Below are 56982 nucleotides of genomic sequence, written 5' to 3'. Positions count from 1 at the left end.
GGCGACGTAGAGCGGGGGAGTGTCGGGCCCGGCCCGGCCCACCAGCGCCACCGTGTCGTCGTCGGCCCCGGCCGTCGGGGCATCGCCCCAGATGGTGTGCCAGACGTCCGGGTCGAGTGGCCGGTCCGGGTGGTGCCGGCGGTGGGCGACGTGGAGCGCCCCGGACAGGCTGGCGGCGGCGGCGAACCGTTCCGGCTGCCGCAGCGCCCACTTCACCGCGCCGTAGCCGCCCATCGACAGCCCGGCCACGAAGGTGTCCTCCCGGCGGTCGGAGAGCCGGAAGAACGACCGGCAGACCCGGGGCAACTCCTCGGTGAGGAAGGTCCAGTACCGGTTGCCGTGCGTCTCGTCGGTATAGAAGCTGCGCCCCACCTGGGGCATCACCACGGCCAGGCCCAGCGACGCCACGTAGCGTTCGATCGAGGTCTGGCGGGTCCAGGCGGTGTCGTCGTCGCTGAGGCCGTGCAGCAGGTAGAGCACCGGCGGGTCGCCGTCGGCCGGTCCCGTGGGCAGATCCGGGTCGGGTTGCGGCAGGATCACCGTCATCGACGTGCTGATTCCCAGCGCCGCGGAGTCGAAGTCGCACCGCATCAATGCCATGGCCATGGACCGTACCGCGTGGTGTCCGGGCCGGACACGCCCGCACCGCCCGGGGGAACCCTAGGCTGTCGCCATGTCCACCGAGGATGCCGTGATCGACCTGGACACGCCTCGGGACGAATCCGTCGGGCCGACCGGCAGCCGTGGCCGGCGTACCGCCCGACCCTGGCTCGTCGCCGGTCTGGTGGCCGCCTTCGCCGCCGGCACCGTGCTGGGCGGTTGGGGTGTCGACCGGTCGCGGGAGGCCCGCGCCCGACAGGAGCGGGACGCGACGGTCACGCTGGTGGCCATCCCCGCCGGAGTGGACAGCGGCGGCGTGAACTCCGGGGGCCGGGCCCGGATCGAGGGGTCGCTGGCGGTGGTCAACGCCGGGCCGTCGCCGATCACGCTACGGTCGGTCCGGGCGGAGAGCCCCACCGTCCTGATCCAGGATCTCGGCCGGACCCGGCTGATCCGGCCCGGGGGCACCGGCTGGATCGGCGTGGTGGCGCTGTTCCAGTGCGGGGATGCGGTCGGCCCGGAGCCGCTGTCGATGCGGTTCTCCGTGCAGACCGCCGACGGGCAGGTCCGGGAGGCCCGCTACCCGGTCGCCCTCGTGGGCAGCGTCTGGCTCGACAGGCTGTCGGGGATGTGCGAACCGCGATAGCCGCCACCTGTGCGGGCGGGAATATCCATTTGCGGCGGTGCGGGCGTCCGCCTAGGTTCAACGGCAACAGCACACCGATCAACCGGGGAGCGCACCGTGTCGCAGCACCTGCACACCGAAACCACACGGCAGCTGCCGTGCGGTGGTGTGCTGTTGCCCGCCGGCAGGCGAATCCAGCGCCGGTGTGGCCGGCGACCGGGGTGGCGGCGCGGATAGCGCCAGCGCGACACGCGCAGCCGCCCACCCCTGCCAGGGGACCGGGCGGCTTTTTCGTCCCCGACTCCCGCCGAGGGGTGCCGCGCACCGGGTTCCGGTCCCGACAGTCGCCGGTGCGAAGCCGCTCACCCCTGCCCCCACGAACGAGGAGAACCACCATGGCATTCACCCCGCTGCCGGGCACGAAGGCCCCGGTACGGGTCTGGACCGACCCGTACGCCATCGAGCCGCAGGCCGCCCAGCAGCTGCGCAACATCGGCGCGCTGCCCTGGGTGCAGGGCGTCGCCGTGATGCCGGACGTGCACTACGGCAAGGGCGCGACCGTCGGCTCGGTGATCGCCATGCGGCAGGCCGTCTCGCCGGCCGCCGTCGGGGTGGACATCGGCTGCGGGATGAGCGCGGTACGGACCTCGCTCACCGCCGCCGACCTGCCCGACAACCTCGCACCGCTGCGGTCCGCGATCGAGGCGGTCGTGCCGGTCGGCTTCGCCAAGCGGGACGACCCGGTCGACCCGCGGCGGGTCCGGGGCCTGGAGCAGCGCGGCTGGGACGACTTCTGGGCCCGGTTCGGCACCCTGGACCGGAAGGTGGCGCAGCTGGAGAGCCGGGCCCGGCACCAGCTGGGCACCCTCGGCGGCGGCAACCACTTCATCGAGGTCTGCGTCGAGCAGGACGGCCCGGACGCCGGGCAGGTCTGGCTGATGCTGCACTCCGGTTCCCGCAACATCGGCAAGGAGCTGGCCGAGCGGCACATCGGGGTGGCCCGCACCCTGCCGCACAACGCCGACCTGCCCGACCGGGACCTGGCGGTGTTCCTCGCCGGCACCCCGGAGATGGACGCCTACCGGCGGGACCTGTGGTGGGCGCAGGAGTACGCGCGGCGCAACCGGGCGGTCATGCTGGCCCTGCTCTGCGGGGTGGTCCGGGACGCGTTCCCGCAGGTCAGTTACGGGGAGCCGATCTCCTGCCACCACAACTACGTGGCCGAGGAGAGCTACGACGGGGTGGACGTGCTGGTGACCCGCAAGGGGGCGATCCGGGCCGGTCGGGGGGACCTGGGGATCATCCCCGGGTCGATGGGCACCGGGTCGTACATCGTGCGGGGTCGGGGGAACCCGGACGCGTACTGCTCGGCGTCGCACGGCGCGGGGCGGCGGATGTCGCGGACGAAGGCGAAGCGGACGTTCAGCACCGCCGACCTGGCGCAGCAGACCGCCGGGGTGGAGTGCCGCAAGGACGCCGGGGTGGTCGACGAGATCCCCGGCGCGTACAAGGACATCACCGAGGTGATGGCGCAGCAGGACGACCTGGTCGAGGTGGTGGCCCACCTCAAGCAGGTGGTCTGTGTGAAGGGTTAGACCGGCCGACGCCCCCGGGCGTCGGCCGTGAGCCCCGGTGGCGCAGCGGACAGCGCGCCGGTCTACGAAACCGGAGAGCCCAGGTTCGAATCCTGGTCGGGGCACCGTGGCAGGCTCCCTGCCGCGATTTCTAGCCGAGGTCGTGTACCTCCAGCCCTCGCATGATCAGCATCTGCATCGAGCCGAACCCGTAGAGATCCGCGTCGGATGACAGGTTCGCCACCTCGCGGAGCACCGGCTCGACGTCGATGCCGCACTCGCGGGCCCGGTGGCACAGCGACCAGATCGCCATCAGCTCGTCGCGCGGATCGGCGCCTTGATCCGTCGCGGAGACATGGACGAGTCGTCGGCGGAACTCTCCGACCGAATCCCACGCCACCGGTAGGTGGGCGGCCCAGCGGAAGGACGGGTGAGCCCGAAAGATGTCCCGGACCTCCGCACGGGCCGGCGCTCCGCCGGTCTCGTACGCCTCCAACAGCGCCTCGAGCGCGGCGGACGCCTCGGCCGCCACCCCGGCCTCTTCCACCGGCGGCGGCGCTTGCCGGATCTGGGCCATCCAGTTCGGATCGTCGAGGTCGACCGGGCGCTCGGCGATGTCCCGCAACAGATCGTCGATCACGGCGACATCCGCGCGGACCCTAGCAAGATTCATGCCGTCATTGTGCTGTCCCCAAGGAGATCCACCGGGTCAGGAGGTCCGGTGGCCGCGACTGCTGGGCTCAGGGCTGGCGATGGGCGTGGTAGCCGCTGACCGGTCCGAGTGCGTCGGCGGTTTGCTGCCTGATGATCAGGTGCGCTTCCTGGACGTCACTCAACGACCGATCCGGCCACCAGGTGCACAGGTCAGGGGCGGGTCAACCCGATGGTGGCGGCGAGGCGGGCGACGTCAGCCGGGGTGGGGCCGGCGCGGAGCACGGCGGCCAGGGCGACCCGGGCGGCGGGACGGGTGCGGGTTTCGGCGGGGGCGATGTGGTCGGCGGTGACGAGGGCCCGCCCGGCGGCGTCGTGGTCACCGAGGTCGAGGTGGGCCCGGGTGATGTCGATGAGGTGGGCGGCGCGGTGTTCGGCGGGGAGCCGCCGCCAACCCTCCTGGTCGGTGGCCCGGCGGTGCAGGGCGACGGCCCGATGGTGGTCGCCGAGGCGGGTCGCGGTGAGGGCACGGGCGAGGTCGACGCTGGTGGGGCCGAACGTGACGCCGTCCTGGTCGTGCCGTTCGTGGTCGGCGGCGAGGTGGGCGGCGCGTTCGGTCAGGTCGTGGGCGGTGGCGGCGTCGCCGTGACCGGCGACGGCGAGGGCGGCCTCGATGAGCAGCGTCCCGGTCAGGGCCGACGCCGGCGGGTGGCCGTGCGTCACCGCCGGGTCGAGTTGGCGTACGGCGGTGAGCGCGGCGGTCGTGGCCAGCCGGCCCCGCCGCAGCGCGCGGAGCACCTGCGCGAGGGACACCGCCGCGAGCCCGATCCGCATCGGGTCACCACGGGTGGCGGCCATCATCGCCCGGTCGGCGGCCAGCCAGGCCAGGTGCGCGTCGCCGAGCTTGACCAGTGTCTGGGCGGTGAGCCGGTAGACCCGCACCAGCAGATCGAGCACGGGCGGGTCCGCCAGGCTGACGTGGCAGGCGTGGCGGCTGTCGACGAGCAGGTCGGGCAGCATCCGCAACACCTGGGGGTGCTGCCCGTTGCGGTACGCCGTCCAGGCGTAGCCCGCCTGGTCGTCGAGCTGCCGCACCGCCGCCCCGACCGGGGCGGATGCCGGAGCGTCGTGCCGGGCCAGGGCGGCCCGGACCCGTTCCACGGCGGCACCGACATCGGTGACCGGTGCCGGCGGGTTCCGACCGCCGAGCAGGAGCTGCGGCGCGACGCCGAGCGCCCCGGCCACCGTCTCGATGACGGAGAGCCGATCGAGGGTACGCACACCCCGTTCGACCTTGTCGACCCAGCTCTTCGACTTGCCGATCCGGTCGGCGAAGACCTGCTGGCTCATGCCCCGCCGGGCCCGTAACTCGGCCATCCGCCGTCCGATCGGCGGCTCGCTGCCGGTGCGCTGCCGGCCTGGCCCGGTCACCGGTCGTGCCCCGGCAGCGGCATGGGGTGGGTGGACCCGCCGCAGCGGGGGCACCACCGGGACTTGACCCGGAACGCGAGCAGCCCGAGCAGGAAGCCCGGCACCAGCCCCCCGAACAGGACCGCCAGGAGCTGGGAGATCATCTGCGCTCTCGCTTTCTGCCGCGTCTGGCGGGAGGCGGGGGCGACCGTTGCGTCGGTCACTCGCTGTCCCATAGGGTCTACTCGCAGTAAACGGACATGCTGCGGCGCTTGGAAGTCGTGTCGGGTGTCGTTGCTGTTGAACGCGTGGAACGCAGCCGCAACGGGAAGGCCGCCGATGGCAGTACGGCGACGCAACGAAAAGCTGCTGGCCCTCGTTCGCGAGTGCCAGTGGTCGTACGACGCCTGTGCTGCGGCGGTACGTGCCGTCGCGCTGGAGAACGGTGGCGCGCTCCCGTCCTGTGACCGTTCCCATGTGGGTCACTGGATCGCCGGAGTGAAGCCTGCCGAGACGACCTCCCGCTATCTGGCCGAAGCCTTCTCCCGTCGGTTGGGCCGGATTGTCGGTCCGGCCGATCTCGGGCTTGTCGTCGGCGATAGCCTGGACCCTGATCTGACCGGCCTGGATTGGTGGAAGCACGACCCGGCCACCGATCTCCTGACGCTCGGGAGAGCCGACGTGGAACGACGGGCGTTCGGATTCACCGCCCTGTACTCACTGGCTGCGCTCGCCGTTCCGCTGGACTCCTGGGAGGACATCGCGGACCGGGGTCGGCGGGCTCGGGTCGGGGGCGCGGCGGTGGGTCGCCGGGAGATCGACGCTGTTCGCGACATGCTCGCGGTGTTCAGCAGGGCCGACGAGCGGTTCGGTGGCGGGCATGCGCGGCTCGCCGTGGTCCAGTACCTCACCTCCGACGTGGCCGGCTATCTCCAGGGCACCTTTTCGTCCGACCACGATCGTCGGGCCATGTTCAGTGCCGCAGCCGAGTTGACCTATCTCGCGGGCTGGAAGGCGTTTGATTCGTCGCTGCACGGGGTGGCCCAGCGGTACTACCTCCAGTCGCTGCGATTGGCCAACGAGGCGGACGATCGGGCGTTGGCCGGCTTCACGCTTCGGGCGATGGCGCATCAGGCTGTCGACCTGGGACATGGTCCGGAGGCGTTGGAACTCGCCAACTCGGCCCTCGCCTGGTCGAGGGGGAGGGCGACCCCGGCAGCGACCGCGCTCTTCACCGTTCTCACCGCCCGTGGGCATGCCGCGACGGGCGACAGGGCCAGAACGTCGGCGGCGCTCAGGGCCGCCGAGGCCCACCTCGCGAAGGCGTCCCCGGACGACGAGCCGACCTGGATCCAGACCAGCGGCTTCACCGTGACCTCGCTGGCGAGTCAGGCCGGTCAAGCCCTTCGCGACCTGGCTGACCTTCCCGCTGCGGAAACCGAGCTGCGCCGCTCGGTCGCCACCCGCGACACCGAGGCGTACCGGCGGATCCACACCCTGACGTTGGCCAACCTCGCCGACGTCCAATGTGTACGCGGACGGCTTCGCGAGGCGACCGAGAGCTGGAACAACGCCTTGGACTCGATGGCCGGTGTCCGGTCCGGCCGAGCAACCATGGCCGTGAAGAACATGCGTACCAGGCTCAGCAGCCTTGGCCCACGCCTGCCTCCATTCGCGAAGCAACTCGACCAACGGGCCGCAGCTCTCCTCGTCGCCTCCTGACGCCGCCCCGCTCAGCCGTTGCTGCGCCCCTTGTCTACTCGTGTTGCCAGCCGAGGGGAGTAGCTGGTCACTGCGTTACCGCTACGAGCAGATCGCCGACGACCTCGCCGAACGCATAGCTGCCGGCGAGTTCCCGCCGTGCTCCAGGCTGCCCAGCCGACGAGAGTTGATCGAGCACTATGGCGTTACTGAGCCAGTGATCGACCGCGCCATGCAGGTGCTGCGGATCAAAGGCATGACCGAGAGCCTGCCGGTTGTCCTGGTGGTCGTGGAACTGTTGGACACGTCGACTTCGTGATCGACCCGAGTGCGGATCGCGCCGTGTTCCGGCAGCTCGCAGACCTCCTGCGAGACAGGATCACCACTGCTACCGCCCGGATGCCCACCCCCGCCGAGCGACGCGAACTGGAGATGGGCGAGGGCATCCCGGTCATCGTGATCTTCCGCGCCGACGGCTCCCGAGAGATGTACGCCGCCGACCGCGTCCGCGTGGGCCGCTGACCCTCTCCCAACGTTGGGAAGCCCTGCCGGGGGATGCGGCCCGAACCTGTCGACTGGTGACGCCCCGGGTCGTCGCGCAGGTGCCAAACGCCATCGGTTCAGGTCCAGGGTTGACCTGTGTCGACGCTTGCACTGCCTTCTTGCCGCTCCGCGCCGCCCAGTACCGGCCGTTGTTCTCCTGCCGCAACACCGCGTTCTCCTGCCGCAAACCGGCATTCCCACGATCGAGATCGCCGAACCCGCCGACGACCACTTGATCAGTCACAAAGGATCTGTGCTCGCGGAGCCAGTGGCCTGGTGACCCGTCTCGGAAAGATCGCTAGGCGATCAGGAGGAGGAGCGGTGATCGATGCCATGGTCGAGTGGCTATTGCGATCTCCTTCTCGCATCCGGATACTGATGAGTAGTATTCATGCCTACGAATGGATCATCGTATGGATCATCTCCATCGTGATCGCCGTGCCCTCACGGCAGGATTCGGAGCCATCCTTCTTGGACTGAGTCTTCTGGTGTGGCCAGCCGCCGGCGCGACGGCGCAGCTGGAAGCTTCCGATCGGAATGGCATGCAAGTGGGCGTCAACGCTAACTGCTATCAGCTCAATAATCCAGACTCCGGATTGTGTCTAACGCTCTGCAACGGCAACACGATCGATGGGGTTGCCAACGGTGGCAGATTGCTGAGCGGTCTGTCAGGCGGGTGGTGTCTCTCTATCTTACGGGGATAGCCCGGCGCCTGGGGCGATCGCATTACACGATCAACTTTCAAAGACGGGGCGCTAGCCGATCGCATGTCCGCCGCTATCGCCAGACGACCACGGGGAGAGCGGTTTGGGGATGTGAGGGGACACTCGCACGTATGGACTGAACTCCATACAAGTTCTTGTGCACGTGGCGCTATTCGAGATGCGAGAAGGGTAGGAGTGATTCGCGCATGACAGCCACATCGCACTTCGCTGCGTCGGCTTCCGGCGCCAGTCGGGACTGGCGGACGGTGCTGGCCTCGTCGGACGTGTACGCCGTGCTGTCCGACCCGGCGGTGATGGCGGATCCGCTGCCCCTGGCTGCCTGGCTGCGGGAGAACGCCCCCGTGTACCGGAGAGCGGACGGTGAATACCTGGTCAGCCGCTACGAGGACGTCTCCCGTCTCTTCCGGGCGCCGCCGGATCACATCCGGGTGCAGGCGGCCGGCATCCTCCGGTCCGGGGCCATGGAAGAGCACCCGAGCGTCCGTCGGCTGGCGGACACCATCGGGCTCCGGAATCCACCCGAGCACACCCGCCTCAACCGGGTCTACATGCGGTACCTCACTGCCGCCCGGGTGGCCGCGCTCCGGGAGCAGACCCGGGTGATCGTGGCGGACAGCGTCCGAGACCTCACGGCGAGATTGACCGCCGGACAGCAGGCGGACCTGCACGAGCTGGCGACGGCTCTTCCCACGCACATGATGAGCCTGCTGCTGGACCTGCCCCCGGCGGATATCTCCTGGCTGAACACGTGCGTGTGGCGCATCGAGCAGCCATTCGATCCGACGCTCACCGACGTCCGCCTGTCCGACGCGGATCGCAGCAGTGCGGAACTGGACGCCTTCGTGGTGGATCTGGTGGCCCGTCGGCGCGGCAGCGGAGGCAGCGATCTGATCACGGCACTGGCCGACACGAGAGATGACGAGGGTGGCCTTTCGCAGAACGACATCATCGCCATGGTGTTCACCATCCTCGCGGGCGGAGGGCCCACCATGGCCTGGGTCATCGCCTTGGCGCTGTGGCGCACGCTGGTCCGTCGTGAGCGCGTCGACCGCCTCGACGGATCCCCCGGCGGGGCTGCGGCGTACGTCGAGGAACTGCTGCGGTTCGAGTCACCGGCGATGTACAGCCCGATCCCGCGAGTCGCCGTACGCGACATCGAACTGGGGGGTGAGGTTCTCCCTGCGGGCTCGCGGATCTACGGGCTGATCACCGGCGCCAACCACGACCCCCGGGCGTTCCAAGATCCTGGAGTGTTCGATCCGTCGCGCTTCGATCCCTCAGCACGGCGGCGTGGCGCTGCCCCCGTGCTGGCCTACGGCACGGGGATCCACCGCTGCGTCGGGGCGCACCTGGCCTCGATGGAGCTCGAAGTGGTCTTCGAGGAGATCTCCGCGCTCCTGCCGGACCTGCACTTGGAGGGGCCGGTGACGTGGGGACGCACCTCGTACAGCCGTAGTGTCACCGCGCTCCCTGTCCGGCTGGGCGCGCCGGCTCCGGCGCGGTCGGAGCACCAGCGGCCATGAGACGAATCCACGTTCCCTGGCAGGACGGAGAGAAGTCCGTGTCGATGGCAGTCCCGCACCGGGTGCCGAAGGCGATGCGTTCGCGTGTTCCGCTGGTCGGCAGCGCCGTGCGCATCCGCCGCGATCCGCTGGGGTTCGTGCAGCAGCTCCGCCGCTACGGCGATGTGGCCACGTTCAAACTGGGCCCGCGGACGGCGTACGTGGTGAACCACCCCGAGCTGATCCGTCAGATGCTGGTGACGGATGCCGAGAAGTTCCACAAGGGGGTGATGTTCCAAAAGGCGCAGGTCCTGGCCCGCAACGGCCTGTTCACGTCGGAGGGGGACTTCCACGCCCGGCAGCGTCGACTCATCCAGCCGGCAGTCCACGCCTCCGAGATCGCCGGCTACACCCGGACCATGGGGGAGCACGTCCAGGGGCTGGTGACCGCATGGGCCGACGGGGAAGTGGTCCGGATGGACGAGGTCACCTTCCCGTTGGCGCTCGGCATCGTCGCCCGGGTCCTGTTCTCCACGGACCTCGACCCGGCGGCCGCGGCCGAGGTCCAGGAGACCCTCCCCGTGCTGCTGCGGGGTCTTGGCCAGCGCGCCCTGGCGCCGTTCGACTTCCTGGACCGGTTGCCGACACCGACCAACCGGGCATTCGAGCGCGCGCTGCCGCGGTTCCAAGCCGTGGTCTACCGGATGATCCGTCAGCACCGCCTCGACCTCGGGCAACACCCGGACCTGCTGACCTCGCTGCTGCAGGCCGTGGACGCGGACACCGGTGCGGCCATGACGGACGACCAGGTCTACGACGAGGTCACCAGCATGATCATCGCCGGCAGCGAGACGACGGCGGCGGCGATGTCCTGGGCGGCCTACCTGCTCGCCGCCCACCCGGCTGCGCAACGCGCCGTGCAGGACGAGGTCGACGACGTCCTGCAGGGCCGTCCGGTGCGGTACGAGGACCTGGGCCGACTGCAGTACACCCATCGCGTCGTCAAGGAGACCCTGCGCCTCTACCCGACCACCTGGATGCTGATGCGCCGCCCCCTCGTCGACGTCGACCTCGGCGGCTACCGGCTCCCGGCCGACGCGATGGTGCTGTTCTCCATCTTCGCCCTGCACCGCGACCCGGCCCTCTTCCCGGACCCGGAGCACTTCGACCCGGACCGCTGGCTGCCGGCCCGCGCCGAGACGATCCCGCCCCACGCCTACCTGCCCTTCGGCGCCGGCCCGCGAGGGTGCATCGGGGGCCCGTTCTCCCACACCGAGGCGTCCGTGTTCCTCGCCACCCTGGCCCAACGGCACACCCTGGTTCCGGTGTCCGACGAACCGGCCCGGATCGTCACCACGCTCATCCCGATGCCGGGGCCCATTCCGCTGGCCGTGCGTTCCCGCACGGAGCCACCCGTGTCGACCTCACCGGAGGCGGTGATCCGATGACCCCACCCACCGTTGACGCCGCCGTGGAACGGGCACTGGAGTACTTGGTAGGACAGCACGAACTGTCCTACCCGGACGCGGCACACATCATGGGCTCCTACTCCACCGCGCAGTTCGTCAAGCTCGACCAGCAGCACCAGCCCCTGCCAACGGCGGGAGAAGAGGCAGGGAGGTTCGCCGAGTTCCGCTGCGTGGGCGCCATCTACCACGTTGCCACCATCACCGAGGCACTCCTGGACGCCGCAGAGGCCGGCCACAAGGAATGCCGGCGACTCGCCGACGAGAACACCGCCTGGCTGTTCTCCCAACGCGACGGCGTCTCCTGGCGGTACTTCCCCGGCTTCGCACCCCTACCGCACGACGCCGACACCCTCGCCCAGGTCCTGCGGATCCTCATCCGCACAGGCCACGCCGACAACGCCGTCGTACGCGCCGCCACCGCTCTCGCCGCGCGCAACGCATGGGACGACGGCGTCGTCAACACCTGGCTGCTCGACACACCCGGCGAACGCGATACGGCCAACCGGGTCTGGGGCCGGGGCCGGAACGACACCGGCCGCGACCCCGAGGTGGTCGCGAACCTCGCACACGCCACCCACCTGTACGAGCAGCACATCGGGCCCCTACCGCTGAGCCCGCTCGTCGGCCCGGCAACCCGCTGGCTGATCGACCAGCAACAGCCCATGGGCTTCTGGCGAGCCTCCTGGTATGTGGGAACCTGCTACAGCACCTACGTCGCCGTACGCCACCTCGCTGCCCTGGGCGGACATCAACAAGAGATCGCCCGGGCCGCACACTTCCTCGCACAGGCACCCGCACCCGATCCCCTCAACCGGGCCCTGGCCATGCTGGCCCTGACCGCGGCCGGCACCGCCGTGTCCCCGGACGACTGCCAGCTGCTGGTCGGCAGCCAATTCCCGGACGGCTCCTGGGAGGCGGTGCCCTGGCTGGACAACCACGCCAGAGTGTGGGGAAGCCGCGCGGTCACCACCGCGCTCTGCCTCAAGGCCCTGCTCGCCGTGCAGCGGGACACCGCAAGCGCGGACCACCACGGCAGGATGCCGTGAGCGACACCCCTTCCACCCCCACTACCCTGCCGCTGGGGGCATACATCCTGTCCGGCCGCGTGCCTGACGCGCGTACGGGCATCGCCCAGGCGCAGGCCGGAGAGGCACTCGGGCTCAGCAACCTGTGGATCTCCGAGAAGTTCGGCACGAAGGACCTCGGCGCACTCGCAGGCGCACTGGCCGCATGCACCACACGACCCGGCATCGCCGCCGGAGTCGTCCCCTTTCAGACCCGGCACCCCCTGCAGCTCGCCTCACTCGCGACCACCCTCCAGTCGCTGACCGCAGGCCGCTTCCTGCTCGGGCTCGGACGCGGCGGCAGCTGGCTGTCCGGACTCGGCGTGCCGCCCACCGCCACGGCGCGGATGGTTGTCGACACCGTGACCATGCTGCGCCGCCTGTGGAACGGCGAAGAGGTGACCTACCACGGCCCCGCAGGCGATTTCCCGAGGCTTCAGCTCCGGGAACTGCCGACCACACCGCCACCCCGCGTCGTCCTGGCCGGGATAGGTGAGCAGTCCTTGCGGCTCGCCGGAGAACACTTCGACGGTGTGCTCCTGCCGGCGTTCACCACGCCGCAGGCAGTCGCACGGATCGCCGCCCGCGTCCGCCAGGCCGCGACAACCTGTGGCCGTAGCCCGAACGCCGTGCGCATCTACGCCACCGTCCTCACCGCGGCCGACCCGACACCCGAGGCCAGGGATGTCATCGCGGGTCGGGCGGCAACCTACCTACAGGCTCCCGTCGGCGGCGAACGGCTGGTGCGGATCAACGGCTGGGACCTGGACGCGCTTCGACGACTGCGCGGACACCCCCACATCGCCCGGCTCGGCGACACGTACGCCGACGCCGTCCTCGACCCCCTCGACCTCGCCGAGGCCGCCGACCTGATACCCGCAACCTGGCTTGATGAGTCCACCGCGACCGGAAGCCCCCATGCCTGCGCCGCCCGGCTTCAGGACTACCTCGACGCCGGTGCCGACGAGCTGGTCCTGCACGGCACCACACCCGACCGGCTCGCCCCCGTCATCCACGCTTTCTCTGCACTCTGCCCACCATCGCGACCGCGACCCGCCGCGGCAGACACGCAGGACCGCCTGCGATGACTGGCCGGGTCCCGCACCAGTCACCCTGACCCTTGGCGCCATCACCGGCATAGCCACCAGGGCACCAGGTGCTTCGATTTCCCGTCCTGGCCCAATTGGTTTGCCGGTGGTCGGCGGGCGCTGGGATGCTGCGGTCGACCGGGAGCGGGGGAGGGGCCAGCATGCCGTCGGAGTCCGCGCCGGAAGTCCGTACCGTGGCCGGTGTCCTGCGCGGCTGCCGGGAGGCGGGCCGGGCGGTGTTCCGTGGCATCCCGTACGCCGAGCCGCCGGTCGGAGCCCTCCGGTTCGCCGCGCCGCAGCCGGTACGCGGCTGGGCGGGCGTACGTCCGGCGGTCGCCTTCGGTCCGCCGCCCCCGCCGCCCGGCGCGTTCGGGACGTCCCCGCAGGGCGTCGGCGACGACTGGCTGACGCTCAACGTCTGGACGCCGGAGCCGGACCCGGCGGCGGGGTTGCCGGTCCTGGTGTGGGTCCCCGGTGGTGGTTACCTCGTCGGCTGTTCCGGCCTCCCGGAGTACGACGGCGGCCACCTCGCCGGCGGCGGAGTCGTGGTGGTGACGCTCAACTACCGCCTCGGTTTCGAGGGTTTCGGGCAGCTCGACGGGGCCCCGGCCAACCGGGGGCTGCTCGACCAGGTCGCGGCCCTGCGCTGGGTGCGGGACAACATCAGTGCCTTCGGGGGCGACCCGGACCGGGTGACGGTCTTCGGGCAGTCGGCCGGTGGCGGCTCGGTCGCCGCGCTGCTGGCCATGCCGCGCGCCGGCGGACTGTTCCGGCGGGCGGTCGCGCAGAGCGTCCCGGGGACGTTCCTCTCACCCGAGCTGGCCGCCGACGTCACCGCCGCCTGCGCCGCCGAGCTGGGGGTACGACCGACCCTGGCCGACCTGTCGACGGTGGCTCCGGCCCGGCTGCCGGCGGTGGGCGAGGCGATCTCGGCCGGGATCGTCCGGTGGCGGGAGCGGTGGGGGCGGATCACCCACCGGCCGATCCCGTTCGCGCCGGTCGTCGACGGTGACGTGCTGCCGGCGACCCCGTGGCGGGCGCTGGCCGACGGTGCCGCGCGGGACGTCGCACTGCTCGTCGGGCACACCCGCGACGAGCACCGGCTGTTCAGCCTGCTCGACGGCGTGCTCGGCCAGGTCACGCCGGAGCAGACCGAGACCGCGCTGCGGATGCTGGCCCCCGGCCCGGCCGGTGCCCGCCGATACCGGGAGGCGTTCCCGGACGCGACCGACGAGCAGCTGTACGAGCTGGTCAACGCGGACTGGCTGTTCCGGATGCCGAGCCTGCACCTGGCCGACGCGCAACTCGCCGGTGGCGGCCGGGTCCACCTCTACGAGCTGACCTGGCCGGCGCCGGGCCTGGGCGGTGGCCTCGGTGCCTGTCACGGCCTGGATGTGCCGCTGGTCTTCGGCAACCTGACCAGTGGGCAACCCGCGATGCTGATCGGTGATCCGCCCACCCCCGCCGCGCAGGAGCTGTCCGGGCAGCTGCGCGGGGCGTGGACGGCGTTCGCCGCGACCGGCGACCCCGGGTGGCCGTCGTACGACGCCGATCGCCGCACGCGCGTCTTCGACGAGCGGCCGGCGGTCGTGGCCTATCCGGAGGAGACCTCACGGCGGCTGTGGCGGGACCACACCTTCGCTGCGCTCCCGCTGCTGGCCTGACAGCGCCGGGGCGGCGGAGCCCACTCGTGCCACGGCGGCGGCACCACCGGTGGCGGTGCGGGTGAACCGGCCGGCCAGCAGCGCGAACGCGTCGGTGAGCGGCTGCGGACCGACCACGGTGATGTCGGCGTCGTAGCGGGCGACGGCGGCGGCGAGGCTCACCCAGGACCACGACCCGAGGGTGAGCCGGCACCGGTCGGGGGCGATCTCCTCGACGAGGCCGTCGCGGGTGTACCGGGCGACGGTCGCCGCCGGCAGGTCGAGGAGCACCGTGCCCCGGCAGGGCCAGTCCGCCGACCCGCCGCCCGACCCTCGGAAGACCCCGGTGAGGTATGTGGCGACGTCCCCGCCGGGCAGCGGGCGGGGGGTGAAGCGGGGCCCGTGCGGCGGGCGCAGGGTGATCCGGTCGACGCGGAAGGTCCGCCAGTCGGCCCGGTCGAGGTCCCAGGCGACGAGGTACCACCGGCCGTCCCAGGTGACGACGTGGTGCGGTTCGGCGTGCCGGGCCGGCCCGTCGATGTGCTCGGGCCCGTAGTCGAACCGGAGGATCTCGCGGGCGTGCACGGCGCTGCCGAGCGCCAGCAGCACCCCGCCGTCGACCGGTTCGGCCGGTGCGGTGGTGGGCCGGGCGACGGCGGTGACGCTGAGCGCCCCGACCCGCTGCCGCAGCCGGGCGGGCAGCACCTGCCCGACGGTGTGCAGCGCCCGCGCCGCGTCGTCGGCGAGCCCGCCGGTCGTGCCGGTCGCCGCGACCTGGAGCGCGATGGTGAGGGCGACGGCCTGTTCGTCGTCGAACAGCAGTGGCGGCAGCACGGTGCCGGCGGCGAGCCGGTAGCCACCGTCGGGGCCCTTGGCGGCGGCGATGGGGTAGCCGAGTTCCCGGAGCCGGTCGACGTCGCGGCGCACGGTACGCAGGCTGATGCCCAGGCGTGCGGCCAGCACCCCGCCGGGCCAGTCCCGACGGGTCTGCAACAGCGACAGCAGGGCGAGCAGGCGGGCGGACGTGGTCGGCACGAGGCTGATTCTGCCCGCAGTAGGTGCCACACCCTGTCACCTACTGCGGAGAATCTTGCTCCTGACCAGCCCCAACCGGGTGCACAGATCCATCAGCAAGGAGTCGACCATGGCCATCTCCGCCACCACGCACCTCAACTTCCGGGGTGACGCCCGCGCGGCGTTGGAGTTCTACCGGTCCGTGTTCGGTGGCCACAGCACCGTCGTCAGCTACGGCGACCTGGGGATGCCGAAGGATCTGCCGGACGCCGACAAGGTCGTCTTCGGCCAGGTCACCGCCGACAACGGGTTCGCCGTCATGGCCTACGACGTGCCCGGCCAGGCCCCCGCCGCCGCCGCGCCGGCCGCCACCACCCGCGAGAACGGCATGACGCTGACCGGCGAACGGTTCTTCGTCTCCGTCCGGGGCGACAGCGCCGAGGAGGTCGGCGCGTTCTGGCGCCGGCTCGCCGAGGGCGCCGACCTGATCGAGGAGTACGGCCCGTCGCCGTGGGCCCCCGGGTTCGGCATGCTCACCGACCGGTTCGGCGTCACCTGGATCCTCGACGTCGCCACGCCGTACGCCGGCTGACCTCCGTGACCCGGTCCGGGACCGCCGGTGGACGGCGGCCCCGGACCGGCCGGTCACTCGGTACGCAGCCCGTCGGCGCGGGTGAGCCGCCACAGCAGGGGCAGGCTCAGCCCGGTCACCGCCAGGACGGTCAGCGCGCCGAGCCCGACGGAGAAGCCGACCACCGGCCAGGCGATCGAGACCGGGGCCTGCACCATCCGCAGCAGGGCAGCGCCGAGGCCGAGCCCGAAGCCGACGGCCAACACCAGCCCGACCCCGACCGGCAGGGCGGTCTGCCACAGCACGGACCAGCCGAGGGTGCTGCGTCGGGTGCCCACCGCCACCAGCATGGCCAGCAGGCGGCGGCGTTCCCGCAGCTGCTCCAGCGTGCCGACCAGCATGCTGGTGGCGATCAGCACCAGGGTGACGACCGTGCCGATGGCCAGGCCGCGCCGGATGTCGGCGAACTTGGGCGACTCGATGGTCGGGGACAGCACGGAGACGGGGGTGGTCAGGTCGATCGCGGCGGTGGCGTTGCGGACGTGTTCGACCGCGTCCGGGGCGGCCGGGTCGAGCTGGAGGTAGACGGTCGACCGCAGCGGACCGAGGGTCCGTGTGCCGACCGCGCCGGGGGTGACCAGCACCCCGTTCTGCAGCCAGCCGGCCGGGTCGGGTCGGGCCTGCGCAGTCCGCGCCGTCGTGGGCACCCGCCACCGCGACCCGTCCTCGACGGTCAGCATCGCGCCGGCGGGGACGGCCACCGGGTCGCCCGGATCGGACACCAGGAAGGTGTCCCCGTCCGCGCACCGGTCGAGGCGGGCGAACTCGGCCAGCGCGGCACAGTCGCCGACCCGGATCTCCACCGGTGGGCCGTCCGGCGAGCCGACGGTGGCCCCGGTGCTGAGGGTGCCGGTCGCGGCGGTCACCCCCTCGGCCCCGCCGAGCTGCCGCAGCACCCGGGCCAGGTCGGGCTGGTCGCGGAACTGCACCTGCGCCTGCGCCCGGGAGGTGTCCTGCCCGCTGGCGGTGGTGAAGTCCCCGGCGACCCCGGCGAAGAGCATCTGCAGGCCGATGGTGCCGGCGACGGCCACGGCGATGCCGTTGACCAGCCGCGCGGAGGTGGCGCTGTCCAGCTGCACCCGGCGTACCGCGAGCTGCCAGGGCACCGGGCCGCCGCGTAGCCGCCGGACCAGCAGGTCGGTCAGCCAGGGCAGCAGGGTGACCGTGCCGATCAGCAACAGCACCGCCCCGGCCGGGACCAGCCACCGGGTGATGCCGCCGTCCCCCTCGCGCAGACCGGCCACGGGCAGGAGCACGGCCAGGCCGGCGGCGGGCAGCAGCAGCCGCCACCAGAGCCGGCGGCGGACCGGGGTGCCGCGTCGGGTCACCCCGAGCGGCTCCACCACCACCGCGCGCAGCGCCAGCATCGCCACCAGCACGGCCAGCGCCGGCACCGCCAGCACGACGGCCAGCAGCAGCGCGGTGGGCGGCCGGATGTCGGAGGCGTACACGCTGATGTCGTAGAGGGTGACCAGCGGGACCAGTTGGCGGCCGGCGAGCAGGAACCCGATGCCGACGGCGACGCCGAGCAGCGCGCCGGCGGCGGCCTCCCCGGCGGCGATCCGCCGGACCATGGTGGTGTCCGCGCCGACCAGCCGCAGCGCGGCGAGCCGGCGGTCCCGGCGTTCGCCGCCGTAGCGCACGGCGGAGCCGAGAAACACCGCGATGGGCAGCAGCAGCACCACGAAGATGACCGCCACCAGCAGCATCAGCACCGGGCCGAGACCCTCGCCGGGCAGCCCGCCGCCGAACCTGTCCAGCCGGGTCGCCCCGTGCGCGTCGGTCAGCCGGTCGTCGCCCAGGTAGTAGGCCAGTTCGTGGGGGCCGGCGAGGCCCTCGTCGGCGATGGTGCCGGTGACCCGCGCGCCGCCGAGGCGGGGGGCGAACAACGGGCCGGCGGGGGAGTCGAGCAGCCGGCGCAGGGCGGGGGAGACGACCACCTCGCCGGTGCCGGGCAGGGCGGTCAATCCCGGCGGGACGGGGGCGGCCGGCCCCTCCGGCCGGACCAGCCGGCCCCGGACCGGCCGGCCCCGGAACTCGATGTCCACCGGGTGGACCAGCAGGGTGCCGGGACCGGCCGCGACCCGTTCGCCCATCCGCAGGTCGTCGCGGGCGTCGCCGCGCGCCTGCCGGGCGTCCAGCGCCCCGGGCACGGCGGTGGCGAGCAGCAGCATGGCCACCCCGATACCGACGCCGACGGCGGTGAGCAGCGCCCGGGTCCAACCCTCCCGGCCGCCCGTGACCGCCATCCGGGCACCCATCACCAGGTCCGCTACCGCGCCCCGGCCGATCACGCCGCGACCTCCAGATTCCGGGTACGCCCGTCGCGCACCACGACCTCCCGGTCGGAGTACGCGGCCACCCGCGCCTCGTGGGTGACCAGCACCACCGCCGCCCCGGTGTCCCGGGCGGCCTCGGTGAGCAGCCGCATCACCCGTTCGCCGTTGAGCGAGTCCAGCGCGCCGGTCGGCTCGTCGGCGAAGATCACCCGGGGGCGGGTGACCAGCGCGCGGGCCACCGCGACGCGTTGCCCCTGGCCGCCGGAGACCTCGCCGGGGCGCTTGCCGGCCACCTCGGTCACCTCCAGCCGTTCCAACCACTGCCCGGCCCGCTGTTCGGCCGCACGCCGGGGGACCCGGGCCAGCCGCAGCGGCAGGGCGACGTTCTCCAGGCAGGTCAGCTCGGGCACCAACTGGCCGAACTGGAAGACGAAGCCGAAGGCATCCCGGCGCAGGGCGCTGCGCCGGGCGTCGCTCATCGTCACCAGATCCTGACCGTCGAAGACGATCCGGCCCCGGTCGGGGCGGACGATCCCGGCCAGGCAGTGCAGCAGGGTGGACTTGCCGGAGCCGGACGACCCGAGCACCGCGACCACCTCGCCCTCGTCGATGCGCAGCGCGGCGTCGACCAGCGCCACCGTCTCACCGAAGCGGCGGTGCAGGCCCTCGGCGACCAGCAGCGGGGCGCTCATCGGCGCACCTGCGCGGCCAGCTCGTCGAGGCGGGCGGTGGTGAGTTCGAGCCAGCGCAGGTCGGCCTCCAGGTGGAACAGCGCGTGGTCGCAGATCAACTGCTCGGCGAGGTCGCCGTCGCGCTTGCGGCGGGTCAGGTCCCGCATCAGCCGCAGGTGCTCGGCGCGCTGCACGTCGAGCAGTTCGGCCGCCTGACGGCCGGTGAGCAGGGCGAGCACCACCTTGGTGTAGAGGACGCTCTGCAGGTAGGGCTCGGGCTGTTCCGGGCGGGCCAGCCACTGCGCCACGTCGGTGACGCCGGCCTCGGTGATGGCGTACCGCTTGCGGTCGGGGCCCTCGCCGGGCTCGACCGCCTCCACCTCGACCAGGCCGCCGCGCAGCAGCCGGGACAGGGTCGCGTAGACCTGGCCGTAGGCGACCGGGCGGGCGTGGCCGAAGTGTTCGTCGTAGCGTCGTTTGATGTCGTAGCCGTGCCGGGGGGTCGCCTCCAGCAGGCCGAGAAAGGTCTGGCCGATGGACATGCGGAGAACTATACACACCGCGTATACACGCGTTGTCTACACCCCGCGCCGAGGCTGTGGTGACCGCTTCCCGACGCCGCGCCCTGCGGTGCCCGCGAATGTGACACCGTCCGACGGATTGACCGGCAGATTGATACATGTCAGTGTTTGCTTCCCCGGCGTTTCCGCCGCGATCCCACCCCCGGATCGCGGGTCTCCCGTCCACCCCCGGTCACCTCCGACAGGCGGGACGGTGACGCCTGGGCGGATGCCCCGCCGACCCCCATGAGGAGCTCGTATGAAGCGCAGAACCCTGGCGATCGCCGCCGTCACCGCGGTGACGCTCGCCCTGGCCGCGCCACCGGCCTCGGCCACCACGACCGCCCGGCCGGCCACCGCCGCACCGGCCGTCGCCGCGCTCGCCGCGCCGGACGTCCAGGTCAGCAACGTCCAGGCGCACCTGGCCCAGTTCCAGAGCATCGCCACCAGCAACGGCGGCAACCGACGGGCCGGCTCGGCCGGCTACACCGCCTCGGTCGCCTACGTGAAGTCCAAGCTCCAGGCCGCCGGCTACACGGTCACCGAGCAGACCTGCACCAGCTGCACCTACCAGGGCAACAACGTGATCGCCGAGTGGCCGCAGGGCCCGACCACCGACGTCGTCATGTTCGGTGCGCACCTCGACGGGGTCTCCGCCGGGCCGGCCATCAACGACAACGGCTCCGGCTCCTCCGTGCTGCTGGAGAACGCCCTGGTGCTCGCCCAGCAGAACCCGACCATGACCAAGCGGGTCCGGTTCGCCTGGTGGAACGGCGAGGAGCAGGGCCTGCAGGGCTCGAAGTTCTATGTGAACTCGCTCAGCGCCACCCAGAAGGGCTACATCAAGGGGTACTACAACTTCGACATGGTCTCCTCGACCAACGGCGGCTACTTCATCAACCGGCTCACCTCGACCACGGCCGCGCCGCTGAAGGCGTACTGGGACTCGCTCGGGCTGTCGCCGGAGGAGAACGTCGAGGGCCAGGGCCGCTCCGACGACTACTCGTTCCAGCAGGCCGGCATCCCGACCTCCGGGTACGCGATGGGGGCCAGCGCCCGCAAGACCAGCGCCCAGGCCAGCAAGTGGGGCGGCACCGCCAACTCCGCGTACGACCCGTGCTACCACTCGTCCTGCGACACCAGCAACAACGTCAACGCCACCGGGCTCAACCGCAATGCCGACGGTGTCGCGTACGCCATCTGGGCCCTCGCGGTCGGCGGCGGCACCCCGACCAACGACTTCTCCGTCGCGGTCAGCCCGACCGCCGGCGGTGTGGTCCGGGGCGGCTCCACCACCGCCACGGTCAGCACCGCCACCACCAGCGGCAGCGCCCAGACCGTCGCCCTGTCGGCCTCCGGTGCGCCCAGCGGCGTGACCGTCTCGTTCAGCCCGTCGTCGGTCACCTCCGGCGGCTCGGCCACCATGACGGTCAGCGCGTCGTCGAGCGCCAGCCTCGGCAGCTTCACCCTCACCGTGACCGGCACCGGCTCGGCCACCCGCACGGCCAGCTACACCGTCACCGTCACCGGCACCGGTAGCTGCACCGGCGGGCAGGTCGTCGGCAACGGCGGCTTCGAGTCCGGCGCCACCGTATGGACGGCCACCTCCGGTGTCATCACCAACTCGTCCAGCCAGCCGGCCCGCACCGGCTCCTACAAGGCGTGGCTCAACGGCAACGGCAGCACCAGCACCGACACGCTCTCCCAGTCGGTGACCGTGCCGGCCGGCTGCTCCTCCTACGCCCTCGCCTTCTACCTGCACATCGACACCACCGAGCGGACCACCACCGTCGCGTACGACAAGCTGGTGGTCCAGATCGGCAGCACCACGCTGGCGACGTACTCGAACCTCAACAAGGCGACCGGCTACACGCTGCGCTCGTTCGACGTCGGCGCGTACGCCGGGCAGACGGTGACCCTGAAGTTCACCGGCACCGAGGACGCCTCGCTGCAGACCAGCTTCGTCATCGACGACGTGACGTTGCAGGCGAGCTGACCGACCCGGGTGGGGTGGACGGACCGTCCGCCCCGCCCGGACCGTCATGACGATAAATGTCATACCCGGGTCGGACCATGGGGACATGGCTGCCCCCGCGCTGTCCCACCACAGTGGTCAACCCCGATCCGTGCCGCTGCGCGAGCTGCGTACCCGGCTGACCCAGCTGATCGCGATGGCCGAGTTGACCGACACGGTCACCCTGGTCACCCGCGACGGCGACACCCGGCCGGTCGCCGCGATCGTGCCGGCCTCCGCCGCCCGCAGCGCGGCCCAGGCCCGCGCCGACGGTGAACGCCTCAGCACGGTGACGGCGGGTTGGGCCCGCCGGCTGGAGGAGTCGCACCGGCAGGGCGCCCGCCGGCACGCCGCCGAGCTGCGGGCCGTGACCGACGCGCTGACCGAGGTCTGGGCCGAGCTGGACCGGCGCGTCCCACCCGGCACCGACCCGGCCGTCGACCGGCTCCGCGCCGCCCAGGCCGAGCTGCGCCGCGACTGACCCCCGGGCACACCCGACGCCCGGGCTGGCCCCCGTCACCCTCGACGCCCGGGGCGGTTCCGACCCGTGCCACGACCGGCACGCCCGCGGGTAGACGCGTCATGCCCACTCGCCTCCCCGTCCCGTCCCGCCCTGCCCCGGTGATCAAGAGGTTTGCGTCAACCTGAAGATCGAAGCTGACGTGAACCTCTTGATCACCGAGAACGGGAAACGGGGCCTGGTCGGATGCGGCTCAGCCGACCGGTGTGGGGGTCTGTGCCGGGCGGGCGGGGACGCCCGGGCGGTCCAGCGTGCGCCACGGGCCGCCCAGCAGCGGGGTGAGCACCACCAGCAGGTAGCAGCAGCCCACGGTGAGTAGGACGGGTGTGGTGCCGAACCGGTCGACGGCCACCCCGGCGGCGAGCGCGCCCAGCGGGATGCCGGCCCAGCAGCCCGCCCCGATCACCCCGAACACCCGGGCCCGCAGGTGGGCCGGCACCCGTTCCAGCTCCACCGCGCCGAGCAGCGGGTTGATCGCACCGGCGGCGAAGCCGGACAGGGCGAAGACCGCGACGATCCAGGGCAGCGGCGGCGCGGCGGCCAGCGCCCAGAAGGGCGGCGCACTGGCCAGGGCGAACGCGGTGACGAGGGTGGCCCGGCGGGGCAGCCGGTGGCCGACCGCGCTGAACAGCAGCGACCCGGCCAGCGCGCCGCCACCCATCGCGCCGACCAGCAGGCCGAACGCCGCCGCTCCGCCGAGTTCCCGGTCGGCCACCACCGGCAGCAGCACGTTGCTCTTGGTGGCGTCGAAGAAGTTGGTCACCAGTACCAGCAGCACCACCGCGCGCAGCAACGGCTCCCGGGCCAGGAACCGCACCCCGGCGGCGAATTCCCGCCAGTAGCCGCCGTCGGCCGGGTCGGCGGGCGTGGCCGGGCGCAGCGACCGGGGCACCAGCACCGTCACGACCAGCGCGGAGACCGCGAAGGTGACGGCGTCCAGGGCCAGCACGGGGAGCGCGCCGAGGGTGGCGACGAGCAGGCCGGCCACCGGGGCGCCGATCAGCCGGGCGCCCCGCTCGCTGGCCTCGTACCAGCCGACGGCCCGTTCCAGGGGCACCCCGGCGGCGGTGGCCGCCTCCGGCAGCAGGGCGTTGCGGGCAGTCTGTCCGGGGGTGTCGAGCAGGCCGCTGGCGAAGACCAGCCCGAGCAGCGCCCAGAAGGGCAGGCCGACGGTGGCGTCGATCAGCGGCACGGCGGCGACCGTCAGCCCGGACACCACATCGGCCAGGACGCTGGCCCGGCGGTAGCCGATCCGGTCCACCAGCACCCCGCCGAGCGCGCCGCCGAGCACCATCGGCACGGCGGCGACCGCGCCGGTGAGGCCGGTGGCGGCGGGCGAGCCGGTCTCGGCGAGCACATAGAGCGGCAGCGCGATCAGGGTGAGCATGTTGCCGGTGAGCGAGACCGTGTGACCGACCAGCAGGCCGACCAGTGGGGCGCGGCGACGGGGCGTCACCGTTGGTCCCGGAAGGCGTGGTACATCAACGACACGGTCTCGGCCCCTGGCCGGGCCGGGTCGCTGCGGTGCTGCCAGCGGGCGGCCAGCGCCTCCAGGTCGGCCCGCAGTTCGATCAGCTCGTCGCTGGTCAGGTGCAGCCAGGAGTCGCTGCTGGCGGTGCCGCGCACCCACCTCGGGTCGAGGGTCGCCTCGACGTCGAGGTAGTGGCCGAGCCGTTCCACGTACCGGTCGAGGATCGCCCGGCGCAGCAGGTCGGAGGCGGCCCGGCGTTCCGGGTCGGCGAGCATCTCGACCGGTTCCCAGGACGTCCGGGTGTGCGCCGCGCGCCACCAGCGTTCGCGGCGGTCGCGGGCGTGCTCGGGGGCCTCCTCGACGAAGCCGTGCTCGGCCAGTTTGCCCAGGTGGTAACTGGCCGAGCCGACCGCCTCGTCGATGGCGTCGCTGAGCATGCCGACGCTCTGCGGGCCCCGCACGCGCAGCTCGCCGAGCAGCCGCAACCGGGTCGGGTGGGCCAGCGCACGCATCGCCCGGGGGTCGGTCAGGTGCCTGGGGTGCTCCTCCGTCATGCCGCCACGGTAAAACAACAAGACTTGAAGTACAAGACTCCTTGTATAACTGGCGCGACCGGCCGGCGGCCGACGCGCTGCGGACCGCACGCGGGGCAGGGACAATCCGACGGGAGCATCGGCCGGGGGACCGGCCGGCCCGTGAGCCGGAGGCGGTGTCGATGAGCGGATCGGCGGTGGCGGCCGGGCCCGCCCGGGTCGGGAGCGGGCGGTGACGTCCGGGCTCGCGCTGACCTTCGCCCTCGGCGCGGCGTTCGGCTACGGCGTCGGCTCGGTCCTGCAGGCCGTCGGGGCGCGGCGCGGCGCCAGCACCCTGCGCGCCCTCGGGCACCCGCTCTATCTCGCCGGTCTGGCCTGCGACACGCTGGCCTGGCTCGCCTCCCTGGTCGCCCTCCAGAAACTGCCCGTGTACGCGGTCCAGTCGGTGACCGCCGGCTCCCTCGCCGTCACCGTGGTCATCGCCCGGATCGTGCTCGGCGCGCGACTGCGCCGCCGCGACACCGCGGCGATCCTGCTCACCGTCGCCGCCCTGACCGTCATCTCGTTGGCCGCCGGCCCCGAACCGCCGGCCACCGCGTCGACGGCGCTACGGGTCGGCCTGGCCGTCGCGGCGGTGCTGACCGCCGCCGCCGGGGTCGCCGCCCTGCGGGTGGCCCGGCCGATCGTCGCCGCCACCCTGGCCGGCCTCGCCTGGGGGATCACCGCGCTGTGCGCCCGGGCGTTCACCCCACCGACCGACCCGCCGGGCCACCCGGCCACGGCGGTGTGGGACCTGCTGCGGGAGCCGGTCAGCTGGGGACTGGTCGTCTCCGGCGTGACCGGGACCATCCTGTACGCCCACGCGCTGCGGCACGGGCAGGTCGGGCCGGTCACCGCCGTGCTCTGGGCGGTCGAGATCGTCGTCCCGTCGGTCGCCGGGGTGCTGCTGCTCGGCGACGGGGTACGCGCCGGCTGGTTACCCTGGGCGGTCGTGGCGACCCTGGCCACCGTGGCCGCGGCGGTGGTGCTGGCCAGCGCGCCGGGCACCGCGAACACCGCCGGGGCGGACGACGTCCCCGGCTGAGCCCGCAGCCCGCCCCCCGCGAGCCGTCCGACCGCCGCCGATCGGGCTCAGCCCGGTCGGCGGCTCTCGCCGGCCACGCGGCGGCCCTTGAGCCGGCGACCCAACTCCCGGGCGATCTCCCGGTTGGCGTCGCGTTCGGCGAGGACCTGGCGCTTGTCGTACGAGCGGCGGCCCCGGGCGAGCGCGATCTCCACCTTGGCCCAGCCGTTGCTGAAGTACATCGACAGCGGCACCAGGGTCACCCCGCCGTCGCGTAGCTTCTCCAGGATCCGGGCGATCTCCACCCGGCGCAGCAGCAGCTTGCGGGTCCGCCGGGGCTGGTGGTTGGTCCAGGTGCCGTAGCCGTACTCGGCGATGTGCAGGCCGTGCAGCAGCAGCTCGCCGTCGCTCTCCTGGGCGAACGCGTCGACCAGCGACACCCGCCCCTCGCGCAGCGACTTGACCTCGGTGCCGGCCAGCACGATGCCCGCCTCGTAGGTCTTCAGCACGGTGTAGTCGTGGCGGGCCTTCTTGTTGGCGGCGATGAGCTTGCGCTCCACATCCCGCGACACGACGACCACCTCCGCTCGGATCTGCCAGCGGCATACACCCTACCGTCGGTTCCGGCCCGGCACCTCCGTGGCAGGATCGCCGCATGGCGGAGTGGGCGGCGATCACGCCGGAGGACCGGGACTGGACCGGCGTCATCGACGACGGGTGCGCCGAGTGCGGCTTCGTGCCGCAGCGGGCCGACGCCACCGGGGGTCGGCTGCGCGCCACCGTCCCGGTCTGGCGGGACGTCCTGACCCGGCCCGACGCGACCCGGCGGCCCGCGCCGACCGTCTGGTCGCCGGTGGAGTACGCCTGCCACGTGCGGGACACCTGCCGGATCTTCCGGGGTCGGCTGGCGCTGATGCTCGACGAGGACGACCCGGTCTTCCCGAACTGGGACCAGGACGCCACCGCCGTCGAGGACGACTACTTCCACCAGTCACCGGCCCGGGTGGCCGGGGAACTCGCCGCACAGGCCGAGTCGACCGCCGCCGCGTTCGACGCCGTCACGCCTGCGCAGTGGGCCCGGCCGGGCCGGCGCAGCAACGGTTCGGTGTTCACCGTGCGTCGCTTCGCCGTCTACTTCCTGCATGACGTGGTGCACCACGTGCACGACGTCACCCGCCCGACGACCCCCCGCTGACCCCCGGCGACGTCACCAGCGGGCCGACCGGGGCCGACGCCGACGCCGGGTCGGTCGGGTGTGGCCCCGCCCCTGGCGCAGCCGCCCGGCCGGTAGGGTCCGCAGCCGTGACCGACGCCGACTTCCTCGCCGAGACCCGCGCCTCCTACGACACGATGGCCGCCGGGTACGCCACCCGGTTCCGCGCCGAACTCGCCGCCCGCCCGGTCGACCGGGCCATGCTCGCCGCGTTCGCCGAGACCGTCCTGGCCGGCGGCGGTGGCCCGGTGCTCGACGTCGGCTGCGGCCCCGGCCGGATCACCGGCCACCTGCGCGCCCTCGACCTGACCGTCACCGGGCTCGACCTGTCCCCCGGGATGCTGGCGCAGGGCCGGCTCGCCCACCCTGACCTGCGCCTCGTCGAGGGGTCCATGCTGGACCTGCCGGTGGCGGACGGCGTGCTGGCCGGGCTGGTCGCCTGGTACAGCGTCATCCACGTGCCCGACGAGTGGCTGCCCCGGGTCTTCGCCGAGTTCCGCCGGGTCCTCGCCCCCGGTGGGCACGCCCTGCTGGCCTTCCAGGTCGGCGACGAGACGGTCCGCTACACCGAGGCGTGGGGCGACCCGGTCTCCCTGGCGTTCCGTCGCCGCAGCCCGGACCATGTGGCGGCGTTGCTGCACGCCGCGGGGCTGCCGGAGCGGGCCCGGATGTGCCGGGCCCCGCAGGAGTTCGACGGCGCCACCGAACGCACCCCGCAGGCCTGCCTGCTGGTTCGTCGGGACGACGACCGGGCGTGACCGGGCCGCCACGGCACCTCGTATCCTGTTGCGCGGATCTGACCCACCGTACGAGGAGGTTGGTGTGAGCAGTCGGACCGAGACGCTGGAATTCCAGGCGGAGACACGCCAGCTGCTGCAACTGATGGTGCACTCCATCTATTCGCACAAGGACATCTTCCTGCGCGAGTTGATCTCCAACGCCTCCGACGCGTTGGACAAGCTCCGGCTGGAGTCGCTGGTCGACTCCGACCTCGACGTGGACACCACGGACCTGCACATCGAGCTGGTGATCGACCCGGACGCCCGGACCCTGACCGTGCGGGACAACGGCGTCGGGATGTCCCGCGAGGACGTCGTGTCGCTGATCGGCACCATCGCCCGTTCCGGCACCGCCGAGCTGCTGCGCAAGCTCAAGGAGTCCAAGGAGAACGCCGGCAACGAGCTGATCGGCCAGTTCGGCGTCGGGTTCTACTCGACGTTCATGGTCGCCGACCGGGTCACCCTGCTCACCCGACGGGCCGGGCAGACCGAGGGCACCCGCTGGGAGTCCAGCGGCGAGGGCACGTACGTGGTGGAGACGGTCGACGACGCCCCGCAGGGCACCTCGGTCACCGTGCACCTCAAGCCGGCCGACGACGAGGACAACCTGCACGACTACGCCGACCGCAACACGATCCGGCAGATCGTCAAGCGGTACTCGGACTTCATCTCCTGGCCGATCCGCACCACCGTGCCGGGCGTCGACGACGGCGAACCGACCGTGGAGACCCTCAACTCCCGCAAGGCGCTCTGGGCGCGCTCGCGCGACGAGGTCGCCGAGGAGGAGTACCGGGACTTCTACCGGCACGTCAGCCACGACTGGACCGACCCGCTGGAGACCATCCACATGCGCGGGGAGGGCACCTTCGAGTACGAGGCGCTGCTGTTCCTGCCCGCGCACGCGCCGTACGACCTCTACCAGGCCGACGGCCGGCGCGGGGTGCAGCTCTACGTCAAGCGGGTCTTCGTGATGGACGACTGCGCCGCGCTGATGCCGAACTACCTGCGCTTCGTCAAGGGCGTGGTGGACGCCCACGACCTGTCGCTGAACATCTCCCGGGAGATCCTCCAGCAGGACCGGCAGATCCAGATCGTCCGCCGCCGGCTGGTCCGCAAGGTGCTGGCCACGGTCAAGGAGATGCGCACCGGCAACCCGGAGCGGTTCGCCACCTTCTGGGCCGAGTTCGGCCGGGTGGTCAAGGAGGGTCTGCTGGAGGACGCGGACAACACCGAGACCATCCTCGACCTGGTCTCGGTGGCCTCCACCCACCACGACAGCGACCCCACCACCCTGGGCGAGTACGTGGCGCGGATGAAGGAGGGCCAGGGCGAGATCTACTACGCCACCGGCGAGAACCGCACCATGCTGGAGAACTCCCCGCACCTGGAGGCGTTCCGGGCCAAGGGCTACGAGGTGCTGCTGCTCACCGACCCGGTCGACGAGGTCTGGGTGGAGCGGGTCGGCCAGTTCGACGGCAAGCCGCTGCGGTCCATCGCCAAGGGCCAGGTCGACCTGGAGACCGAGGAGGAACGCAAGGACACCGAGGTCGCCCGGGAACAGCAGAACAAGGAGTACGCCGAGCTGCTCACCTTCCTCGGCGGGGCGCTCGGCGACACGGTCAAGGAGGTCCGGCTCTCCTCCCGGCTGACCACCTCGCCCGCGTGCATCGTCGGCGACGCGCACGACATCACCCCCACCCTGGAGAAGATGTACCGGGCGATGGGGCAGGAACTGCCCCCGGTCAAGCGCATCCTCGAACTCAACCCGACCCACCCGCTGGTCACCGCCCTGCGCGTCGCCCACCAGCGGGGCGACGACACGTCGACGCTGACCGAGACCGCCGAGTTGGTCTACGGCACGGCGCTGCTCGCCGAGGGTGGCGACCTGGCCGACCCGGCCCGGTTCGCCCGGCTGCTCGCCGACCGGTTGGCCCGTACCCTCTGATCCGGCACGGTCCCGGCCGGGCGTGGATGCCCGGCCGGGACCGGACTCTCAGTAGGTGACCCGCACCCCCATCGCGGCCCACGTCGCGGCGCCGACGACCCCGTCGACGGCCAGCCCGCGCATCTCCTGGTACCAGCGGACCCCGGACTCGGTGGCCGGCCCGAACCGCCCGGTCACCGGCCCGCACCGGCCCACCCCGATGAACCTCTGGACGAAGGCGACGTCATCGCCGACCCTGCCCACCCGGACCGTCCGGGAGCCCGCCGCCCGTCCGGCGTGCGCCGGGGCCGGCGGGACGCCCCGGCGCAACGCGGCAACGGTACGGGTGCCCACCACGGCGTCGGGGGTGAGGTCGCGGGCGCTCTGGAAGGAGCGTACCCAGGCGGTGGTGGCCGGGCCGAACACGCCGTCCACGGTGAGCCGGGCACCGAGGCCGTTGGCGAGGGTCTGCAACTCGCGGACGTCGCCGCCCCGGCTGCCGGCCCGCAACACCCGGTCGCCCAACCGGGCCGCCGTCGCCGCCGCGACCCCCCAGGGTCGTCGGCTGTCCTCCAGGGCCCGTTGGTGGCTGACGCTGACATGGACGTGTTTGTCGTGCGGGTTCGACCCGGTGTACCGGGCGGCCCGGAAGTCCCGGGTGCGGCTCCAGATCATCCGGTTGTAGATGACGTACTGGGTGGCGGGGTGGGCCACCGCCTGCCGGACGACGAGCAGCGGGTCGATGCCGTCGACGTCGACGTCCACCGCGTTGACCGAGCGGTCGTCGGGATCCGGGTTGTGGTCGCTGTGCCGTGCCTGGTGACTGGCGTCGCCCAGCCAGCCGTCCGACCTGCGGTCCCGGCGGGGCCAGCGGGTGTCGATCTCGTCGCGCAGCACGCGCAGCGTGGGTGCCAGGTGTACGCCCATCTCACCCCTCCTCGTCGGGCACGGCGGCGGGATCGAGGTCGGCCTCGTCCCCGGTCAGGCTCTCCGGGTCGTCGTCCTCGGCGGCGGTGGCGACGAGGTAGTCGGTGTCGTCGGTGGTCTCTGGGTCCACGAGGCAAACCTCCCGAATCGGATTCCCGTTACGCTGCCTCCACGGTCGGCCCGGTCGGGACCGCTGCCCAGTGCTGAGTCGCCTATCGGCGGCAACCGTGGCCGATCGGCTCCGGCCACCCGCCGATCGAGAGCGGACCACCCGGATGCGCGAGGATCGGCAGCCTGATCAGGTGGTCCGTCCCGGGATGATCGGCCAATCGGGCGGGTAGGGTTGCCCCTGGTGTGCCGGGAAGTCTGGTCGGCGATGGATGACGCGACCCCTGCCGACGAGGAGTTTCCGTGACCGACGCCGACCGGCGCCGTACCAGCCTGTTCGCCCGCCGTTCGTGGGGCGAGACCAGCCGCATCACCGCCATCCTCCGCAAGGAGACCGTCGGCGGGGCACTCCTGCTCGGTGGGGCCCTCATCGCGTTGATCTGGTCCAACTCCCCCTGGTCGGGGGGGTACCAGGCGCTGCGGGACCACACCGTCGGCCCGGCGGCGCTGCACCTGGATCTCAGCCTCGCCACCTGGGCCGCCGACGGCCTGCTGGCCGTCTTCTTCTTCGTCGCCGGTCTGGAGCTCAAACGCGAGTTCGTCGCCGGTGACCTGCGTGACCCCCGCCGGGCCGCGGTGCCGGTGGCGGCGGCCGTCGGCGGGGTGGTCGTGCCCGCCGTCCTCTACTCCGTGATCGTCGTGGGGGCGGGTGACGGCGCGGGTCGGGGCTGGGCCATCCCGACCGCCACCGACATCGCCTTCGCGCTGGCGGTGCTCGCCGTGGTGGGCCGGTTCCTGCCGTCCGCGCTGCGCACCTTCCTGCTCACCCTGGCGGTGGTCGACGACCTGCTCGCCATCATGATCATCGCGGTCTTCTACACCTCGGACCTGTCCGTCGCCCCGCTGCTGGGCGCGCTGCTGCCGCTCGCCGCCTTCGCGTTCCTGGTGCAGCGCCGCGTCCGGTCCTGGTGGCTGCTGCTGCCCCTGGCGGCCCTCACCTGGGTGCTGGTCCACGAGTCGGGTGTGCACGCCACGGTGGCCGGCGTGCTGCTCGCCTTCACCGTCCCGGTGGTCCGCAGCGCGGCGGCCGGTGGCCCGAACGCCGGCCCCGGCCTGGCCGAACACTTCGAGCACCGGGTCCGGCCGATCTCCGCCGGGATCGCCGTTCCGCTCTTCGCGTTCCTCTCCGCCGGCGTCACCGTCGGCGGCCTCGCCGGGCTGGCCACCGCCTTGACCGACCGGGTCGCGGTCGGCATCGTCGTCGGTCTGATCATCGGCAAGCCGGTCGGCATCCTGGCCGCGACCTGGTTGGTGTCCCGGTTCACCCGCGCCGACCTCGACGAGGGCCTCAACTGGCTCGACGTGCTCGGTCTCGCGCTGCTCGGCGGCATCGGTTTCACCGTCTCGCTGCTGATCGGGGAACTCGCCTTCGGCCTGGGCAGTGCGCGCGACGACCACGCCAAGATCGCCGTGCTCGCCGGCTCGCTGCTGTCGGCGCTGCTGGCCAGCGTCATCCTGCGGGTCCGGGGACGCGTCTACCGGCGGGTGCACGAGGCGGAGAGCATCGACCTGGACCGGGACGGCGTGCCGGACGTCTTCGAGTCGGAAGCGGAGCGGCCCGCCGGGCGGTGACCCGACCACCGGGCCGGCGCCGGCGCCCGGCCGCTATGATCACGGCGATCCGAGGAGCGCCGGGAAGTCTGGTCGGCACCGCGCTGGTCCGTGCCCCCGGAAGGTCTCGCCGTGCTGCTGCTCTGCTTCGCCGCCGTCCTGCTCGCCGCGGTGTTGGTGTCCGCGCTGGCCCACCGGACGATCCTGTCTACCGCGGCGCTGTTCCTGGTCGCCGGGTTCCTGCTCGGTGCGGACACCGGCGGTGTCCTGCACCTGCGGGCCGACTCGCCGATCGTGGCGCAACTGGCCGAGCTGGCGCTGTTCGCGGTGCTGTTCACCGACGGGATGCGGGTCGGCTGGGCCGACCTGCGCGCGGCGTGGCGGCTGCCGGGCCGGGCGCTGGGCTGGGGCCTGCCACTGACCCTGCTGGTGACGGCGGTGCTGGCGCACTACGTGGCCGGGCTGGACTGGCCGGAGGCGTTGCTGATCGGTGCGATCCTGGCGCCCACCGACCCGGTGTTCGCCGCCGCGCTGGTCGGCAACGACAAGGTCCCGGCCCGGCTGCGGCACCTGCTCAACGTCGAGTCCGGCGTCAACGACGGCTTGGCGCTGCCGTTCGTGGTGGTGCTGCTCGCGGTCGCGGCCGGCTCCGACGACCTGCACCTGGGGGAGTTGGGCACCGAGTTGGCGGTGGGGCTGCTGATCGGCGTGCTGGTGCCGCTGGCGGCGATCGCGTTGGAGCGGACCCGGTGGTTCGCCGCGTCGGCGGCGTACGCGCCGCTCAACGGGGTCGCCATCGGTCTGCTCGTACTGGCGCTGGGCAAGGTCACGCACGGCAACCTGTTCCTGGCCGCGTTCGCCGCCGGGATCACCGTGGCCACGTTCGGCCCCCGGGAACGGGCCGCGTTCGAACACCTCGGGGAAAATATCGCCGAGCTGCTGAAACTGGCCGCGCTGCTGGTGTTCGGCGCGTTGATCTCGGTGGAGTTCCTCGGCGAGATCTCCTGGGCCGGCTGGGTCTTCGCGGTGCTGGCGATCGTGGTGGCCCGTCCGCTCGCGTTGTGGATCTCCTTCCTGCGCTCCGGGCTGAGCCTGCGCGAACAGGCCGCCGCGATGTGGTTCGGACCCAAGGGGTTCGCCTCGGTCGTCTACGGGCTGCTGGTCCTGGAGTCCGGCATCGCCGCCGGTGACAAGGTGTTCCACCTGGTCGCGCTGACCATCGTCACTTCGATCCTGGCGCACTCCTCCACCGACGTGGTGGTGGCGCGCGCCTTCGACGATGCCCGGGAGGCACCGGCGTGGCACGGGGTGCTGCACCAGCTGCGCCGGACCGGTCGCTCCCCGGTCGCCACCCGGTCGGGGTCCGCCGACGGGGCCCGCCGGCCGGGCGGCGCGGATCGCCGGGCCGGCGACGGGGTCGACCGGCCCGGCGGCACCGACGACGGTCAGGCCAGCACGAAGTAGCGCAGCCACAGGTACGGCATGGCCAGCCCCACCATGACCAGGGTCACCACCAGCCCGTACCGGGTGAACTGCCAGAAGGTGATCCGCTGCCCGGCGCGTTCGGCCAGCCCCAGCACCACGACGTTGGCGGACGCGCCGACGGCGGTGGCGTTGCCACCCAGGTCGGCGCCGAGGGCCAGGGCCCACCAGAGCACCCGGGACTGGGCGGTGTCGCCGTCGGCGTTGACCAGGTCGGCGACGACCGGACTCATGGTGGCCACATACGGGATGTTGTCCACGATCGCCGACAGCGCGGCCGACCCCCACAGCAGCACCATCGTGGCGGGCAGTAGCCGGTCGGCGGTGGCGTCGATCGCGGCCCGGGAGATCTGCTCCACCACCCCCGTGTTGACCAGCGCGCCGACCATGATGAACAGGCCGGCGAAGAAGACCAGGGTGGGCCACTCGACGTCCCGGCTGACCTCCCCGGCGTCCAGCCGGGACAGCGCGAGCAGCAGCAGCCCGCCGAGCAGGGCGACCACCGCCGGTTCGAGGTGCAGGGTGGTGTGCAGGACGAACGCGGCGGTCACCACGCCGAGCACCAACAGCCCGAGGACGAGCAGTCGAGGGTCGCGGACCGCGTCCTTCTCCCGCAACGCGGCGATCTGCGCGGCGCGGGTGGGGTCGTAGCGGAACGACCGCCGGAACAGCACCCGGCACAGGCCCAGGAAGACCACCAGCAGCAGCACCACCAGCGGGGCGAGGTGGATCAGGAAGTCGTTGTAGCTCAGCCCGCCCCGGCTGCCGATGATGATGTTCGGCGGGTCACCGACCAGGGTGGCGGTGCCGCCGATGTTCGACGCCATCGCCTCGGCGATGAGGAACGGCACCGCCGGCACGTCCAGGCGTTCGCACACCAGGAAGGTCACCGGGGCGATGAGCAGCACGGTGGTGACGTTGTCCAGGGCCGCCGAGGCGACGGCGGTGATCAGCACCAGGATCACCATCACTCGGAACGGTCGCCCCTGGGCGCGCTTGGCCGCCCACACGGCGACGTACTCGAAAGCGCCGGTGCGTTTGAGCACCGCGACGATGAGCATCATGCCGACGAGCAGGAAGATGACGTTCCAGTCGATGCCGGACTGCTCGGAGAAGAAGGCGTGCTCGGTGTCGGTGGCCCCGATCAGGAACATCACCGCCGCGCCGCCGAGCGCGGCGGCCACCCGGTGGATCTTCTCGGTGGCGATCAGCACGTACGCGACGGTGAAGACGGCCACCGCCGTCCAGGCCAGGCCGCTCACGCCGTGCCTAGCATCCGGTCGAGCAGGGCGTCCAGGGTGATGCCGCCCGTCATCGCCGCACCCCGGGGGGCGACCGCGACAAGTGGGCTGCGTTTCTGGGCCATCACCGCAGCAACCTCCAGGACGGTGGCCTGCGGGTCGACCACAGGCGGTTCGAGCCGCTCACGAGGCAGCAGGTCGGCCACGGTACGACCCTCGGCCCCCCGCAGGAACACGTCCGCCGACGGCTCGTCGATCATCCGGGCCAGCGTCGGATCCTCCCGGCAGTAGCCGGGGATGACCAGGCGCAGCACCTGGGTGCCCGGCAGCACCGCGACGGGCCGACCGGCGGCGTCGACGACGATCAGCCCGGGCAGGTTGTGCCCGGCGAGCAGCCGGGCAGCCTCCAGCACCGGGGCTTCGACGGCGATCGTGGGGAATGGCACCGCCAGGTCCTTGGCGCGCACGGTGACTCCTCGAAGGTGTTTCGGGCACGGGCTACCGCACGCCGACCAGTCTTCCCGGCACACCTGCCGTCACCCTAGTACGAGATGCGCCGGTGGACAGGAGCCGGCACCTCGCCCGAAGGCCGAAGGCCGAAGCCAGCTTTCTTCCGGCACCGCTCGTCGCCCCGCCGGCCGGCTGTCGCACGCCCCGGTCGGCGGGAGATGGCACGACCGCCGACCGGGATGCCACTCAGACCGGGTAGACGCGCGTCGCGGCGACCTGGACGGTCGCCCAGACCTGCTGCCCGGGGAGCAGCCGCAGCCCGGCGGCGACGGCCGGGGTGACGTCGGCGACGGTGCTGACCGGCCCGGTGAGCTGCACCCGCAGGTGGTCCCCGTGCCGGTGCACCCCGGCGACGGTGGCCGGCCAGGTGTGCGGGGCGTCGCCGTCGGACCGCTCCGGGTGAAGGGTGACGGCGGTGGGCGGGAAGACCACGAAGGCGTCGCCGTCGAGCCGGTCGGTGGTCGGCACGGCGCACCCGTCGGCGAGGTGGACGAGCCGGCCCTCGGCCCGGCCCCGGTGCAGGTTGAGCCCGACCAGCCGGGCCACGTAGTCGGTGCGCGGCCGGGTGGTGACCGTGCCGGCGTCGCCCTCCTGGACCACCCGACCGTCCTCGACGATGACCAGCCGGTCGGCCAGCGCCAGCGCGTCCAGTGGATCGTGGGTGACCAGCACGGCTGCCCCGGCGTGGTCGGTGAGGTGGCGGTGCAGGTGGGCCCGGGTGTCCAGTCGGGTGCGCGCGTCGAGCGCGGCCAGCGGCTCGTCGAGCAGCAGCAGGGTCGGTTGCACGGCGAGCGCCCGGGCCAGGGCGACCCGCTGGGCCTGCCCGCCGGAGAGTTGCCGGGGTCGACGCCCGGCGTGCGCGGTCAGGCCGACCCGGCCCAGCCAGTCGGTGGCCCGCTCCCGGGCGGCCCGCCGGGGCAGCCCCTGCCGGCGTGGGCCGAAGGCGACGTTGTCCCGGGCGGTCAGGTGCGGGAAGAGCAGGTAGTCCTGGAACACCACGCCGACCGGTCGTCGCTCGGGCCGCACGAACGACCGCGCGGCCGGGCGGTCCAGTTCCACCCCGTCCAGGCGCAGCCACCCGGCGGTGAGCGGGTGCAGCCCGGCGAGGGTACGCAGCGCGGTGGTCTTGCCGGCGCCGTTCGGGCCGAGCAGCGCGACCACCTCACCGGCGGCGACACGTAGCCGGACGTCCAGCCGGAAGCCGGCCCGGTCGACGACCAGGTGCCCGTCCAGCAGCGGGCCGGTCACGGGCCGGTGATCCAGCGGTCGCGCAGCCCGGCGAGGATCAGCACCGAGACGGTCAGCAGCACCAGGCTGAGCACGACGGCGGCCTCCACATCGGTCTCCAGGGCCAGGTAGACCGCGAGCGGCATGGTCTGGGTGCGGCCCGGATAGTTGCCGGCGAAGGTGATGGTCGCGCCGAACTCGCCGAGCGCGCGGGCCCAGCACAGCACCGCACCGGCGGCGACGCCCGGGGCGACCAGCGGGAGGGTGATCCGGGTGAAGGTGGTCCACCGGCCCGCGCCGAGGGTCGCGGCGGCCTCCTCGTAGCGGTGGTCGGCGCCGCGCAGCGCCCCCTCCACCGCGATGATCAGGAACGGCATCGCCACGAACGCCTCGGCGAGCACCACACCGGTGGTGGTGAACGGCAGGGTGACGCCGAAGGTGGCGTCGAGCCAGCCGCCGACCGGTCCGCGCCGGCCGAAGACCAGCAGCAGGGCCACCCCGCCGACCACCGGCGGCAGCACCAGCGGCACGGTGACCAGCGCCCGGACCCACCGCCGCCCGGGGAACTCGACCCGGGCCAGCAACCAGGCCAGGGGTACGCCCAGCGCGAGGCAGAGCAGCGTGGCGAGGGTGGCGCACTGGACGGACAACCGCAGCGCGGTGAGCACGCCGGGCGCGGCGAGACGTGGCGCCAGCGACGTCCACGGCGTCCGCAGCAGCAGGCCGCCCAGCGGCAGCACCAGGAACAGCACCCCGAGCGCGGCCGGTACGAGCAGCGCGACCGGCACCCGTTGACCGGTGCCGCGTCGGCGGGCGGGGGCGGTCACGGCCCCGACGGGGGCTGGAACCCGGCGTCGGTGAGGACCGTCCGGCCGGCCGCGGAACGGACCAGCGCGACGAAGGCACGGGCGGCCGTCGGGTTCGGCGCGTCGGCCAGCACCACGATCGGGTAGTCGTTGACGGTCCGCGTGGCCTCCGGGAAATCGATACCGTCGATCTCCCGGTCGGCCGCGCGGGTGTCGGTGCGGTAGACCAGGGCGGCGTCGACCTCGCCGAGCTTCACCTTGGCCAGCGCGCCCTTGACGTCCTGTTCGAGGGTGACCGGGGTGACCCGGACGCCGGCCGCGTCCAGGGCGGTGGTCGCCGCCGCCCCGCACGGCACCTGGGTGGCGCAGAGGGCGACCTTCAGCCCGGGCCGGGCGAGGTCGGCCAGTCCGGCGAGCCGCTGCGGATTGCCCTCGGGTACGGCGATGACCAGCTGGTTGCGGGCGAAGACGGTGGGGGTGCCGGCGGCGTGACCGGCGTCGGTGACGGTGGCCATGTTCCTCGGGGCGGCGGAGGCGAAGACGTCGGCGGGCGCACCCTGGGTGATCTGGGTGGCCAGCGCGGAGCTGCCGGCGAAGTTGAAGGTGACCGTGCTGCCCGGGTGGTCCGCCTCGAACCGTCGGCCGAGGGCGGTGAACGACTCGGTCAGCGACGCGGCGGCGAAGACGGTCACCGTGCCGGTCGGGCCGCCGTCGTCAGCCGGACCGGTGCGGTCGACCCCACATCCGGCCAAGGCGAGGGCGGCCGTGGCGAGCAGGCCGACGACGGTGCGGACCCGTCGGCCGGCCGCGCCGCCGCCGAGCCGGTGCAAGCGGCCGGCCGGGCCGGCCCCGGCAGCCCCGGCGGTGGGGCTGGTGTCGGTGGGGCTGGTGTCGGCGGGGGTGCTGTCGGTGGGGCCGGCGGTGGCGTGGCGGGGGAGGGAGGCCGGGCCGGCGGCGGGGTGGGTCACTGCGGGATCCTTCCCCTGGCCGGGCCGGTGGGCGCAGGTCGCTCCACCACGACGGTGGTCGACTTGATCACCGCGACGGCCACCGAGCCGACCTGGAGTCCCAACTCGTCGACCGCCTCGCGGCTCATCAGCGAGACGATCCGGAACGGCCCGGCCTGGATGTCGACCTGGGCCATCACGGTGTCCCGGACGACGGCGGTGACGATCCCGCGCAGCCGGTTGCGGGCCGAGGAGAACTCGGCCCCCTCGTCAGGGCCGACGGACTGGGCGCGGACGAAGGCGGCCAGTTCCACGCCGTCGACGAGCCGGTGCCCGTGGGCGTCCCGGTGGGCGGGCAGCCGGCCGGCGTCGACCCAGCGTCGCACGGTGTCGGCGCTGACGCCGAGCAGCTCGGCGGCCTCACTGATCCGGAACACGCTCACCCGGTCACCCTAACCACTCGCAGTTGCCGGTGGAAGGCGGGTGGGTCACTTGCGGAAGCAAGGGTCGAAGCCGTTGGTTGGTCGCATGTGCGGCTACCTGGCGGCTCGCCGCACCGGGCCGGGCGAGGTCGCGCGAACGAGACGATCGGAGATCACCGAGCCGGATCGTGGGCCCGCCGCAGCTCGGGGCAGGCACATCGCGGGCTCCCGGGCGGGGCCGAGACGCCGACGGCCGGCCGTCGCGGGTGCGACGGCCGGCCGCTGCCGGCAGGGGTGGGTCAGCTCAGGGTGAGCGCGGTGTCGTCCACCACGAAGGACGTCTGCAGGCTGCTGTCCTCGACTCCGCTGAACGAGATGGTGGCGGTGGTGCCGGCCAGCGCGGAGACGTCAAAGCTGCGCTGCACGTACCCGCTCGCCGCGTTGACGTTGGAGTACGTCGCCAGGGTGGTGCTGCCGGCCTTGACGGTCAGCTTGTCGTACGCCGTGCTGCCCGACTCGGCCGTGTCGATGTGCAGCCAGAAGGAGAGGGTGGCCCGGCAACCGGCGGGGATGCTCACCGACTGGGTGACGGTGTCGGTGTGGGTCGAGCCGTACCCGTCCAGCCACGCCTTGTACGAGCCACCGTGCGCGGCCTGGCTGGCCGAGCTGGTGATGACGCCCGAGGAGGCGGTCCAGCCGGTGGTGCCGGACTCGAAGCCGGAGTTGGTCAGCTTCTGCCCCGAGCAGCCGCCCGGGGTCGGCGTCGGGGTCGAGGTGGCGGTCGGGGTGGGGGTCGGGGTGCCGGTGGTGCAGGTCGGGTCGGCGGACTGCGCGGGCAGGCTCACCGCGTCCCAGGCGGCCTTGACCGTGTTGAACTCGGTGCAGCTGCCCGGGTAGAGGGCCTTGGCGGCCTGCAGCGTCCAGGTGCGGTACTTCAGGTACGACGAGCTGGTCGTCTTGAGCAGCATCGCGTTGTACATGATCTTGATGGCCTTCTGGATGCCCAGGCCGGTCACCGTGCTGCTGTTGCAGGTCGGGCTGGTCGGCTGGCCGTTGGTCGGGTTGCTGCCCATGGCCAGCAGGTAGAACCAGTGGTTGCCGGGGCCGGCTGCCGCGTGCACCTCCTGGCTCGGGATGCTGCTGGAGTAGCAGTTGGCGTCGCCGAGCGCGGACGGGTTGTACATGTTGCGGATCGGGCCGCTGCCGACCAGGTTGATCTTCTCGCCGACCAGGAAGTCCGGCGCGTCGTAGCTGGCCGGCTCGTTGGCGAACCACTCGGTGGCCGCGCCGAAGGTGTCGGCGACGAACTCCTGGGTGTTACCCCGGGAGATGCCGCCGGGGGTGGTGTCGTCGATGCCGTGGCCGATCTCGTGCGCCACCACGTCGAGCGAGCCGATCCACTGCCCGGCGGTGTTCTTGCCGATCTGCACCTGGCTGCCGTCGTAGTAGGCGTTCTGGTCGTTGAGGCCGACCCGGATCGGCCACGCGCCGCCGCTGCCGTTCGCGCCGTTGCGGCCCAGCCACTGCGACAGCATCTTGTGCTCGGTCTGCGCCGAGAACAGCGCGTCGACGCAGCCGGTCTCCTTGCTGGTGCCGGTGCCGTTGCCCCAGACGTCGTCCGGACCGGAGAACGTGGTGTTGTTCGCGGCGTCCTGGCAGCTCTGGTTGGTGACGGTCGGGTCCTTGAGCGAGTAGGTGCTGCCCGACTGGGTGGTGTTCAGGGTGACCGGGCCGTTCCACGCCCCGGTGCCGGTGCCCCGGACGACGTGCTCCTGGGTGCCCAGCACCGCGCCGGTGACGGCGTCCACGTCGACGGTCAGTCGGCTGGGACCGTCGCTGCCGGTGCCGGTGACGGTGGTCTCCCAGGCCAGCGCGGGCCGGGCGCCGAGGGTGTGCACGACCAGCGTGGTGCCTTTGACGCCGGTGACCTTCCGCAGTTGGGCGCGGGCGGTCCGCTCGGCCGTGGCGGCGGTGAGCTTCGGGGTGGTGGACAGCTCGCCGATGCTCTGCTGCTGGGCGACGGAGGCGTAGGTGACCTCGCCGGTCGACGTGGTCGCCAGGACGAAGTCGCCGCCGACGACGGCCAGGCCCTTGTAGGTGCGTTCGTACGGTACGTACTGGATGCCCTCGGAGGAGATGACCGGGCGCTGCACGAACGCGTCGTTGGCGCTGGCGTGCAGGTAACCGGGTCGGCTGGCGACCAGCGAGCTGGCCGCGCCGACGGCGGCGGCGCGGGCCTGGGCCGGGTTCGGGACGGGGTGTGCCGGCGCGGCCTGTACCGCTGCGGTGGTGCCCGCGGCGATCAGGCCGGCCGCGACTGCGCCGGAGAGCGCGACGAGGCGGGGTGAGAGCTTCAAGGGGGGTGCTCCTGTTCTCGGGCGGCGCGGTGAGGCCCGGTGGGGTCGCGCGCCGATGCTGCGCTGAGGCATGGCGGCGACGGGCGGTCTCCGGGCTGCCGGCGGGCCCGGTGGGGGTGACTGTCCGTCGCGTCGCCGGGGGTTGGCGACTGCTGGGGGCACGATCACACGGGCACGCACCCATATCAATGGGTTGACCCGGGCAACCATCTGTCAGAGATGCCGAAACCTCTGTTTCCCATCGATGAACGACGGTCGCACACCCCGCTCTGAACAGGTGATCCCTACGGGATCCTCTCCGGTCGGCCGTCCCAGTTGATCGTTTTCGCCGGAACGCGCGGCCGATGCGCATACACCCGGTCGACCAGCAGTACGACAACGTCGTCATGTCCGTCGTGCTCGGCCTGGCGGGCACGAGTCGGATGGCGCCGATCGCCTACCATGCGGCTGTGCCGGACATCGACGGAACCCTCACCGCCGCCCAGGTCTGGCGGGGACAGGGCGCCTGGTCGCAGGCCGCCCATCGGGCGAAGCGACGGATCACCCGGGGGCGACGGCTGGTCGCCGTGTTCACCGCCACCGCCGCCGTCGCCAGCACCGCCTCGGCCCGACTGGCCGAGCCCGCGCCCACCGCCGGCCGGCTGCTGGCGCTCGTCGCCGCCGCGTCGCTCCTGCTGGTGCCGGTGGCCGGCCGCGCGGCGTCCCGGGACGCGGTGGCCGCCTGGACCCGGTTCCGCGCGATCTCCGAGGCGCTGAAGGCGGAACTGCACCGCTACCTCGCCCGCGTCACCCCGTACGCCGATGCCGATGCCGACGCCGTCCTGCTGCGTCGCTACGACCTGCTCCTGGCCGACGGCGGCGACCTGGTCGGGCCCACCCTCGACGTGGCGTCGGTGGACCGTCCGCTGCCGCCCGTGTCCGACGTGCCGAGCTACCTCGTCGAGCGGGTGCAGCGGCAGGTCGACGGCTACTACCTGCCGGCCGCGCGGCGGGCCGGCCGGGCCGCCACCCGGATCGGCCGGGCCGCGACCGCGCTGACCGTCCTGGCCGCCCTGCTCTCCGCCGCCGCCGGGGTGCTCGGCGACGGGTGGGGCCTGACCGCCTGGGTGGGGGTGGTCGCGGTGGTCACCACCGCTTTGGTCGGTTACGGCGCGGTCCAGCGTTACGAGCAGCAGCACCTGGAGTACGCCCGGACGGCCGATCAGCTGACCCGGTTGCGGATGACCCGGGCGGCCGGGCTGGGCTGGGCCGACGACGACGCGCTCGTGGCCGAGGCTGAACGGATCATCGCCCAGTCCAACGCGGCCTGGATGGCCAAGATGATCGAGGAAGATGGCGCTGCGCAGCAGTGACATGACGCGCTGTGGCGGTTAGCATCATCGATATCCGTGGTTGCCCGTCGACGTGCACGGACGCCCGTCCACTCCCGACACAGAATGGGGCCCGACGTGGACCGCACCCAACGCCTGTCCGATCCGTTCCCGGCACCGATGAGCGACGTGCGGCGCACGCCACTCGGTCAGATCCCGGTCGACCGGGCCGACGCCGTGGCCCGCATCGACGACCGTCGGGCGGCACACCCGACCCGGGTCGAGGTCGCGTCCTTCGGCTCGACAGTCTGACCTGGTCGACGCCCCCCGTGCCCCCGGTCGCCCCGCTCAGTCAGTACGTCCTCAAGCTGACCAGCCGGTGCGATCTGTCCTGTGACCACTGCTACGTGTACGAACACCCCGACCAGTCGTGGCGTCGTCAGCCCCGGTTGATGACGCCCGACACGGTCGAGGCCACCGCGCGGCGGATCGCCGAGCACGCCGCCACCCACCGGCTCGACACCGTCCGGGTGGTCCTGCACGGCGGCGAACCGCTGCTCGCCGGCGCGGCCCGGCTCGCCGCCACCGCCGACACCCTGCGTCGGGCCGTCGCGCCGGTCGCCCGACTCGACCTGCGGATGCAGTCCAACGGCGTGCTGCTCAGCCCCGAGATCGCCGACGTCCTCGTCGCCCACGACATCAGGGTGGGCATCTCGCTCGACGGCGACCGGTCGGCCAACGACCGGCACCGTCGGTACGCCAGCGGCGCGAGCAGCCACGACCAGGTGCGGCGCGCGCTGGCCCTGCTGCGTCGACCCGAATACCGCAGCGCCTACGCCGGACTGCTGTGCACCGTCGACCTGGCCAACGACCCGATCCGGGTCTACCAGGCGCTGCTCGCCGAGGAACCGCCCCGGATCGACTTCCTGCTGCCGCACGCCAACTGGGACCGGCCGCCCGCCCGCCCCGACGGGGTCGCCACCCCGTACGCGGACTGGCTGTTGACGATCCACCGGCGTTGGCTGGCCGACGGGCGGCCGGTGCCGATCCGGCTGCTGGAGTCCCTGCTGGCCACCGCTGCCGGCGGCAGCACCGGCACCGAGGCGGTCGGGCTCGCCCCGGCCGACCTGGTCGTGGTGGAGACCGACGGCACCTTCGAACAGGTCGACTCGCTCAAGTCCGCCTTCCACGGGGCCGCCGCCACCGGCCTGGACGTGTTCCGCCACCCCGTCGACGAGGCGGCGGCCCATCCCGGCATCGCGGTCCGGCAGTCCGGTCTGGCCGGCCTCTGCGCGACCTGCCGGTCCTGCCCGTTGGTGCGTCGGTGCGGCGGTGGGCTCTTCGCCCACCGCTACCGCTCGGGCAGTGGCTTCGACAACCCGTCGGCCTACTGCGCCGACCTGGCCGCGTTGGTCCGCGCGACGGCAGCGCCCGCCGGCCCGGCGCCGGCCCCCTCGGCCGACTCGCTGCCGCCCGCAGTCCTGGACGACCTCGGCTCCGGCCGGGGGAGTGCGGAGTCGGTGGGTCAACTCGCCGCCGTCCACCTCGGCATCGCCCGCGCCCTGACGGTCGCGCTCAGCCCCGCCGCCACCGCCGACCCGGTCGCGGCAGCCGGTTGGCACCTCCTGGTGGACCTGGACGTGTCCGCGCCGGACGCCGTGCACACCGTGCTGAGTCACCCCTTCGTCCGGCGGTGGGCGCAGCGGTGCCGGGCCGGGGAGACCGGTGAGCTGCCGCACCTCGCCGCCGTCGCCGTCGCCGCCGCGGTACGTGCCGGCGTCGACGCCGACCTCGTGCTGCCGGTGCGGTCCGGCGCGGTGCACCTGCCGACGCTCGGCACGATCATCGTCGATGCCGGCGTCGACACCGTGCCCGTCGTCGTCTCCGGCGGAGCGGTCGAGCTGCGGGCCGGCCGGCGTCGGGTCCGGGTCCGACCGGCCCTGGGGCCCAACCCCGACCGGTGGCAGCCCACCCGGGCGGCCCACACCGGCGACGGGGCCGTCCTGCTGGAGGACACCGACCCGTACCGCGACTGCTTCGACCTGCCGGTGGCGGCCCGGCTCACCCCGGCGGTCGCCGACCGGTGGACGGCCCAGGTGCAGCGGGCGGTGCACCGCCTCGACGCCGAGGCCGTCGGCTACGCCGTCGGCGTCCGCGCCCTGCTGCGTGCCGTGGTGCCGCTGCGACCCGACCCGTCCGGCCGGTCCCGCAGCGCCGCCGCCCGGTCCGCGTTCGGGGCGGTCGCCGTCACCCCGGTCGCCGACGACGCCGCGCTGGCGGTGCTGCTCGTCCACGAGGTGCAGCACCTCAAGCTCGACGCGGTCCTCGACGTCTGCGAGCTGTTCGACCCCGCCGACGCCCGGCGGCTGCGGGTGCCCTGGCGCGACGATCCCCGCCCGGTGGAGGGCGCGCTGCACGGCGTCTACGCCCACCTCGGCGTCGCCGACGTGTGGCGGCACCGACCCGGCGTCGAGGCGGCCGCGCACTTCCGGCGCTACCGGGACTGGACCGACGGGGCGGTCGACGCGCTGCTCGACCTGGGCAGCCTCACCGCCGACGGCGAGCGCTTCGTCCGGCGGATGCGCGCCACCCTGGACGACTGGCGGTGAGCGGGCGGTCCGCCCTCGCCGCCGACCTGCGGGCGCTCGGACTGCCGGCCGGCGCGACCGTGCTGGTGCACTGCGCGCTGTCCCGGGTCCGGCCCGTCCCGGGCGGCCCGGCCACCCTCCTCGCGGCGTTGCGCGACGCCCTCGGCGACGACGGCACCGTGGTCGTGCCGACGCAGACCGCCGGCAACTCGGTGACCTCACCGGCGTTCCGGGCCGCCACGGTGGGGCTGACCCCGGCCCGGGCCGCCGCCGTCGAGGCGGCCATCGAGCCGTTCGACCCGGCGCGCAGCCCGGCACAGGGGATGGGGGCGTTCGCCGAACACGTCCGCCGGCAGGCCGACGCCCGACGCAGCGCCCACCCGCAGACCTCGTTCGCCGCCCTCGGCCCGACCGCCGCCACCCTGACCGCGCGGCACGACCTGGACTGCCACCTCGGCGACCGGTCCCCCCTGGGCGCGCTGTACGCCGCCGACGCCCTGGTGCTGCTGCTGGGCGTCGACTGGTCGGTGTGCACCGCGTTCCACCTCGCCGAGTACCGGTGCCGCCGGCCCGCCCCGCGACGGGCGTACCGGTGCTACGTCCGCGACCCGGCGGGCGGGCGGATGCGCCGCGACTTCCAGGCCCCGCACCTGGACGACAGCGACTTCCCGCTGATCGGCGCGGCCGTGGTGGCGCACGGGTCGGTCCGCTCCGGTCCGGTGGGCTCCGCCGGGAGCCACTGTGTCCGGCTGCGGCACGCCGTCGACGTCGCCCGGGGATGGATGGATGAGCACCGACTGGCGTAAAGAAGACAGCGCGGGGTTGGTCGCTGTCGATACTGTGGTCGGCCGGGAGCGGCGACGCCGGGCGGGAGTGGTGGGTGGCGGAGGAACAGTTCTGGGAGGACGAGAGCGCCCCCGTGTTCTTCCTCAGCTATGCCCGCACCCGCAACCGGGTGGCGGCACCCCCACGGGACACCAACCAGAAGGTCTTCCAGCTCTTCGTCGACCTCTCCGACCACGTCGTCGAGCTGCTCGGCCTGGGCCCGGGACGGACGGCGGGCTTCATGGACCGGATGCTCGACGGAGGGCAGTTGTGGACCGACGATCTCGCCTTCGCCGCCGGCCACTGCCAGGTCTTCATTCCGCTGATCTCACCGCAGTATCTGCGCAGCCAGTGGTGTGCCCGGGAGTGGGACGCCTTCACCCGGCGGCGGGCGGTACCCCGCCCGGACGCCGAACCGTCGGTGGGGGAGACCTCGGTGATCCCGGTCAACTGGTCGGTGGTGGATCGCCGGCAGGTGCCCGACGTCGTGTCGCGGCGGCAGATGTTCGCCCCCACCCGGTTACCCTCGGACATCGCGCCGCAGTACCACGACGAGGGCATCTACGGCCTACTCAGCCTCGGTCGCAACGGCAAGGACGCCTACGACGCGGTGGTCTGGCGACTGGCCCAGCGGATCGCCCGGGCGTACCGCACGCACTGGGTCGAGGCGGCCGTGCCGACCGACCTGCGGCAGCTGCGCGACCGGTTCGAGGAGGACGGGCATGACCTGGTCTGACACCCCCTCCCCGGCGGGAGTCGTCGGTCAGGAGACCTACTTCTTCCTCAGCTACGCGCACTCCGTCCCGCTGTCCGACGCGGCCCGGCCGGACACCGACTACTGGGTCGGCCAGTTCTTCCACGACCTCGCCAGGGCGGTCCGGGATCATCCCCGCCGGGCGGCGGAGATCGAGGTGGGATTCTTCGACGGCCAGGTCAACCTCGGTGCCGACCTGAGACGGACGCTGACCGACGCCTTGAGCCTCGCGCACGTCTTCGTGCCGCTCTACTCACCGAACTACTTCCGCAACGCCTGGGCGCTCGGCGAACGGGAGTCCTTCCGCAGCCGGCTGGCCCGGCTGGCGGTGGGCCGGGCCGAACGCCACGTGCTGCCGGTGCTCTGGATGCCGCTGCCGTCCTGGGAGGACCGCCCCGAGACCGTCCAGGCGCTGGAACTGGTGCGCGACCCCGACGACCGCGCCGACTACGCCGACAACGGGCTACGGGCGTTGTGCAAGCTGAGCGCCTACCGCACGCAGTACCTCAGCCTGCTCGCGGCCCTGGCCGACCGGATCGTCACGGTGACCGAGACCGAACCGCTCGCCCGGTCCCGGGCGGCGGCGCTGACCAGCCGTCCGATACCCGACGGGCCGGGCACCGCGCTGGTGGTCACCACCCTCACCGCCGAGCGGGCGCCCTGGCGGCCCTACGGCGACCAGCACCAGTTGGCGGTCGCCGACTACGTGACCGCGACGGCCGAGCGGCTGGGTCTGCCCACCCGGGTGGTCGAGCTGGCCGAGGCCCGGGACCGGGCCGCCAGCAGCCCCGCGGTGGTGCTGGTGGACGCCGGCGTCGGGGTGGCGGCCGCCCGTGCCGCGCTCGACGGGTTGCCGCAGTGGGTGGTCCCGCTCGTCATCGCCGCCGACCACGCGCGTGGCGAGCCGACACCCGAGGAGATCGCCGGTACCTTGCAGGACGCCCGGTTTCCCCGGGTGCTGCCGGTGCGCACCATCGACGAATTCGAGCGCTGCGCCCCGCTGCTGGTCACCGAGGCGCGTAAACAATTCCTCCGGCACGGTCCGGTCGATCCGCCGGAGGGCCCGCACGATCCGAAGCCGAGCCTGGGATCGGCCGGACCGTTCGACGCACGGCGAGGGAAGGCAGAACGATGACTCCACCCCGCGACGGCCAGGTCGTCACCTTCTACTCGTACAAGGGTGGCACCGGTCGCACCATGGCGTTGGCCAACACCGCCTGGATCCTCGCCGCGAACGGCCATCGGGTGCTCGTCGCCGACTGGGACCTGGAATCCCCCGGTCTGCACCGGTTCTTCGCGCCGTTCCTCGACCCCGAGCAGGTCGCCTCCACCGGCGGGGTGATGGACCTGATCCTGGAGTACGAGTGGGAGAACGCCCGCCGTCGGCAGGCCGGCCGTGACACCCGCCCCGGCGACTGGCACCGCCAGTACGCCCGGGTCCACAAGTACGCCTTCTCGGTAGGCTGGGACTTCCCCGGCGGCGGCACCCTGGACCTGCTGCTCGCCGGCCGGCACAACCCCGACTACGCGACCAGCGTCACCGGGCTGAACTGGGAGAACTTCTACAACCGCCTCGGCGGGGCGCAGTTCTTCGACGCGCTGCGCGCGGACATGAAGCGGCACTACGACTACGCCCTGATCGACAGCCGTACCGGCATCAGCGACGTCGCGGAGATCTGCACCATCCACCTGCCGGACATGCTGGTCGACTGCTTCACCCTCAGCGACCAGGGCATCGACGGCGCCGCCACGGTCGCCGCCCGGGTCCGCGGCTACGAGGGTCGGCGGGCCCGCCGGGTGCTGCCGGTGCCGATGCGCGTCGACGAGGGGGAGAAGACCAAGACCGACGCCGGCCGGGCCCTGGCCATGCAGCGGTTCGTCGGGCTGCCCAGCGGCATGACCGAGCTGGAACGGCAGGACTACTGGCTCTCCGTCGAGGTGCCCTACCGGGCGTACTACGCGTACGAGGAGACCCTGGCGACCTTCGGCGACGTGCCGGGCAGCCGGGGCCTGCTGTCGGCGTACGAGGCGTTGACCCGGCACATCACCGGTGGCGCCGTCGTCGGGCTGCCCCGGATGGACGACGGGCTGCGACGGCAGACGATCCAGCGTTTCGAACGCAAACCGGTGATCGTCGACGAGCTGATCGTGCTGCGGTACGTGCCGGAGGACCAGGCCTGGGCGGAGTGGGTGCAGTCCGCCCTGCACGCCGTCGACCTGCGGGTGCTGGCCACCCCGCTGGGTGCCCCGGCGACGCTGCCGGCCGGCGCGGCCTCCCGCGAGCTGCATCTGGTCTCCCGGTCCTACCTGGCCGCCCGCCGGGCGCTCGGCGGGGCCGTCCGGCAGGCGGGTTCGCCCGCGCTCGCGCTGCACCTGGACGACACCACCCCGTCGGTGGACACCCCACCCGGCAGTTGGGCCAGCGTCTACGAGCGGGGTGCCGCAGCCGCGGCCGAGCAGGTGTGGGAGCTGGTCGGCCGGCCCACCGACGGGCGTGACCGGCCCGTGCCGGCCACCCGGTACCCGGGCGTCGAGCCGCTGGTCTTCTACGCCCCGGCGCGTAACGTCCGGTTCACCGGCCGGGACCAGCTGCTGCTGGCGTTGCGGGAGGAGTTGAAGACGGCGGCGCGGGAGCGGGTCCCGGTGGCGCTGCGGGGCGGTGCGGGCATCGGCAAGACCCAGCTGGCCACCGAGTACGCCTATCGTTTCCACGGCGCGTACGACGTCGTCTGGTGGGTGGATGCGGACCCGGCGCAGTTCATCGACGTCCGCTTCGCCGACCTCGGCCGGCGGCTCGGCCTGCCGGACCTGCAGAACGTGCCGGACAACACCCGGGCGGTGCGGGACTGGCTCAGCCACGTCGGCCGTCGGGGCGTCGACGAACCCCCGCGACGCTGGCTGATCGTCTTCGACAACGTCGACCAGTACGAACAGGTCAAGGACTACCTTCCCCAGGGCGAGGGGCACGTGCTGGTGACCACCCGCAACCCGGACTGGGGTGACCTGGCCCGGGCGGTCGACGTGGACGCCTTCCAGCGGGGTGAGAGCATCACCCACCTGATCGGTCGGACCAGCCGTCGGGGCATGACGGTCGCCGAGGCACAGCAGGTCGCCGAGGCGGTGGAGGACGTGCCGATCCTGGTGGCGCTGGCGGGCGCGTGGCTGGCGGAGAGCCCCGACTCGGTCGCCACCTACCTGGCCGGTCTGGCCCGCACCGGCCCGGACAGCGACGTGTGGGGCCGCTCGCTGGAGGGTCTGCGTGACCAGTCCCCGGGCGCCTACCGGCTGCTGCAGCTCGGCTCGGTGCTGGCCCCCGACATCGCCCTCGAACTGCTCTACGGCGATCAGGTGGCGAAGGTCATCGCCCCGCACGATCCGTTGGTCGCCGCGCAGGTCACCGACCGGGTGTCGGAACGGGACATCGCCGCGGCGCTGGTCCAGCGGATCAACCGGCTCGCGTTGATCAAGGTGGACCTGCACGCCCAGCGGGTCCAGATCCACCGGCTGCTCCAGGCGGCGCTGCGGTCCCGGATGTCCGAGCGGGAGCTGGCCGAGGTCAAGCACGACGTGCACCGGATCCTCGCGGGTTCCCGCCCCTCTGGTGAGGTGGACGACCCGGGCTTCCAGGCCCGCTACCGGCACCTGTGGCCGCACCTGGACGGGTCGGACGCGGTGTCCTGTCACGACGACACCGTCCGGCAGTTGGTCATCGACCGGGTCCGGTACATCTTCCTCAACGGCGGCTTCGAGCAGGGCGCGCAGTACGCCCGGGAGGCGGACGAGACCTGGACGACGATGCTCGACGGTCTCTCCTCGGACCCGGGCGCGCACCGGGCGCTCCGCGTCCAACTGCTCAACCTGCGCTTCAACCGGGCCAACCTGCTGCGCAGCCTCGGCCGGTTCGCGCAGGCCCTGGCGCTCGACGAGGACACCCTGCGTCAGCAGGAGGAGCTGATCGGCGGGAGCCACCCGTACACGCTGATGACCGCCGGGGGGTACGCGGCGGACCTGCGGGCCCTGGGCCGCTACCGGGCGGCGTTGGAGCGCGACCTGCGCACCCACGGGGCGTCGGTGGAGGTGTTCGGCGAGGACCACCGCCGTACCCTCAACGCGGCCAACAACCTGGCCGCCTCCTACCGGCTGGCCGGTGAGTTCGTGCGGGCCCTCGACACGGACGAGTCCACCTACCGTCGGTTGCGGGTGGTTCTCGGCCCCGATCACCCGCGTACCCTGCTCTCGGCCGGCAACTACGCGCGCGACCTGCGGGAGACCGGCGACTACCAGGGCTCGGTGGCCTTGCTGGAGGACGTGATCGAGGGTTACCGCCGGCTCTTCGGTGAGCAGTTCCGCGAGCTGCTGATCAGCCAGACCAACCTCGCCACGTCGCTGCGCAGCACCGGTCGGATCGCCGACGCGGGCCGGCTGCTCGACGACGCCTACACGCGGCTGCGGTCCACCCTGGGGGCGACCAACCCGGACACGCTGCTCAGCCGGTTGAGCCGGACGGCCAACCTGATGCTCGAAGGCCAGGGGGCGCAGGCCCGCGCGGAGTTGGACGAGGTGCAGCAGACGCTCGCCCAGGTGTTCGGGGCGCAGCACCCCTACACCCTGGTGTGCCAGCTCAACCGGGGGGTGGCGCTGTGGGACATCGGTGACCAGGCCGAGGCGTACGCGCTCACGGTGTCCGCGGCGGACGGGCTACGGGAGGTGCTCGGGCCCGAGCACCCGTTCAGCATGGGCGCGGACAACAACGCCGCCGTCTTCGCCATCCTCAGCGGCCAGGACCAGGAGGGGCTCGCCCGGTTGCAGGCGGTGGTGGACCGGTTGACGGCGGTGTTGGGCACCGAGCACCCGGACACCCTGCGCAGCCTGGGCAACCTGGAAACCGCCCGACAGGCGGCGACCGGGGGAGCGGTCAGCATCGGACGGATGCGACTGGCCGACCGGCTCGCCGACCGGATCGGGCAGGAGCACCCGAGCGTGGTGGTGCTCCGCGCCGGACGGTACGTGCGTCGGGTCCTCGACCCGCACCCCTACTGACCGGGCCGGGCGCCGATGAGCACGTCGGCGCCCGTCGGGGCCTGCCCGTCGCCGAGCCAGCGCAGCATGCGCGGGAGCTGCTGCATGGCGTCGAAGTGGGCCGCGCCGGGCTGCACCTCGATCTCGGCCCCGGGGATCCGGGCTGCCAACCAACGGCCGTGGCTGGCCGGGGCGAAGGTGTCGTCCTCACCGTGCCACAGCCGCACCGGGGTGCGCGTGGTGTCGATGGCGTCGAGGTCGAACTTCCAGTCGCGGCGCAACGCCAGCACGTCGTCGATCCAGCCGTACGGGCCGGCCCGCAGCGCCTCCTGGTAGGTGTCGAAGATGATCCCGCGCAGTGCCGCGTCGTTGATCGCCCGGCGGTCCGGTGGACCCATCTGCGTCATCAGTTCCCGCAGCAGGAACCGGGGGTCCTCCGCCGCCCGGGCGGCCCGCTGCCGGATCTCCTCGACCACGATCTCGGTGTCGTGCCGACCGTCGCCGAAGCCGCGCTGGTTGTCGCGGTTCATGCCGTCGAACCAGTCCAGCCCGATGGCCTCCGACGGTGCGAAGCTGACCAGCACCGCCACCCGGCTCACCCGACCGCGCAGACGTTCGTCGGCGGCGCAGGCCAGCGCGTGCGGTCCGCCCCCGGACCGTCCGGCCACCGCGAACCGGTCGAGTCGGAGTTCGTCGGCGATGGTCTCCACGTCCCGCGCGGCGTCGGCCACGTCCCGGCCCTCGAACCGGTCGGAGTCGCCGTAGCCGGGACGGTCGTAGGCGATCAACCGGATGCCCATCCGGTAGAGCACGATCCCCCGGGGTTTCGGCCCCCGCCGGCTGCCGGGGGTGCCGTGCATCAGGAAGACAGGGAACCCGTCGGGAGCACCGGACTCCTCGTACGCCACCCGCTTGTTGTCCGCGCGGTGGGCGTATCGCGGCCCAGGCTCACCTTCTCGGGTCACTGCAGCCTGCCTTCCAGTGCCACTACCAGCCAGTACTCGCCAGTTGCATCGAACGACTACGATGGTTCCGTCGGCCCCGCTCAGCCTTCGAGCCTAACGGTCGGGCCCGCCGCACCGCTATGCCGAGCCCGAACAACGGGCCGGATCTGTCGGAAACGACACCTGTCGGCCAGTCCGGCCGGAACTTCCAGACTGGCCGCCGATGGGTCACCCCGGCCGTCGGGCCGGCCCGCCGACCGCGCTCAGCAGGCCAACGGTCGGATGTCCGTCGGGGCGTCGACCAACGCGGCGCGCGGGTCGGCGTAGCGCCAGTCGACCCGGTACTGGGCGCGCAGCCGGGGCCGGGACACCACCCACTCGTACGCGACCCGCCCCTGCCGTTCCCGGCGGTCCGGGTGCACCTCGACGGTGGTCTCGGAGGTGAACGAGGTCTCGCTGCCCCAGACCGTGGGACCGGTCTCGGCCGGAAAGTCGAGCCGGATCACCAGGTTGCGGGTGGGCAACCGGATGTCGCGCTGCAACCAGTCGCCGAACTTCCACGCCGGCACCCGGTACGCGTAGTCGACGACGGTGCGCTGCCCCGGGTAGAGCGGCATCGGGGTGCCCCCACCGTCGAGCAACAGCACGATCTTCAGGAAGGCGTCCCGGCTGCGACTGACCCGCCATCGCATCGGTTCCGCCTGTTCGGCGCCGATGGTGGCCCGGAAACCCACCTCGTCGATGGTGAGCGGGTGGTGGCTGTGGAAGGCGGTGGACCGGGCCGGGTCGTCGGGGAACCGGTCGATGTCGATCTGCACGGTGTGCCGGGTGATCGGCTCGGTGCCCACGCTGTGCAGCACCCGCCGGAACCGGCACTCGTACACCCCGTCGACCAGGGAGAGCGTGGCCTGCTCGTCCTCGATCACCAGGTGCGAACCGGTGGGTGGCGGGACCGCGGTCGGCCCGAGCGGGGAACGGCGGCCCGCCTGACCCCGGGTGTCGGCGAAGGCGACGTACTGCTGCCAGATCCGGTTGCCGCTGTCCAGCACCAGCTCGACCCGGCGGGCGAACTCCTCGGTGGGCTGATGCCGCCCGTTCTCGATGTGACTGACGTACGACGGGTCGAAGCCGGTGCGCTCGGCCAGTTCCTTCTTGGACATTCCCCGCTGGTGACGCCAGTGGGTCAGTTCCCGCAAGAATACCGCCGCCGCATCGTCCTGTGTGGAACTATCCATGCCCCCGTCCTCGGTGTCGGGCCTCAAGTCTGTCCCACCGACGGCATCCGCGCCAGAGGCGTCCGACGACCGACTCCGACGCGGCCGGGCGCGCCACGCCCCGCCGGCGGGCGGGCAGGATGACAGTCATGGATCCCGCCGTACGCCGCTACCTCGCCGACCTGGTCATCACCGCCCGGGAGGTGCTCGGGCCGGAGCTGGTCGGCGTCTACGCCGCCGGCTCGGTGGCGCTGGACGCCTACCAGCCGGGCCGCAGCGACGTCGACGTGGCGCTGGTCTGCCGGGACCCGCTGCCCTGGCGGACCCGGCACGAACTGGTGGCTCGGCTGCGACACGAGGCGCTGCCCTGCCCGGCGCGCGGCCTGGAACTGGTGGCCTACTCGCGGGCGGTGGCCGGCTCGGGCACCCCCGAGCCGGGTTTCGAGGTGGAACTCAACACCGGGGCACGGATGCCGTCGCGGGTCACCCTCACGCCGGCCGAGCGGCCCGCCGCCGACGGCCATTTCTGGTACGGCCTGGACCGCAGCATCCTGCACCAGCGGGGGCACCCGTTGGTCGGGCCGCCCGCCGGCGAGGTCTTCGCCGACCTGGCCCCGGGTGAGCTGCGGGAGCTGTTGGTGGCGGCGCTGCGGTGGTGGCTGGCCCGGCCCGCCCCGCCCGGCAACGGCCCCGCCCCCGGCACCGAGGAGGCGGTCCTGGGCGCCTGCCGCGCCCTGGTTCGGGTCCACGACGGCGACTGGTTGTCGAAGGTCGCCGCCGGTCGCCGGGTGATCGCCCTCGGCCGGGGCCCGGAGCTGGTGCGCCGCTGCGTGCACGCCCGCAGCGGCGGGCCGGCCCCGACCGCCACCGAGGCCCGCGCCTTCCAGCAGCAGATACTGGACGAGATCGTTGCCGGCTGACCGGCCACCGGGGCGGCGGTGAGCCAGTGCGCCGCGGCGTAGCGGCCCCAGCTGTCCTGATCGGCGAGGACCATCTCGGCCACGTCCCGCCCGTGCGCCTGGACCCGGCGGACCAACCCGGGCAGGTCGTCGAAGTCGTCCCGGACGGTGGCGTGACACCCCGCGACGGCGACCGGCGCGGGGTGGCGGTACCCGGCGGCCTCGTCGTGCACGAGACGGACCCGGTCGGCCACGGCGATTTCGACCGCGCGTCGTCGGGCGGCGGCCGTGAACACGGCGTTGATGTCGACGCCGGTGCCCCGGCCCGGAGCACAGCGACTTGCCCCGGGCCGTCCGGCACCCGTCAGGCGTTGGTCGGCACCTTGCCGGCCGGCGGTGCGGTGGTCGCGTCGGCCGGAGGCTCGGCGGCCTGCCGGGCCGGCAGCATCGGATACTCGGCGGTCTCCCCGCCCCCGGCGGCAGCCGCCATCACGGCGGCGGCGGCCAGGTCGGCGACCCGCTTGGCCTCCCGCTGCACCCGGGCCCGCACGTCCTTGGCGTGCCGCTCCACACTCTCGGCAGCCTGCCGGGCCTCGTCCAACCGTCGGCTCTCCGCGGTCAGGTCGCGCCGGACCTCCTCCAACCGCTTCCGGGTACGCACCAGTTCCTGCTCGGTGGTGTCGCCCTCCTGCTGGATCTCGGCCAGCTGCGCGCGGGCGGTCTCCAACTCACCCTGCACCTCGGCGCGGGCCTTCTGCCGCTCCGCGATCTCCCGCTGCACCGTGGCCAACTGCTCCTGGTGGCCGCTGGCCTGCTCGTCGGCCCGCTGGCGGACCTCCGTGGCGTACTGCTGCGCCTCGGCGATCAGCGCGGCGATCTGCTGCTCGGCGGCGCTGTGCTGATTGGTCAGCTCCTGCTCCGCAGCCGCCCGCTGCTCGGCCAACTCCTGCTCGGCGGCGGCGCGTCGCTCGCCGACCTCCCGCTCCACGGTGGCCTGCCACTGGGCCAGCTCCTGCTGGCTCTGGGTCCGGGCCGCCTGGATCTCCTGCTGGATCTGGGTACGGGCGGCCTTGGTCAACGCCTCGGAGGCGGCCCGGGTCTGGGTGATCTGCTTCGCGGTCTGCTCGCTGATCCGCTTCGCCTCCTGCTGGGCCCGCTCGTGGGTGGCTTCCCCCTCGGCCCGTAGCTTCTCGGCCCGCTCCCGGATCTCGGCCAGTTCGGCGTCGGCCGCCGCCCGGCGCTCCTCGTACGTCTTCGCCTGCTCGTCGCGCCGGGCGGACAACTCCTCGTCCAGGTCCCGCAGCGCCTGCGCGGTCCGGTCCCGGGCCTCGGCCAGCGTCTTCTCCGCCTCACCCTGGAGCTGGTTCGCGCGCTGGGCAGCGGAGTCCGTGATCACCGCGGCCTGCTTCTCGGCCAGTGCGAGGATCTGGTCCACCATCGGGCCGAGGTCACGGAAGGACGCCCGGTCCACCTGCGCCGGGCGTTGGCGCAGCTCGGTCAGCTCCGCCTGCAACCGCTGGATGTGCGTGGTCAGCCCCTGGATCTGGCCGGCAGCCTGCGCCCGGTCGGCGGTCAACGTCGACAGGGCGCTGTCCATCTGTTCGACGTACCGGTCCACCTGCCGCTTGTCGTAGCCGCGCAGCGCGAGCTCGAAGCTCGGCCGTGACGTCCCGTCGTCGCGCGACGCGTACGACTCCTCCCCGGTGGACATAGCCAACCTCCGTGCTCCTCGGCGATCCCAGGTCCGCGTGGGCGAATCCGCGGGCCACGATGGGGCGAAACACTACCGGCGACCGGTGTGGCGGGTGACCGGGCCCCGACAGGGTCCACGCATCGATCCGGGCCTTGCCGACGGGCTGCCCCGCCGCAGCGGTGTGCGCCCGTCAGTCCGGTCGCTGACCCCCTCCCGCGGCGTCGACCGTTCCGGCCGGGCTTGGCGGTACCGCCGTGGGCAGGGTGACCGGCTGCGGGGGCGCGGTGGTCGAACGCGCCCCCGCCCGGGCGCGGACTCCCGCGCCGGCCTGCGTTCAGCGGGCCCGGCGACGGCACTGCGCTCAGCGGTCCTGACGACCGCTCTGCACCTCAGGGGTCCTGACCTCAGTGATCCTGGCGACCGCTCTGCGCTCAGCGGTCCTGGCGACGGGCCCTGGCACCCCACTGGGCGACGGTCACCAGTAGGGCACCGAGCCCCAGGGTGAGCGCGCCGATCAGACCGACGGCGGCCGTCGGAGCGCCGGTGACCGGCAGATCCTGACTCGCGGACATGTTTCACCTCCTCACGTATCGGCTCGGATCGGCACGGCCGGGCCGGCGCCGGGATGCGCGATGCGCCCCGGCGAGGACCAGACGCAGCGGTCCACGGTGGGCTGGCGGATCGCCTTGACCAGCGCATGCACCAGGACCACCCGGTACAGCAGATCGGTCAGGATGATCGTCGGCAGGAAGAGCAGCAGCCGGGGACGGCCCAACCGCCAGGCCGCGAGTGCGACCCAGAACGCCTGCCCGGCGAGCATCAGCAGCAGGC

The 56982-nt window shown here is 72.9% G+C and carries 53 protein-coding genes and 1 tRNA gene (2 of these 54 running past the window's edge); 29 read left to right on the top strand and 25 right to left on the bottom strand.

From position 1 onward, the window contains the following. Positions 1 to 600: the 5' portion of an alpha/beta hydrolase gene (locus tag ACQP1S_RS16845; RefSeq protein ID WP_432896188.1), read on the bottom strand. Its footprint begins 180 nt before the window's first position; 600 of the gene's 780 nt are visible here — the first part of the coding sequence; its start codon is at positions 598 to 600; its stop codon lies beyond the left edge, outside the window. A 73-nt stretch (positions 601 to 673) separates the two neighbouring features. Between ACQP1S_RS16845 and ACQP1S_RS16840 the strand changes: the two genes are divergently transcribed. From ACQP1S_RS16840 to ACQP1S_RS16830, 3 genes are all read left to right on the top strand, one after another. Then, on the top strand, positions 674 to 1246 hold the full coding sequence (locus tag ACQP1S_RS16840) for a hypothetical protein (RefSeq protein ID WP_432896186.1): 573 nt from the start codon (positions 674 to 676) through the stop codon (positions 1244 to 1246). A gap of 374 nt (positions 1247 to 1620) precedes the next feature. Further along, the gene (locus tag ACQP1S_RS16835; RefSeq protein ID WP_432896183.1) at positions 1621 to 2820 is read left to right on the top strand and encodes an RtcB family protein; all 1200 of its coding nucleotides are present in this window, start codon (positions 1621 to 1623) and stop codon (positions 2818 to 2820) included. Positions 2821 to 2851: 31 nt separating this feature from the next. Beyond that, positions 2852 to 2924 (top strand) — tRNA-Arg (locus ACQP1S_RS16830). Between the two features lie 26 nt (positions 2925 to 2950). On the opposite strand, the gene ACQP1S_RS16825 is transcribed toward ACQP1S_RS16830, so the two are convergent. The 3 genes from ACQP1S_RS16825 to ACQP1S_RS16815 all read right to left on the bottom strand — a co-directional run bounded on the left by ACQP1S_RS16825 (position 2951) and on the right by ACQP1S_RS16815 (position 5024). Then, positions 2951 to 3472, bottom strand: coding sequence for a hypothetical protein (locus ACQP1S_RS16825; RefSeq protein WP_432896180.1), 522 nt, complete (start codon positions 3470 to 3472; stop codon positions 2951 to 2953). Between the two features lie 191 nt (positions 3473 to 3663). Continuing rightward, the gene (locus tag ACQP1S_RS16820; RefSeq protein ID WP_432896177.1) at positions 3664 to 4881 is read right to left on the bottom strand and encodes a helix-turn-helix domain-containing protein; all 1218 of its coding nucleotides are present in this window, start codon (positions 4879 to 4881) and stop codon (positions 3664 to 3666) included. Continuing rightward, on the bottom strand, positions 4878 to 5024 hold the full coding sequence (locus tag ACQP1S_RS16815) for a hypothetical protein (RefSeq protein ID WP_432896174.1): 147 nt from the start codon (positions 5022 to 5024) through the stop codon (positions 4878 to 4880). Before ACQP1S_RS16815 ends, ACQP1S_RS16820 begins: the two co-directional genes overlap by 4 nt. Before the next feature lie 130 nt (positions 5025 to 5154). Between ACQP1S_RS16815 and ACQP1S_RS16810 the strand changes: the two genes are divergently transcribed. The 9 genes from ACQP1S_RS16810 (at position 5155) to ACQP1S_RS16770 (ending at position 14616) form a co-directional block, all read left to right on the top strand. Beyond that, positions 5155 to 6582 carry a Tat pathway signal protein gene (locus ACQP1S_RS16810; protein ID WP_432896171.1) on the top strand — a complete coding sequence of 476 codons (1428 nt, stop codon included), beginning with the start codon at positions 5155 to 5157 and terminating at the stop codon, positions 6580 to 6582. Between the two features lie 40 nt (positions 6583 to 6622). Then, positions 6623 to 6880: a winged helix-turn-helix domain-containing protein gene (locus ACQP1S_RS16805; protein ID WP_432896168.1), complete on the top strand. Its 258-nt coding sequence runs from the start codon at positions 6623 to 6625 to the stop codon at positions 6878 to 6880. After that, the gene (locus ACQP1S_RS16800; RefSeq protein ID WP_432896165.1) at positions 6877 to 7083 is read left to right on the top strand and encodes a hypothetical protein; all 207 of its coding nucleotides are present in this window, start codon (positions 6877 to 6879) and stop codon (positions 7081 to 7083) included. Before ACQP1S_RS16805 ends, ACQP1S_RS16800 begins: the two co-directional genes overlap by 4 nt. 342 nt (positions 7084 to 7425) lie before the next feature. Continuing rightward, entirely contained in the window at positions 7426 to 7584 is a 159-nt protein-coding gene (locus ACQP1S_RS16795) for a hypothetical protein (RefSeq protein WP_432896162.1), read from the top strand. A 508-nt stretch (positions 7585 to 8092) separates the two neighbouring features. Next, positions 8093 to 9352 carry a cytochrome P450 gene (locus tag ACQP1S_RS16790; protein ID WP_432896159.1) on the top strand — a complete coding sequence of 420 codons (1260 nt, stop codon included), beginning with the start codon at positions 8093 to 8095 and terminating at the stop codon, positions 9350 to 9352. A 44-nt stretch (positions 9353 to 9396) separates the two neighbouring features. After that, positions 9397 to 10779, top strand: a complete 1383-nt coding sequence (locus ACQP1S_RS16785) for a cytochrome P450 (RefSeq protein WP_432908091.1) — start codon at positions 9397 to 9399, stop codon at positions 10777 to 10779. Then, entirely contained in the window at positions 10776 to 11846 is a 1071-nt protein-coding gene (locus ACQP1S_RS16780) for a hypothetical protein (protein ID WP_432896156.1), read from the top strand. Before ACQP1S_RS16785 ends, ACQP1S_RS16780 begins: the two co-directional genes overlap by 4 nt. After that, the gene (locus ACQP1S_RS16775) at positions 11843 to 12952 is read left to right on the top strand and encodes a TIGR03857 family LLM class F420-dependent oxidoreductase (protein WP_432896153.1); all 1110 of its coding nucleotides are present in this window, start codon (positions 11843 to 11845) and stop codon (positions 12950 to 12952) included. The genes ACQP1S_RS16780 and ACQP1S_RS16775 overlap by 4 nt, the downstream gene beginning before the upstream one ends. A gap of 161 nt (positions 12953 to 13113) precedes the next feature. Then, on the top strand, positions 13114 to 14616 hold the full coding sequence (locus tag ACQP1S_RS16770) for a carboxylesterase/lipase family protein (RefSeq protein WP_432896150.1): 1503 nt from the start codon (positions 13114 to 13116) through the stop codon (positions 14614 to 14616). Here ACQP1S_RS16770 and ACQP1S_RS16765 read toward each other — a convergent pair. Beyond that, positions 14563 to 15630: a helix-turn-helix transcriptional regulator gene (locus ACQP1S_RS16765; protein ID WP_432896147.1), complete on the bottom strand. Its 1068-nt coding sequence runs from the start codon at positions 15628 to 15630 to the stop codon at positions 14563 to 14565. The genes ACQP1S_RS16770 and ACQP1S_RS16765 overlap by 54 nt on opposite strands. Positions 15631 to 15739: 109 nt before the next feature. Between ACQP1S_RS16765 and ACQP1S_RS16760 the strand changes: the two genes are divergently transcribed. Beyond that, on the top strand, positions 15740 to 16201 hold the full coding sequence (locus ACQP1S_RS16760) for a VOC family protein (RefSeq protein WP_432896144.1): 462 nt from the start codon (positions 15740 to 15742) through the stop codon (positions 16199 to 16201). 53 nt (positions 16202 to 16254) lie between these two features. Here the strand turns inward: ACQP1S_RS16760 and ACQP1S_RS16755 are convergent, their stop codons facing one another. From ACQP1S_RS16755 to ACQP1S_RS16745, 3 genes are read right to left on the bottom strand one after another with little or no spacing between them, the layout of a single operon-like run. After that, positions 16255 to 18534 (bottom strand): FtsX-like permease family protein, encoded by a 2280-nt coding sequence (locus tag ACQP1S_RS16755; protein WP_432896141.1) that lies wholly within the window; start codon positions 18532 to 18534, stop codon positions 16255 to 16257. Next, entirely contained in the window at positions 18531 to 19211 is a 681-nt protein-coding gene (locus ACQP1S_RS16750; protein ID WP_432896138.1) for an ABC transporter ATP-binding protein, read from the bottom strand. Before ACQP1S_RS16750 ends, ACQP1S_RS16755 begins: the two co-directional genes overlap by 4 nt. Next, entirely contained in the window at positions 19208 to 19732 is a 525-nt protein-coding gene (locus ACQP1S_RS16745; protein WP_091253529.1) for a PadR family transcriptional regulator, read from the bottom strand. Before ACQP1S_RS16745 ends, ACQP1S_RS16750 begins: the two co-directional genes overlap by 4 nt. Before the next feature lie 277 nt (positions 19733 to 20009). Here ACQP1S_RS16745 and ACQP1S_RS16740 point away from each other — a divergent pair, with 277 nt between their 5' ends. Both ACQP1S_RS16740 and ACQP1S_RS16735 read left to right on the top strand, forming a co-directional pair. Then, positions 20010 to 21746: a M28 family peptidase gene (locus ACQP1S_RS16740; RefSeq protein ID WP_432896134.1), complete on the top strand. Its 1737-nt coding sequence runs from the start codon at positions 20010 to 20012 to the stop codon at positions 21744 to 21746. Positions 21747 to 21831: 85 nt separating this feature from the next. Continuing rightward, entirely contained in the window at positions 21832 to 22245 is a 414-nt protein-coding gene (locus ACQP1S_RS16735; RefSeq protein ID WP_091253534.1) for a hypothetical protein, read from the top strand. 232 nt (positions 22246 to 22477) lie between these two features. Here ACQP1S_RS16735 and ACQP1S_RS16730 read toward each other — a convergent pair whose 3' ends face one another. Next, positions 22478 to 23740 (bottom strand): MFS transporter, encoded by a 1263-nt coding sequence (locus ACQP1S_RS16730; protein ID WP_432896130.1) that lies wholly within the window; start codon positions 23738 to 23740, stop codon positions 22478 to 22480. After that, complete coding sequence (locus ACQP1S_RS16725) at positions 23737 to 24309, bottom strand: helix-turn-helix domain-containing protein (RefSeq protein WP_432896127.1); 573 nt, start codon at positions 24307 to 24309, stop codon at positions 23737 to 23739. Before ACQP1S_RS16725 ends, ACQP1S_RS16730 begins: the two co-directional genes overlap by 4 nt. Positions 24310 to 24520: 211 nt before the next feature. Here ACQP1S_RS16725 and ACQP1S_RS16720 point away from each other — a divergent pair, with 211 nt between their 5' ends. Continuing rightward, on the top strand, positions 24521 to 25372 hold the full coding sequence (locus tag ACQP1S_RS16720) for a hypothetical protein (protein ID WP_432896124.1): 852 nt from the start codon (positions 24521 to 24523) through the stop codon (positions 25370 to 25372). 47 nt (positions 25373 to 25419) lie between these two features. On the opposite strand, the gene smpB is transcribed toward ACQP1S_RS16720, so the two are convergent. After that, the gene (gene smpB, locus ACQP1S_RS16715; RefSeq protein ID WP_432896121.1) at positions 25420 to 25923 is read right to left on the bottom strand and encodes an SsrA-binding protein SmpB; all 504 of its coding nucleotides are present in this window, start codon (positions 25921 to 25923) and stop codon (positions 25420 to 25422) included. Positions 25924 to 26006: 83 nt separating this feature from the next. Here smpB and ACQP1S_RS16710 point away from each other — a divergent pair, with 83 nt between their 5' ends. From ACQP1S_RS16710 to htpG, 3 genes are all read left to right on the top strand, one after another. Continuing rightward, positions 26007 to 26546: a DinB family protein gene (locus tag ACQP1S_RS16710; protein ID WP_091253548.1), complete on the top strand. Its 540-nt coding sequence runs from the start codon at positions 26007 to 26009 to the stop codon at positions 26544 to 26546. A gap of 107 nt (positions 26547 to 26653) precedes the next feature. Beyond that, positions 26654 to 27322: a class I SAM-dependent DNA methyltransferase gene (locus ACQP1S_RS16705; protein WP_091253550.1), complete on the top strand. Its 669-nt coding sequence runs from the start codon at positions 26654 to 26656 to the stop codon at positions 27320 to 27322. 124 nt (positions 27323 to 27446) lie between these two features. Further along, positions 27447 to 29288 (top strand): molecular chaperone HtpG, encoded by a 1842-nt coding sequence (gene htpG / locus ACQP1S_RS16700; RefSeq protein WP_432908089.1) that lies wholly within the window; start codon positions 27447 to 27449, stop codon positions 29286 to 29288. A 48-nt stretch (positions 29289 to 29336) separates the two neighbouring features. Here the strand turns inward: htpG and ACQP1S_RS16695 are convergent, their stop codons facing one another. Together ACQP1S_RS16695 and ACQP1S_RS16690 are read right to left on the bottom strand one after the other, a co-directional pair. Continuing rightward, entirely contained in the window at positions 29337 to 30194 is an 858-nt protein-coding gene (locus tag ACQP1S_RS16695) for a peptidoglycan-binding domain-containing protein (protein ID WP_432896116.1), read from the bottom strand. Position 30195: 1 nt separating this feature from the next. After that, the gene (locus tag ACQP1S_RS16690) at positions 30196 to 30324 is read right to left on the bottom strand and encodes a hypothetical protein (RefSeq protein ID WP_363668499.1); all 129 of its coding nucleotides are present in this window, start codon (positions 30322 to 30324) and stop codon (positions 30196 to 30198) included. A gap of 281 nt (positions 30325 to 30605) precedes the next feature. Between ACQP1S_RS16690 and nhaA the strand changes: the two genes are divergently transcribed. Beyond that, positions 30606 to 31934: a Na+/H+ antiporter NhaA gene (gene nhaA, locus ACQP1S_RS16685; RefSeq protein ID WP_432896113.1), complete on the top strand. Its 1329-nt coding sequence runs from the start codon at positions 30606 to 30608 to the stop codon at positions 31932 to 31934. Between the two features lie 90 nt (positions 31935 to 32024). After that, a complete protein-coding gene (locus ACQP1S_RS16680) occupies positions 32025 to 33377 on the top strand; it encodes a cation:proton antiporter (protein WP_432896110.1) in 1353 nt (450 codons plus the stop codon). Here the strand turns inward: ACQP1S_RS16680 and ACQP1S_RS16675 are convergent. The 7 genes from ACQP1S_RS16675 to ACQP1S_RS16645 form a co-directional block, all read right to left on the bottom strand. Continuing rightward, the gene (locus ACQP1S_RS16675) at positions 33359 to 34657 is read right to left on the bottom strand and encodes an SLC13 family permease (RefSeq protein ID WP_432896107.1); all 1299 of its coding nucleotides are present in this window, start codon (positions 34655 to 34657) and stop codon (positions 33359 to 33361) included. The genes ACQP1S_RS16680 and ACQP1S_RS16675 overlap by 19 nt on opposite strands. Further along, the gene (locus tag ACQP1S_RS16670) at positions 34654 to 35103 is read right to left on the bottom strand and encodes a CBS domain-containing protein (protein ID WP_432896104.1); all 450 of its coding nucleotides are present in this window, start codon (positions 35101 to 35103) and stop codon (positions 34654 to 34656) included. The genes ACQP1S_RS16675 and ACQP1S_RS16670 overlap by 4 nt, the downstream gene beginning before the upstream one ends. Before the next feature lie 229 nt (positions 35104 to 35332). Then, a complete protein-coding gene (locus ACQP1S_RS16665) occupies positions 35333 to 36409 on the bottom strand; it encodes an ABC transporter ATP-binding protein (RefSeq protein WP_432908086.1) in 1077 nt (358 codons plus the stop codon). Further along, positions 36391 to 37200, bottom strand: coding sequence for a molybdate ABC transporter permease subunit (modB, locus tag ACQP1S_RS16660; protein WP_432896101.1), 810 nt, complete (start codon positions 37198 to 37200; stop codon positions 36391 to 36393). Before modB ends, ACQP1S_RS16665 begins: the two co-directional genes overlap by 19 nt. Beyond that, positions 37197 to 37955: a molybdate ABC transporter substrate-binding protein gene (modA, locus tag ACQP1S_RS16655; RefSeq protein ID WP_432908083.1), complete on the bottom strand. Its 759-nt coding sequence runs from the start codon at positions 37953 to 37955 to the stop codon at positions 37197 to 37199. Before modA ends, modB begins: the two co-directional genes overlap by 4 nt. A 188-nt stretch (positions 37956 to 38143) precedes the next feature. After that, entirely contained in the window at positions 38144 to 38569 is a 426-nt protein-coding gene (locus tag ACQP1S_RS16650) for a TOBE domain-containing protein (protein WP_432896099.1), read from the bottom strand. A gap of 278 nt (positions 38570 to 38847) precedes the next feature. Then, complete coding sequence (locus ACQP1S_RS16645) at positions 38848 to 40905, bottom strand: M4 family metallopeptidase (protein WP_432896096.1); 2058 nt, start codon at positions 40903 to 40905, stop codon at positions 38848 to 38850. Positions 40906 to 41249: 344 nt separating this feature from the next. On the opposite strand from ACQP1S_RS16645, the gene ACQP1S_RS16640 reads away from it, so the two are divergent. The 7 genes from ACQP1S_RS16640 (at position 41250) to fxsT (ending at position 51422) form a co-directional block, all read left to right on the top strand. After that, positions 41250 to 42257, top strand: a complete 1008-nt coding sequence (locus ACQP1S_RS16640) for a DUF4231 domain-containing protein (RefSeq protein ID WP_432896093.1) — start codon at positions 41250 to 41252, stop codon at positions 42255 to 42257. A gap of 138 nt (positions 42258 to 42395) precedes the next feature. Next, complete coding sequence (locus ACQP1S_RS16635) at positions 42396 to 42527, top strand: hypothetical protein (RefSeq protein ID WP_432896090.1); 132 nt, start codon at positions 42396 to 42398, stop codon at positions 42525 to 42527. 17 nt (positions 42528 to 42544) lie between these two features. After that, entirely contained in the window at positions 42545 to 44824 is a 2280-nt protein-coding gene (locus tag ACQP1S_RS16630; protein ID WP_432896087.1) for an FxsB family cyclophane-forming radical SAM/SPASM peptide maturase, read from the top strand. Then, positions 44821 to 45609: an aminoglycoside N(3)-acetyltransferase gene (locus ACQP1S_RS16625; RefSeq protein WP_432896084.1), complete on the top strand. Its 789-nt coding sequence runs from the start codon at positions 44821 to 44823 to the stop codon at positions 45607 to 45609. The genes ACQP1S_RS16630 and ACQP1S_RS16625 overlap by 4 nt, the downstream gene beginning before the upstream one ends. Before the next feature lie 74 nt (positions 45610 to 45683). Further along, the gene (locus tag ACQP1S_RS16620) at positions 45684 to 46364 is read left to right on the top strand and encodes a TIR-like protein FxsC (RefSeq protein ID WP_363668513.1); all 681 of its coding nucleotides are present in this window, start codon (positions 45684 to 45686) and stop codon (positions 46362 to 46364) included. Further along, positions 46351 to 47517 carry a TIR-like protein FxsC gene (locus ACQP1S_RS16615; RefSeq protein WP_432896080.1) on the top strand — a complete coding sequence of 389 codons (1167 nt, stop codon included), beginning with the start codon at positions 46351 to 46353 and terminating at the stop codon, positions 47515 to 47517. The genes ACQP1S_RS16620 and ACQP1S_RS16615 overlap by 14 nt, the downstream gene beginning before the upstream one ends. Continuing rightward, positions 47514 to 51422, top strand: coding sequence for an FxSxx-COOH system tetratricopeptide repeat protein (gene fxsT / locus ACQP1S_RS16610; protein WP_432896077.1), 3909 nt, complete (start codon positions 47514 to 47516; stop codon positions 51420 to 51422). The genes ACQP1S_RS16615 and fxsT overlap by 4 nt, the downstream gene beginning before the upstream one ends. On the opposite strand, the gene ACQP1S_RS16605 is transcribed toward fxsT, so the two are convergent. Together ACQP1S_RS16605 and ACQP1S_RS16600 are read right to left on the bottom strand one after the other, a co-directional pair. Further along, complete coding sequence (locus tag ACQP1S_RS16605; protein ID WP_357899434.1) at positions 51416 to 52366, bottom strand: alpha/beta fold hydrolase; 951 nt, start codon at positions 52364 to 52366, stop codon at positions 51416 to 51418. The genes fxsT and ACQP1S_RS16605 overlap by 7 nt on opposite strands. A 242-nt stretch (positions 52367 to 52608) precedes the next feature. Beyond that, the gene (locus tag ACQP1S_RS16600) at positions 52609 to 53580 is read right to left on the bottom strand and encodes a helix-turn-helix domain-containing protein (protein ID WP_432896074.1); all 972 of its coding nucleotides are present in this window, start codon (positions 53578 to 53580) and stop codon (positions 52609 to 52611) included. A 128-nt stretch (positions 53581 to 53708) separates the two neighbouring features. Here ACQP1S_RS16600 and ACQP1S_RS16595 point away from each other — a divergent pair, with 128 nt between their 5' ends. Beyond that, the gene (locus ACQP1S_RS16595) at positions 53709 to 54479 is read left to right on the top strand and encodes a nucleotidyltransferase domain-containing protein (RefSeq protein WP_432896071.1); all 771 of its coding nucleotides are present in this window, start codon (positions 53709 to 53711) and stop codon (positions 54477 to 54479) included. A gap of 343 nt (positions 54480 to 54822) precedes the next feature. Here the strand turns inward: ACQP1S_RS16595 and ACQP1S_RS16590 are convergent, their stop codons facing one another. From ACQP1S_RS16590 to ACQP1S_RS16580, 3 genes are all read right to left on the bottom strand, one after another. After that, positions 54823 to 56169: a DivIVA domain-containing protein gene (locus ACQP1S_RS16590; RefSeq protein ID WP_432896068.1), complete on the bottom strand. Its 1347-nt coding sequence runs from the start codon at positions 56167 to 56169 to the stop codon at positions 54823 to 54825. Positions 56170 to 56582: 413 nt separating this feature from the next. Continuing rightward, the gene (locus ACQP1S_RS16585) at positions 56583 to 56723 is read right to left on the bottom strand and encodes a hypothetical protein (RefSeq protein WP_432896065.1); all 141 of its coding nucleotides are present in this window, start codon (positions 56721 to 56723) and stop codon (positions 56583 to 56585) included. An 11-nt stretch (positions 56724 to 56734) separates the two neighbouring features. Further along, positions 56735 to 56982, bottom strand: the final stretch of a protein-coding gene (locus tag ACQP1S_RS16580; RefSeq protein WP_432896063.1) for a glycosyltransferase. 982 nt of this gene lie beyond the right edge of the window; 248 of the gene's 1230 nt are visible here — the last part of the coding sequence; its start codon lies beyond the right edge, outside the window — the gene reads right to left on this strand; it ends in the stop codon at positions 56735 to 56737.

The sequence above is a fragment of the Micromonospora matsumotoense genome (assembly GCF_050951065.1).
Taxonomy (GTDB): domain Bacteria; phylum Actinomycetota; class Actinomycetes; order Mycobacteriales; family Micromonosporaceae; genus Micromonospora; species Micromonospora matsumotoensis.
Note: the sequence above shows the minus strand (reverse complement) of the source record. Positions and strands in the feature narration are given on the sequence as shown.

Bases quoted from the DNA above. Each gene is read 5' to 3' on its own strand.
- htpG (WP_432908089.1), top strand. From the start codon at position 27,447: ATGGTGCACTCCATCTATTCGCACAAGGACATCTTCCTGCGCGAGTTG.
- ACQP1S_RS16770 (WP_432896150.1), top strand. From the start codon at position 13,114: ATGCCGTCGGAGTCCGCGCCGGAAGTCCGTACCGTGGCCGGTGTCCTG.
- ACQP1S_RS16585 (WP_432896065.1), bottom strand. From the start codon at position 56,723: ATGTCCGCGAGTCAGGATCTGCCGGTCACCGGCGCTCCGACGGCCGCC.
- ACQP1S_RS16695 (WP_432896116.1), bottom strand. From the start codon at position 30,194: ATGGGCGTACACCTGGCACCCACGCTGCGCGTGCTGCGCGACGAGATC.
- ACQP1S_RS16600 (WP_432896074.1), bottom strand. From the start codon at position 53,580: ATGGATAGTTCCACACAGGACGATGCGGCGGCGGTATTCTTGCGGGAA.
- ACQP1S_RS16615 (WP_432896080.1), top strand. From the start codon at position 46,351: ATGACCTGGTCTGACACCCCCTCCCCGGCGGGAGTCGTCGGTCAGGAG.
- fxsT (WP_432896077.1), top strand. From the start codon at position 47,514: ATGACTCCACCCCGCGACGGCCAGGTCGTCACCTTCTACTCGTACAAG.
- ACQP1S_RS16785 (WP_432908091.1), top strand. From the start codon at position 9,397: ATGGCAGTCCCGCACCGGGTGCCGAAGGCGATGCGTTCGCGTGTTCCG.
- ACQP1S_RS16840 (WP_432896186.1), top strand. From the start codon at position 674: ATGTCCACCGAGGATGCCGTGATCGACCTGGACACGCCTCGGGACGAA.
- ACQP1S_RS16595 (WP_432896071.1), top strand. From the start codon at position 53,709: ATGGATCCCGCCGTACGCCGCTACCTCGCCGACCTGGTCATCACCGCC.
- ACQP1S_RS16835 (WP_432896183.1), top strand. From the start codon at position 1,621: ATGGCATTCACCCCGCTGCCGGGCACGAAGGCCCCGGTACGGGTCTGG.
- ACQP1S_RS16825 (WP_432896180.1), bottom strand. From the start codon at position 3,472: ATGAATCTTGCTAGGGTCCGCGCGGATGTCGCCGTGATCGACGATCTG.
- ACQP1S_RS16725 (WP_432896127.1), bottom strand. From the start codon at position 24,309: ATGACGGAGGAGCACCCCAGGCACCTGACCGACCCCCGGGCGATGCGT.
- ACQP1S_RS16740 (WP_432896134.1), top strand. From the start codon at position 20,010: ATGAAGCGCAGAACCCTGGCGATCGCCGCCGTCACCGCGGTGACGCTC.
- ACQP1S_RS16815 (WP_432896174.1), bottom strand. From the start codon at position 5,024: ATGATCTCCCAGCTCCTGGCGGTCCTGTTCGGGGGGCTGGTGCCGGGC.
- ACQP1S_RS16780 (WP_432896156.1), top strand. From the start codon at position 10,776: ATGACCCCACCCACCGTTGACGCCGCCGTGGAACGGGCACTGGAGTAC.
- ACQP1S_RS16635 (WP_432896090.1), top strand. From the start codon at position 42,396: ATGAGCGACGTGCGGCGCACGCCACTCGGTCAGATCCCGGTCGACCGG.
- ACQP1S_RS16710 (WP_091253548.1), top strand. From the start codon at position 26,007: ATGGCGGAGTGGGCGGCGATCACGCCGGAGGACCGGGACTGGACCGGC.
- ACQP1S_RS16760 (WP_432896144.1), top strand. From the start codon at position 15,740: ATGGCCATCTCCGCCACCACGCACCTCAACTTCCGGGGTGACGCCCGC.
- ACQP1S_RS16735 (WP_091253534.1), top strand. From the start codon at position 21,832: ATGGCTGCCCCCGCGCTGTCCCACCACAGTGGTCAACCCCGATCCGTG.
- ACQP1S_RS16745 (WP_091253529.1), bottom strand. From the start codon at position 19,732: ATGTCCATCGGCCAGACCTTTCTCGGCCTGCTGGAGGCGACCCCCCGG.
- ACQP1S_RS16750 (WP_432896138.1), bottom strand. From the start codon at position 19,211: ATGAGCGCCCCGCTGCTGGTCGCCGAGGGCCTGCACCGCCGCTTCGGT.
- ACQP1S_RS16640 (WP_432896093.1), top strand. From the start codon at position 41,250: ATGCGCATACACCCGGTCGACCAGCAGTACGACAACGTCGTCATGTCC.
- ACQP1S_RS16590 (WP_432896068.1), bottom strand. From the start codon at position 56,169: ATGTCCACCGGGGAGGAGTCGTACGCGTCGCGCGACGACGGGACGTCA.